This is a genomic window from Bombilactobacillus sp. ESL1187 (assembly GCF_058107155.1).
This window is the reverse complement of sequence record NZ_JBYLTZ010000001.1, coordinates 634386-692056: the sequence shown is the minus strand read 5'-3', so window position 1 is coordinate 692056 and position 57671 is coordinate 634386. Positions and strand designations below refer to the sequence as shown.

General features: G+C 38.0%; 47 protein-coding genes, 2 pseudogenes and 1 riboswitch (2 of these 50 cut by a window edge). Of the genes and pseudogenes, 33 read left to right on the top strand and 16 right to left on the bottom strand.

What is annotated here, in order from left to right; genetic code table 11:
- The 5 genes from AC3B5B_RS03455 to lplA (AC3B5B_RS03435) form a co-directional block, all read left to right on the top strand.
- Positions 1-640 carry the end of an MDR family MFS transporter gene (locus tag AC3B5B_RS03455; protein WP_489757700.1) on the top strand. 818 nt of this gene lie to the left of the window's left edge, so the window shows 640 of its 1458 coding nt (coding positions 819-1458); its start codon lies beyond the left edge, outside the window; it ends in the stop codon at positions 638-640.
- Positions 641-642: 2 nt separating this feature from the next.
- Entirely contained in the window at positions 643-1380 is a 738-nt protein-coding gene (locus AC3B5B_RS03450; RefSeq protein ID WP_489769315.1) for a DUF4811 domain-containing protein, read from the top strand.
- Positions 1381-1506: 126 nt separating this feature from the next.
- Positions 1507-1606: riboswitch (TPP riboswitch) on the top strand.
- Positions 1607-1646: 40 nt separating this feature from the next.
- A complete protein-coding gene (gene thiT / locus AC3B5B_RS03445; protein WP_489769314.1) occupies positions 1647-2219 on the top strand; it encodes an energy-coupled thiamine transporter ThiT in 573 nt (190 codons plus the stop codon).
- 72 nt (positions 2220-2291) lie between these two features.
- Positions 2292-3305, top strand: coding sequence for a lipoate--protein ligase (lplA, locus tag AC3B5B_RS03440; RefSeq protein ID WP_489769313.1), 1014 nt, complete (start codon positions 2292-2294; stop codon positions 3303-3305).
- Between the two features lie 27 nt (positions 3306-3332).
- Positions 3333-4346, top strand: a complete 1014-nt coding sequence (gene lplA, locus AC3B5B_RS03435; RefSeq protein ID WP_489769312.1) for a lipoate--protein ligase — start codon at positions 3333-3335, stop codon at positions 4344-4346.
- Between the two features lie 119 nt (positions 4347-4465).
- Here lplA (AC3B5B_RS03435) and AC3B5B_RS03430 read toward each other — a convergent pair whose 3' ends face one another.
- Positions 4466-5572 (bottom strand): DUF871 domain-containing protein, encoded by a 1107-nt coding sequence (locus tag AC3B5B_RS03430; RefSeq protein ID WP_489769311.1) that lies wholly within the window; start codon positions 5570-5572, stop codon positions 4466-4468.
- Positions 5573-5818: 246 nt separating this feature from the next.
- Between AC3B5B_RS03430 and AC3B5B_RS03425 the strand changes: the two genes are divergently transcribed.
- The 5 genes from AC3B5B_RS03425 (at position 5819) to AC3B5B_RS03405 (ending at position 10072) form a co-directional block, all read left to right on the top strand.
- Positions 5819-7264, top strand: coding sequence for a 6-phospho-beta-glucosidase (locus tag AC3B5B_RS03425; RefSeq protein ID WP_489769310.1), 1446 nt, complete (start codon positions 5819-5821; stop codon positions 7262-7264).
- A gap of 16 nt (positions 7265-7280) precedes the next feature.
- The gene (gene celB, locus AC3B5B_RS03420) at positions 7281-8579 is read left to right on the top strand and encodes a PTS cellobiose transporter subunit IIC (protein WP_489769309.1); all 1299 of its coding nucleotides are present in this window, start codon (positions 7281-7283) and stop codon (positions 8577-8579) included.
- 48 nt (positions 8580-8627) lie between these two features.
- Positions 8628-8939: a PTS sugar transporter subunit IIB gene (locus tag AC3B5B_RS03415; protein WP_489756978.1), complete on the top strand. Its 312-nt coding sequence runs from the start codon at positions 8628-8630 to the stop codon at positions 8937-8939.
- A 14-nt stretch (positions 8940-8953) separates the two neighbouring features.
- Positions 8954-9274 (top strand): PTS lactose/cellobiose transporter subunit IIA, encoded by a 321-nt coding sequence (locus tag AC3B5B_RS03410; RefSeq protein WP_489756979.1) that lies wholly within the window; start codon positions 8954-8956, stop codon positions 9272-9274.
- Positions 9275-9376: 102 nt separating this feature from the next.
- Positions 9377-10072, top strand: a complete 696-nt coding sequence (locus AC3B5B_RS03405; RefSeq protein WP_489756980.1) for a MurR/RpiR family transcriptional regulator — start codon at positions 9377-9379, stop codon at positions 10070-10072.
- A gap of 84 nt (positions 10073-10156) precedes the next feature.
- On the opposite strand, the gene AC3B5B_RS03400 is transcribed toward AC3B5B_RS03405, so the two are convergent.
- On the bottom strand, positions 10157-11722 hold the full coding sequence (locus tag AC3B5B_RS03400; protein WP_489756981.1) for an Nramp family divalent metal transporter: 1566 nt from the start codon (positions 11720-11722) through the stop codon (positions 10157-10159).
- Between the two features lie 255 nt (positions 11723-11977).
- Between AC3B5B_RS03400 and AC3B5B_RS03395 the strand changes: the two genes are divergently transcribed.
- Positions 11978-13363: an MFS transporter gene (locus tag AC3B5B_RS03395; protein WP_489769308.1), complete on the top strand. Its 1386-nt coding sequence runs from the start codon at positions 11978-11980 to the stop codon at positions 13361-13363.
- An 84-nt stretch (positions 13364-13447) separates the two neighbouring features.
- On the opposite strand, the gene AC3B5B_RS03390 is transcribed toward AC3B5B_RS03395, so the two are convergent.
- Positions 13448-14284, bottom strand: a complete 837-nt coding sequence (locus AC3B5B_RS03390; protein ID WP_489756983.1) for an aldo/keto reductase — start codon at positions 14282-14284, stop codon at positions 13448-13450.
- 245 nt (positions 14285-14529) lie between these two features.
- On the opposite strand from AC3B5B_RS03390, the gene AC3B5B_RS03385 reads away from it, so the two are divergent.
- Positions 14530-15003 (top strand): hypothetical protein, encoded by a 474-nt coding sequence (locus tag AC3B5B_RS03385; protein ID WP_489756984.1) that lies wholly within the window; start codon positions 14530-14532, stop codon positions 15001-15003.
- Between the two features lie 89 nt (positions 15004-15092).
- Here the strand turns inward: AC3B5B_RS03385 and cls are convergent, their stop codons facing one another.
- From cls to AC3B5B_RS03370, 3 genes are read right to left on the bottom strand one after another with little or no spacing between them, the layout of a single operon-like run.
- Entirely contained in the window at positions 15093-16553 is a 1461-nt protein-coding gene (gene cls, locus AC3B5B_RS03380; protein ID WP_489769307.1) for a cardiolipin synthase, read from the bottom strand.
- 21 nt (positions 16554-16574) lie between these two features.
- Entirely contained in the window at positions 16575-16970 is a 396-nt protein-coding gene (locus AC3B5B_RS03375; RefSeq protein ID WP_489769306.1) for a hypothetical protein, read from the bottom strand.
- A gap of 1 nt (position 16971) precedes the next feature.
- Entirely contained in the window at positions 16972-17808 is an 837-nt protein-coding gene (locus AC3B5B_RS03370; protein WP_489769305.1) for an alpha/beta hydrolase, read from the bottom strand.
- A gap of 82 nt (positions 17809-17890) precedes the next feature.
- Between AC3B5B_RS03370 and AC3B5B_RS03365 the strand changes: the two genes are divergently transcribed.
- The 3 genes and pseudogenes from AC3B5B_RS03365 to tnpA form a co-directional block, all read left to right on the top strand.
- A complete protein-coding gene (locus AC3B5B_RS03365) occupies positions 17891-18562 on the top strand; it encodes a ribonuclease H family protein (RefSeq protein ID WP_489769845.1) in 672 nt (223 codons plus the stop codon).
- Positions 18563-18654: 92 nt separating this feature from the next.
- The gene (locus AC3B5B_RS03360; RefSeq protein ID WP_489769304.1) at positions 18655-18783 is read left to right on the top strand and encodes a bacteriocin; all 129 of its coding nucleotides are present in this window, start codon (positions 18655-18657) and stop codon (positions 18781-18783) included.
- 172 nt (positions 18784-18955) lie between these two features.
- Positions 18956-19162: pseudogene (gene tnpA, locus AC3B5B_RS03355) on the top strand (IS200/IS605 family transposase); the annotation flags it as partial.
- Between the two features lie 405 nt (positions 19163-19567).
- Here tnpA and AC3B5B_RS03350 read toward each other — a convergent pair.
- Positions 19568-19990 (bottom strand): helix-turn-helix domain-containing protein, encoded by a 423-nt coding sequence (locus AC3B5B_RS03350; RefSeq protein ID WP_489769303.1) that lies wholly within the window; start codon positions 19988-19990, stop codon positions 19568-19570.
- A gap of 434 nt (positions 19991-20424) precedes the next feature.
- Between AC3B5B_RS03350 and AC3B5B_RS03345 the strand changes: the two genes are divergently transcribed.
- From AC3B5B_RS03345 to AC3B5B_RS03335, 3 genes are all read left to right on the top strand, one after another.
- Positions 20425-20607 (top strand): hypothetical protein, encoded by a 183-nt coding sequence (locus AC3B5B_RS03345; RefSeq protein WP_489769302.1) that lies wholly within the window; start codon positions 20425-20427, stop codon positions 20605-20607.
- Between the two features lie 40 nt (positions 20608-20647).
- Entirely contained in the window at positions 20648-20827 is a 180-nt protein-coding gene (locus tag AC3B5B_RS03340) for a ComC/BlpC family leader-containing pheromone/bacteriocin (RefSeq protein WP_489769301.1), read from the top strand.
- 89 nt (positions 20828-20916) lie between these two features.
- On the top strand, positions 20917-21105 hold the full coding sequence (locus AC3B5B_RS03335; protein ID WP_489769300.1) for a hypothetical protein: 189 nt from the start codon (positions 20917-20919) through the stop codon (positions 21103-21105).
- Positions 21106-21194: 89 nt separating this feature from the next.
- On the opposite strand, the gene AC3B5B_RS03330 is transcribed toward AC3B5B_RS03335, so the two are convergent.
- From AC3B5B_RS03330 to AC3B5B_RS03320, 3 genes are all read right to left on the bottom strand, one after another.
- Entirely contained in the window at positions 21195-21533 is a 339-nt protein-coding gene (locus AC3B5B_RS03330) for a hypothetical protein (RefSeq protein WP_489769299.1), read from the bottom strand.
- 333 nt (positions 21534-21866) lie between these two features.
- Positions 21867-22013, bottom strand: coding sequence for a hypothetical protein (locus tag AC3B5B_RS03325; protein ID WP_489769298.1), 147 nt, complete (start codon positions 22011-22013; stop codon positions 21867-21869).
- A gap of 169 nt (positions 22014-22182) precedes the next feature.
- Positions 22183-22812 carry a helix-turn-helix domain-containing protein gene (locus AC3B5B_RS03320; protein ID WP_489769297.1) on the bottom strand — a complete coding sequence of 210 codons (630 nt, stop codon included), beginning with the start codon at positions 22810-22812 and terminating at the stop codon, positions 22183-22185.
- Between the two features lie 194 nt (positions 22813-23006).
- On the opposite strand from AC3B5B_RS03320, the gene AC3B5B_RS03315 reads away from it, so the two are divergent.
- From AC3B5B_RS03315 to AC3B5B_RS03305, 3 genes are all read left to right on the top strand, one after another.
- Positions 23007-23543 (top strand): hypothetical protein, encoded by a 537-nt coding sequence (locus AC3B5B_RS03315; RefSeq protein WP_489769296.1) that lies wholly within the window; start codon positions 23007-23009, stop codon positions 23541-23543.
- A gap of 144 nt (positions 23544-23687) precedes the next feature.
- Entirely contained in the window at positions 23688-24449 is a 762-nt protein-coding gene (locus AC3B5B_RS03310; protein ID WP_489769295.1) for a CPBP family intramembrane glutamic endopeptidase, read from the top strand.
- A 21-nt stretch (positions 24450-24470) separates the two neighbouring features.
- Positions 24471-24827, top strand: coding sequence for a hypothetical protein (locus AC3B5B_RS03305; protein ID WP_489769294.1), 357 nt, complete (start codon positions 24471-24473; stop codon positions 24825-24827).
- A 92-nt stretch (positions 24828-24919) separates the two neighbouring features.
- Here the strand turns inward: AC3B5B_RS03305 and AC3B5B_RS03300 are convergent.
- Positions 24920-25036 (bottom strand): annotated as a pseudogene (locus tag AC3B5B_RS03300) (type II toxin-antitoxin system mRNA interferase toxin, RelE/StbE family); the annotation flags it as partial.
- A 237-nt stretch (positions 25037-25273) separates the two neighbouring features.
- Between AC3B5B_RS03300 and AC3B5B_RS03295 the strand changes: the two are divergent.
- A complete protein-coding gene (locus tag AC3B5B_RS03295; protein WP_489769293.1) occupies positions 25274-27448 on the top strand; it encodes a peptide cleavage/export ABC transporter in 2175 nt (724 codons plus the stop codon).
- Positions 27441-28808, top strand: a complete 1368-nt coding sequence (locus AC3B5B_RS03290; protein ID WP_489769292.1) for a bacteriocin secretion accessory protein — start codon at positions 27441-27443, stop codon at positions 28806-28808. The genes AC3B5B_RS03295 and AC3B5B_RS03290 overlap by 8 nt, the downstream gene beginning before the upstream one ends.
- A 68-nt stretch (positions 28809-28876) precedes the next feature.
- Here the strand turns inward: AC3B5B_RS03290 and AC3B5B_RS03285 are convergent, their stop codons facing one another.
- Positions 28877-29818, bottom strand: a complete 942-nt coding sequence (locus AC3B5B_RS03285) for a DUF1002 domain-containing protein (protein WP_489756997.1) — start codon at positions 29816-29818, stop codon at positions 28877-28879.
- A gap of 285 nt (positions 29819-30103) precedes the next feature.
- Here AC3B5B_RS03285 and AC3B5B_RS03280 point away from each other — a divergent pair, with 285 nt between their 5' ends.
- The 8 genes from AC3B5B_RS03280 to AC3B5B_RS03245 all read left to right on the top strand — a co-directional run bounded on the left by AC3B5B_RS03280 (position 30104) and on the right by AC3B5B_RS03245 (position 39716).
- Entirely contained in the window at positions 30104-31159 is a 1056-nt protein-coding gene (locus AC3B5B_RS03280) for a D-alanine--D-alanine ligase family protein (RefSeq protein WP_489769291.1), read from the top strand.
- Between the two features lie 380 nt (positions 31160-31539).
- Positions 31540-34044: a hypothetical protein gene (locus AC3B5B_RS03275; RefSeq protein WP_489769290.1), complete on the top strand. Its 2505-nt coding sequence runs from the start codon at positions 31540-31542 to the stop codon at positions 34042-34044.
- Between the two features lie 504 nt (positions 34045-34548).
- On the top strand, positions 34549-37254 hold the full coding sequence (locus tag AC3B5B_RS03270; RefSeq protein WP_489769289.1) for a BspA family leucine-rich repeat surface protein: 2706 nt from the start codon (positions 34549-34551) through the stop codon (positions 37252-37254).
- Between the two features lie 313 nt (positions 37255-37567).
- Positions 37568-37735 (top strand): hypothetical protein, encoded by a 168-nt coding sequence (locus tag AC3B5B_RS03265; RefSeq protein WP_489769288.1) that lies wholly within the window; start codon positions 37568-37570, stop codon positions 37733-37735.
- Positions 37736-37950: 215 nt separating this feature from the next.
- Complete coding sequence (locus tag AC3B5B_RS03260) at positions 37951-38106, top strand: hypothetical protein (RefSeq protein WP_489769287.1); 156 nt, start codon at positions 37951-37953, stop codon at positions 38104-38106.
- A gap of 222 nt (positions 38107-38328) precedes the next feature.
- Positions 38329-38493, top strand: a complete 165-nt coding sequence (locus tag AC3B5B_RS03255) for a hypothetical protein (RefSeq protein WP_489769286.1) — start codon at positions 38329-38331, stop codon at positions 38491-38493.
- A 675-nt stretch (positions 38494-39168) separates the two neighbouring features.
- Positions 39169-39327, top strand: coding sequence for a hypothetical protein (locus AC3B5B_RS03250; RefSeq protein ID WP_489769285.1), 159 nt, complete (start codon positions 39169-39171; stop codon positions 39325-39327).
- 224 nt (positions 39328-39551) lie between these two features.
- The gene (locus tag AC3B5B_RS03245) at positions 39552-39716 is read left to right on the top strand and encodes a hypothetical protein (protein ID WP_489769284.1); all 165 of its coding nucleotides are present in this window, start codon (positions 39552-39554) and stop codon (positions 39714-39716) included.
- A gap of 165 nt (positions 39717-39881) precedes the next feature.
- On the opposite strand, the gene AC3B5B_RS03240 is transcribed toward AC3B5B_RS03245, so the two are convergent.
- The 3 genes from AC3B5B_RS03240 to AC3B5B_RS03230 form a co-directional block, all read right to left on the bottom strand.
- Positions 39882-43745, bottom strand: coding sequence for a pectate lyase-like adhesive domain-containing protein (locus tag AC3B5B_RS03240; RefSeq protein ID WP_489769283.1), 3864 nt, complete (start codon positions 43743-43745; stop codon positions 39882-39884).
- Positions 43746-44238: 493 nt separating this feature from the next.
- Positions 44239-47835: a hypothetical protein gene (locus tag AC3B5B_RS03235; protein WP_489769282.1), complete on the bottom strand. Its 3597-nt coding sequence runs from the start codon at positions 47833-47835 to the stop codon at positions 44239-44241.
- A 152-nt stretch (positions 47836-47987) separates the two neighbouring features.
- The gene (locus AC3B5B_RS03230; protein ID WP_489769281.1) at positions 47988-48476 is read right to left on the bottom strand and encodes a hypothetical protein; all 489 of its coding nucleotides are present in this window, start codon (positions 48474-48476) and stop codon (positions 47988-47990) included.
- 412 nt (positions 48477-48888) lie between these two features.
- On the opposite strand from AC3B5B_RS03230, the gene AC3B5B_RS03225 reads away from it, so the two are divergent.
- A complete protein-coding gene (locus AC3B5B_RS03225; RefSeq protein ID WP_489769280.1) occupies positions 48889-51567 on the top strand; it encodes a BspA family leucine-rich repeat surface protein in 2679 nt (892 codons plus the stop codon).
- 552 nt (positions 51568-52119) lie between these two features.
- Here the strand turns inward: AC3B5B_RS03225 and AC3B5B_RS03220 are convergent.
- Positions 52120-53490: an IS3 family transposase gene (locus tag AC3B5B_RS03220; RefSeq protein WP_489769279.1), complete on the bottom strand. Its 1371-nt coding sequence runs from the start codon at positions 53488-53490 to the stop codon at positions 52120-52122.
- An 823-nt stretch (positions 53491-54313) separates the two neighbouring features.
- On the opposite strand from AC3B5B_RS03220, the gene AC3B5B_RS03215 reads away from it, so the two are divergent.
- A protein-coding gene (locus AC3B5B_RS03215; protein WP_489769278.1) for a pectate lyase-like adhesive domain-containing protein crosses the window boundary here: on the top strand, positions 54314-57671 show its 5' portion. The gene runs 776 nt beyond the window's last position; the window shows 3358 of its 4134 coding nt (coding positions 1-3358); the start codon lies at positions 54314-54316; its stop codon lies off the right edge, out of view.

The window sequence follows — 57671 nt, the reverse complement described above, 5'->3', positions numbered from 1 at the left end:
AATTGCGATGTTAGGTGTTTCTACAGTCTTACCACTTTATTTACAAATTGTGCACGGTATGAGTGCTTTGAAGTCTGGTTTAATTTTACTACCAGCAGCGTTAGTCATGGCCTTCATGAGTCCTATTACAGGACGGACCTTTGACGCATTTGGCGGTCGGCGTTTAGCGGTTATTGGCTTGGTTATTTTGACGTTAGCAACGTTGCCATTCGTGTGGTTAACTGCTGACACACCAACCAGTTACATTGTTATTTTACAGGTAGTACGGACATTAGGAATTTCTATGGTCTTGATGCCAGTTACCACTTCCGGAATGAATGCTTTACCAGATGATTTAATTGCTGACGGTACGGCAGCTAACAACACGGCACGTCAGATTGCGTCTTCGATTGGTTCAGCGATTATGATTACGTTATTGACTAATGTTACTAAAGGTCAACAACCAGGTAAGCATTTATTGCATGCGGCACCATTCCAATATAAACATGACTTCTTAAATGCGACTTTAGCAGGTTATCATGCTTCCTTTATGTTCTCCTTAGTCTTTGCTGTGATTGGTGTGGTTTTGGCCTTCTTCTTAAAAGAAAAGAACCAGGCTAAAGATGTTGATGTGAACAAAGTAGTAAAGGGGGGTGAATAGGCATGATTTTAGTAACTTTAGTTATCGGTGCAGTCGCTACCTTTATGAGTTTTGTCTATTTAAGAAAACCACTTTTACGGACATTCGCTACGCTTATTGCTTTAATTATTTTCGGATTGTCACTCGTCTTTTTAGTCTTGAATGATTATAATCACTTCGGTATGCACCAAGTGACCGAAAGTAAAACTACCCAGATTTACCCAGCTAAATCAGCTAATGGCTTGAACTTAATGTTGTATAAGACTGTGGGTACTAATGGAAAAGAAACGGTGCAAGTTTATAAAACTGATCCAGATCAGAAAAAGCCCGTTCATTCACAAGTTAATGAAGAGACAATTTCTAATAACCACATTAAGTCCACCACTAAACAAGACGGTTCTTTAAAAGAGACGGTTACGCGTTGGAAGTATAAATCAAATGCGGATAAGATTTGGTTTGGCGTTTCTGGGATGGATAATAAATTAGTTAAACGGGTTAATACGTTCTATTTGCCTAAGAATTGGTTACATTTATCAATGAATCAAGTTAAGCAATTACAAAAGAAAATGGCCCAAATGAAAACGCCAGCTGGTCAAGCGCAAGTTAAAACACAAGCTCAAGCTTATGTTAAACAAAAATTGGCTGCTGCAGCGAAGAAAGATCCTAGTTTAATGACTAATAAGACCAAAATGACAGCTTTGAGTAAACAATATGCGCAAGAATTTCAAACGCAATTGATTAAAAAAGCAGTTGGTCAATAAACTGTGTGACAACAACTAAATGTTCCAAATAGACTTTTGAGAAATTTCTCAAAAGTCTATTTTTTTGGATGTTTTCTTGTGTTTTAACATCAATTCGGTTACACTCGAATTAAATTAAATCAGATTATCATCGCAAAGGGGAGCTCTAAATAGCTGAGAGTGATTAAGTTCAGACCCTTGGAACCTGTTTGTTAGTACAAGCGTAGGAATTGTGATGAGTGGTAGACACTCTTTTTTGCGAGATAGTTAAAAAGGAGTGTTTTTTGATGTCAAAAAATAAGTTACAAACGTTGGTTGAAGGTGCAATCATCGTGGCGCTAGCCATGGCTTTGTCGTATATTCCTCACAGTTTAGGAATTTCCTCAATTGAGATTTTGTATGGAGTAGTTCCTTTGTGTTTATATTCTTGGCGCCGGGGTGTTAAAGCCGGCATTATCGCTGGTATTGTGTGGGGATTATTGGATTTGATTTTACGAGGCTTAAGTAGTGGTTCGGTTTTAAATGTGTGGCAAGGAATATTGGAATATCCTGTGGCCTTTGGGGTCTTAGGCTTAGCCGGTCTTTGGGCGCCTGTGATTGAGCAGCGAATTCAACAACACCGATCGATTTTGCCAGCAGTATTAGTTAGCAGTAGTGTTGCATTATTTATCAAATACTTTTGTCATTTTGTGGCGGGCGTCTTGGTGTGGGGTTCTTATGCTCCCAAAGCATTTAATCCGTGGACATGGTCGTTATTAGTTAATGGTGGTAGTGCAGTTGCCAGTTTAGTTTTTGCGTTAATCGTCTTTGGCTGTTTAAAAAATATTTTAGTTAAATTATTAAATTTAAAAATAAAATAAATTAAAGATAGTCATTTGAGCTTAATTTCTTTATAATGTTATTGAAAACGTTTATAAAGAGGGGTGCTCTGAATGTACTATGTAGTAATGCAATCGCATGATATCCGTGATAATCTAGCCACTGAGCAGTATTTAATGAATAATAAGGATTTTGATGAACCACTAGTATTGTTTTATATTGAAAGTCCTTGTATTATTGTTGGTCATAATCAAAACACAATTGAAGAATTGAATAACGACTATGTCCGTCAACATCAAATCACGGTTACTCGACGACTTTCGGGGGGCGGCGCAGTATATCAAGATTTAGGTAATCTTTGTTTTAGTTTTGTAGTTGATGCAAAAGATGAAAAGTTTGGTGACTTTAAAAAAATAACCCAACCGCTGGTTGACGCCTTACACCGCTTAGGGGCAACTGGGGCACAAGTTTCCGGGCGCAATGATATTTTAATAGACGGTAAAAAGTTTTCGGGCAATGCCATGTATACCAAGAATGGCAAAACTTTCTCACATGGTACTTTATCGTATGATGTCGATTTAGACGTCTTGACAAAAGCCTTGCATGTACCAAAAGATAAGATTGCTTCTAAAGGTATTAAGTCGGTGCGCAGTCGGGTAACGAATATTCGGCCGTATTTAGATGCACAGTATCAAAATTTAACGACGGAACAATTTCGCGATATTTTGTTATTAAGTCTCTTTCAAGCTGATGATTTAGCGGACATTAAAGATCATGAATACCAAATTACCGCCCAAGACCAGCAAGCAATTGCGCAATTAAAAACAGACATTTACGCTAATTGGGATTGGGTGTACGGCAAATCACCCGAGTTTACCGTGAAGAATCGCCAACACTTTGAGATGGGGACCATTGATGCACGGTTTGTCATTGAGCAAGGCAAGATTAGTCAAGCTAAGTTTTACGGTGATTTCTTTGGTACACAAGATGTTGAACAATTAGAACAACAACTTCAAGGTGTGACTTATGATTATGATCATCTTGCTCAAAAATTACAAACGATTGATTTAGACCAGTATTTTACCGGTATTAAAGCAGCTGATTTGATCAATCTAGTGACACCTTAAAAATCTTTTCCAAAGGAGTGCAGGACCGTGTATTATTTTTGCATGCCAGCACAAGATATTCGTGAAAATCTGGCAACCGAACAATATTTAATGAACAATAAGGACTTTGATGAACCATTGGTTTTGTTCTATATTCAAAAACCGTGTATTATTGTGGGACGCAATCAAAATACTTTGGAAGAATTAAACTTAGATTACGTGAAAGCACACCAAATTACGGTCACCCGACGGCTTTCGGGTGGTGGCGCCGTGTATGATGACTTAGGTAACGTCTCTTTTAGTTTTGTGATTAATGCGCAAGATGAGCGGTTTGGTGATTTTCAAAAAATGACCCAACCGATTGTAGCAGCTCTACAGCGGATGGGAGCCACAGGAGTAGAAGTTTCTGGGCGCAATGATTTATTAATTGCTGGTAAAAAGTTTTCCGGCAATGCCATGTATACTAAAAATGGCAAAACTTTCTCGCACGGGACGTTGACTTATGATGTGGACTTAGATGTTTTGAGCCAAGCACTCAAGGTGGCGCCTGATAAAATTGCGTCTAAGGGTATTAAGTCAGTCCGCAGTCGCGTGACGAATTTGAAACCTTATTTGGCACCTGAATATCAAAACTTAACTATTGAACAGTTCCGCGATGCTTTATTGTTGAGTCTGTTTGAAGCACGAGACTTAGCAGACATCAAGGATAAAGAGTATCACTTGAACGCTCAAGATCAGGCGGGGATTGCCCAACTAAACCAAGAATTATATTCCAATTGGGATTGGGTTTATGGACAATCGCCACAATTTACCATTCAAAAGTGTCAGCATTTTAATGCGGGGACCATTGATGCGCGGTTATTGATTGACCATGGGAAAATTGCTCAAATTAAGTTTTATGGAGATTTCTTTGGCCAACAAGATGTTAGTGAATTACCAGCATATTTAGTTGGCATTGACTATACGGAATCAGCTTTAACGCAGGCCTTAGCTTCGGTTGATGTGGATCAATATTTTACCAATTTTACGGCACAGCAATTAGTTGATTTGTTAAAGCCATGAAAGATTAGAACAAAAGTCGTTGCAATTCCCGCAGCATTCTTTGGGTTCCAGTTTCTAACAATTAAAAAACAGCTAGCAATAGTTTGGACTAAGGCTAGCTGTTTTTTTCTGCTTAGAATTTAATTCTTGGAGTCAGTTCGATGCGTTAATTTAAATTTTGTCCACGGTTTGATGAAGTCCAACAAGAATAGTTCTTCCGGTTTTAATTGTCCGACTTTATTTTTACGTGAATCTTGATGAGGCTCTAAAGCAATTTGCAGTTCATTTTTATAAACACCAAAGTTATCATTGCCGATTAAAACATCGCCACGTTGGAAAACTTGGTCATTATCATGCGGTGGATTGGCTACAGCTTGATAGGTAACGCGCGGCATAGTGGAACGAATGACTAATTGATTAATATCACCGCGCCGAAAATGTTGTGGCTTGAACATGATGTCTGCTTCAACCGGATTAACAGTATCATTTAACTCCAAGTCAAATTCTAATTGATAGCGATCAGTTTGGGCTAAGGCTTGCAACTCACTTTCACTAGCGTAAGCATTGCCGATAATCACGTCGTCAATCATTTGGGAGGCAAATAAGTGCTTGGCTTGCACAGCAATAGGTAATTTTCGATCCATTTCTAAAGTTGGTAAGCCATCGTTGACATTCCACGGCCCTTGGTCGCCCACATGACTTGCCACAAAGGCGGCAGTATGAATCCCAGCTTTTTTGAAGCGTCGATTACACTCCATAAAATAATCATAGGGTAAACCAGTTCCTATTTGCGGATAAAAATTGTGACAGCCATAGATAAAGGGCGTATTGGCTTGAAAACTTAAAATATTATTTAAGTAATCAACATTATTACTGAGGTTCAGTTCAATAATTAAGCCGTAAGGGTTATAGGACAGCATGGCTTCAGTGGCTCCATCAAAAGCTTGATCCAACCTGATGCCCGCTGCATGTAATTCAGCAAAAAATGATAAATCATCGTAAGAAATATTCAATTCATCAAAGATGTTAGGAGCGACGTCAATAATGGTTTGATAACCGAGCTTGTTACCCACGTCAATAATTTTTTGAAATTTAGCTTTAGTTTGTTCCGGAGAACCGGTAACTTCTAACATACTCATGAAAATTCGGGAAAAGCCGTATTTGTGTCCCAATTCTAAGTATTTTTTATCTTCTGCAAAATTGCTATGATCTGGATAAATCGATAGTCCTAATTGTCGTTTTGTCATAATAAACTCCTTTAGCAAATTCATCAGCGAGCAAATTCTTGGGCATTGTGTTAACTAATTAATTAAATTGTAATTTTAGTTTAACTGAATGAGCCTAATTTGCAAGAATGACGGAAAAAGATATTTTTCTTTGAGAAACGTGTTTCTGATTTTTTACCACATAATCTTGATTTTTAGAAACAAAATAGTAAAATGTTTCTTGTAAGCGTTACATAAAAACGTTTTTATAAATTGGGAGGCTGTTTGATGACTAACAAGAAACAATTACGACCAGATTTTTTGTGGGGAGGCGCTGTAGCAGCGCATCAATTAGAAGGTGGCTGGCAAGCAGGTCATAAAGGTGTGAGTGTTGCCGATATTATGACGGCTGGCGCTAATGGTGTTCCCCGGCAAATTACCGATGGTGTTAAAGACGGGCTGTACTATCCTAATCACGAAGCCATTGATTTTTACGACCGTTATCCGGAAGATATTAAATTGTTTGCCGAAATGGGTTTTAAATGTTTTCGGACGTCAATTGCATGGACGCGCATTTTTCCTAATGGCGATGAAAAAGAACCTAATGAAGCAGGATTGAAGTTTTACGATGACTTATTTGATGAATGCTTAAAGTATAACATTGAACCGGTCATTACGTTATCACATTTTGAAATGCCATATCATCTAGTTACCGAATATGGTGGATGGCGCAGCCGTAAGGTGATTGATTTCTTCTTGAATTTTGCTGAGACTGTCTTTAAGCGCTACCAAAATAAAGTTAAATATTGGATGACTTTTAATGAGATCAATAATCAAACCGATTACAAAAATGATTTTTCGATGATGACTAATTCCGGGTTGCTAAAACGTCCGGGTGAAAATATGGAACAGACCATGTATCAAGCCGCGCACTATGAGTTGGTGGCGAGTGCGAAAGCGGTCCAAATCGGACATCAAATTAATCCGGACTTTCAAATTGGTTCGATGATCGCGATGGTGCCGTTATATCCAGCTAGTCCTAAACCAGCGGATATGTTAAAAGCCCAACGGGCGAATGAAGCGCGGTATTGGTTTGAAGATGTGCAATCTAATGGTCGTTATCCGCATTGGCTTCGGACTTATCAAGCTAATCAAGGCTGGGAGATGGATATTACCGCTGAAGACTTAGCAACTTTGGCACAAGGCACCGTTGATTATATTGGCTTTAGCTATTATATGTCCCGGGCTGTTCAGGCCAAAGACCATGAACCAGTTAATTATCATTATGATGAAGACCAAGATGGAACTCCTAATCCGTATGTCAAGGCCTCTGAGTGGGGCTGGCAAATTGACCCTGAGGGTTTGCGTTACGCCATGAATTGGTTAGCAGATCGGTACAATAAACCGCAATTTATTGTAGAAAATGGTTTTGGCGCGGTTGATCAAAAAGAAGCTGATGGTTCAGTCCATGATCAATACCGGATTGATTATTTGCGCGCACATATTGAACAAATGAAGTTAGCCGTCGAAGAAGATGGGATTGATTTAATGGGTTATACACCATGGGGTTGCATTGACTTGGTTTCTGCGGGGACAGGACAAATGTCTAAGCGTTATGGCTTTATCTATGTGGATAAAGATGATGAAGGTAACGGCACTTTGGAACGCTCGAAAAAAGATTCCTTTGCTTGGTATCAAAAAGTCATTGCATCTAACGGCGAAGATTTAGCTTAAAAAGGGGGCAGTTAAAATGGCTGAAGAAAAGTCTAAAAATAGTTTTTTAACGACTAAACTGATTCCATTTTTCCAAAGAATATCGTCAGCACGGCATATGGTAGCTTTACGTGATGGGATGGCAGCTGCGATTCCAATGATTATCATTGGTTCAATCTTCATGATTATTGCGCAATTTCCGATTAAGGGTTATTTAGCTTTTATGGCGCATACTTTTGGACCAAATTGGGCAAATGTGGCCCAGTATATCACTAATGCATCGTTTCATATTATGGGGTTAATCGCTGTCGCCGGGATTTCGTATAACTTAGCACGCAGTTATAAAGTTGATGCTTTTTCAGCGATGATCGTTTCTATTGGAGCCTATATTTTAACCATTCCGCTGAAAACGGATAAAGCTGGTAATTTGTGGGTACCATTAAAAGAACTGGATTCCTCAGGTTTATTTATTGCGATTTTAGTCGGTTTATTTATTACTGATTTATATGTCTGGATTATTCATAAGAACTGGACGATTAAGATGCCCGCGAGTGTGCCACCGGCCATCAGTAATTCATTCTCGTCATTGATTCCGGGCGCGATTTCGTTACTAGTTGTGTGGGTCATTCGCTTGGGAATTGAAGCTACGCCAATGAAGAGTATTCCTAATGTGATTACCTTCTTCTTACAGGATCCGTTGAGTCATTTGAGTAATACTTTACCGGGAGCACTAGTTGCAGAAGGTTTAGTCTGCATTTTGTGGATCTTTGGGATTCACGGTTCCAATACGGTGGCTGGCGTGATGCAACCTATTTGGTTAGCTGCGATGGCCCAAAATTCGGCTGCTTTAAAAGCTGGCCATGCTTTACCAAATATTGTTACACAACAATTTTTTGATAACTTTGTTCACATGGGTGGTTCTGGCGCCACGATTGGTTTAGCGTTGATGATTGCCTTTATGTCCAAGAGTAAAGAGTATAAGACCTTGGGTGAATTAGTCGTTGGACCTGCGATCTTTAATGTTAACGAACCGATTATCTTTGGTTTACCAATTGTCATGAACTATAAGATGGTCATTCCGTTTATTGCAGCACCGTTAACGAATGTTACCGTGACCTATTTAACTATGAAATGGGGTTGGGTTGCTAAAACGATGGGTGTCATGGTACCTTGGACCACACCACCGATTATGTCAGGTTATTTAGCTACTGGTCATATTTCAGGAGCAGTCTTACAAATTGTCAATATTGTCTTAGATACTTTGATTTACTTCTTCTTCTTTAAGAGCATGGATAATCAAAAAGTAAAAGAAGAAAAAGCAGCGCAAAATGCCTAGATTAGTGGTTTAATATAAGTAAGTAAAAGATTAAAGGAGAATTTAATTATGAGTAAAAAGACGATTATGTTAGTATGTGCCGCCGGCATGTCCACGAGTTTATTAGTTAGCAAGATGCAAAAAGCTGCTGAAGAAAAGGGCGTTGAAGCTAATATCTTTGCAACCGCTGCTGCAGATGCAGATTCCAAAATGGAAACCGAAAACCCAGATGTTTTGATGTTGGGACCGCAAGTTAGCTACATGTTAGATGATTTTAAAAAGCGGGTTTCCATTCCAGTCGAAGTCATCAATATGCAAGACTACGGTATGATGAACGGACCGAAAGTTTTAGATGAAGCTTTAAGTTTAATTCAGGAATAAAGGATATTTAATTAATGAACGAAGAAGAAAATTTACAAACAGTTATGGGTCTCATCATGAATGGTGGTAATGCCAAAGGTGCTGCTTTTGAAGCCATTAAAGCCGCTAAGGTGAATGATTTTGCTACTGCGGAAGCCAAGCTGAAAGAAGCGGACAAATTTTTAGCAGAAGCCCATAACGCACAAACGGGCATGTTAACTAAAGAAGCTAGTGGTGAACATGAGCAAGTGACGCTATTAATGGTTCATGGTCAAGATCATATCATGAATGCGATCACTTTTCGCGATTTAGCAGGAGAAATTGTTGATTTATATAAGCAATTAGCTGCTAAATAAGAATGATGCAATAATTAATTAAGACGTGGTTGAGACAAAAGCTGAGGTTAACTTTTGTCATGACTACGTCTTTTTTTAAAAAAGGAGTTGTTCAACAAGTCATTGGCACAATTAACAGCGACGCAAAAAAGAATTTATCGGTATATTAAAGTTCATAAGGAGCAAGTCAAAGATTACAGTTTGCGTCATTTGGCTGCTAAACTAGGGGTGGCGCCGGCCTCAGTCTTACGGACAATTAATCGTTTAGGTTATCAGCATTATTATGAATTTTGCCAGCAATTACAGCAAGAAGTAGCTGGTCAAGGCTTGGTAGATGATATTACCTATCAAGCGCACGATTATTTTTCCCATATTGAAAACTATGACCAAAAGATTCAGCAGTTTAAAACATTGTTTGATCCGGCGACGATTTTTGTTTTTCTCGGTGTAGGGACTTCCGGTGATTTGGCTAGTTACGGGGCGCGGCAATTTGTGAATAATGGGCGTGAAGCTTACGTGATTGCTGATCCTTTTTATCCTATTCAACTGGGACATGCGGCTATGAATAATCATGTGGTGATGATTTTATCGGTGAGTGGTGAAACTGAGCAAATGCTGGAGCAGGCGACGAGTTTTCATGATCAAAAGGCAACCTTGGTTAGTATTACCAATGATGACCATAATTCCTTAACTACTTTAGCGGATTTAAATTTTTCCTACCATATTAATAGTCGTATTATTGGCCAATCGGTGAACCTCACCAGTCAAGTCCCCGTGGTTTACTTGTTAGAGCGTTTGGCCCAAGTTGTTCATTGTTAAAACAGTTGGAACTAAAAAAGAAGTGTTCGCAGTCAATGCGAACACTTCTTTTGGTTGAAGTCATATTTCAAATACTTAACTTTTTTATTGTTTAGCTAATTGGGATTCTTCAAAGCGTTTATTGCCTCTGTATAATTCCACAATCGTCCAAACTAATAAAGCTAAAACTAAGACAATTAAGATCCAAGCAATCACGTTGGCTTGGGTTAATTGCGCAGCTGTTGGATTATCACCGTAGAAACCGGCGATGGAATCTGGTAAACCTTTCAAGTTCAAGAAAGTTAAACCAATAACCGAAATCCAACCTAACACTTTGACCCAAAGTGAGTTTTTGAACCGGGTTCCCATTTCTACCTTACTATCGGTAAACATTAATAACGGTAGCATGGAGAATGGTAAGGCAAAGGCTAAGAAGACCTGTGAATTATTCATTAAGTCGTTTAACGCGGCGTGCTGTTTAATGGGGCTTTGACCACTAGTCATCAAGACGCAGAAGAGGACCGGAATCACGGAAATAACCCGGGTTACTAAACGCCGTAACCACAGTGGCATCTTCATGTGCACGAAACCTTCCATGATAACCTGACCAGTTAAAGTACCAGTGATGGTCGAATTTTGACCAGAAGCTAACAAAGCGACCGCAAATAAGGTAGATAAAACGCCTGTTTTGGCAATGGAGATTAAAATGCCGTTACTTAATTTGGAAGTATCGGATAAAGCTTGATATAAACCAAAGAATGATGGATCTTTGACAGCGCCAGTCTTAAAGACTGCGACACCAGTGATTAATAACAACGCATTAACAAAGAAGGCAAAGGTTAATTGAATGTTAGAATCCCAAGCAGAGAATTTCACAGCATCAGCGACTTCGTCGGGATTGTTGTGATCAATTTTCCGTGTTTGCGAAATTGAAGAATGCAAATACAAATTATGTGGCATAACTGTCGCCCCAATAATTCCTAAAGCACCTTGTAACGGACTCATACCATTAACAACAGGATGTGAAGAAAAGGCTTGAGCTGAAGGAACTAATCCCTTCAAAACGCCACCCCAATTGGGATCAGATAAAGCTACTTGATAAACGAAGATGACCAAGATTACTAAAATTAAGGCCACAACAATCGCTTCAATTTTTCGAAAACCAATTTTAGTCAATAACAGCAGGACTAAAACATCCAGGACGGTAATGAAAACGGCGATGACTAACGGAATATTAAACAGGAGATATAAAGCAATCGCGGCCCCAATAACTTCCGCAATATCCGTCGCCATAATCGCTAACTCCGTTAAAATCCAGAGAATGACACCAAGCGATTTACTTGTCCGAGCGCGAATTGCTTGCGCTAAGTCCATTTGCGTCACAATGCCAAGTTTAGCGGCCATGTACTGTAAAAGCATGGCAATTAAACTTGAAATTAAGATGATGGACATTAATAAATATTGGAAATTCTGACCACCAGTAATAGATGTGGACCAATTACCGGGATCCATATAACCGACAGCAACTAAGGCTCCAGGACCAGAATAAGCAAATAATGTGCGCCAAAAGCCTTTGCCATGGGGAACTTCAACGGTACTGTTGATTTCCTCCAAGGAAGGACCATTGGCATATTCAATTAAATGGTGTTTTTTCTTTGTATTTTCAACCAAAAGAATTCCTCCTCATGTTTTTCCAAAAAACAATGATACTCCTACTTTCGCCAAAATTAAACCTTAAATTAGGTGAACTTAAAAAACATTTTCTTTGCTATTTTCTGAAAAGGGTTTAATAATGAGGGGGAAAATAAGTCGAGGTTAGTAACTAGCAATAATTTTGTGGCGAGTAGTTGCCTTAATTATCAAGGATTTGCGGGCGTTTAACTAATAAAACTGTTTTAATTTGTTTGTTTGAAAGAAGCGATGGCAATGGCTGATTCAATCCATTTATCCAAAAGTGCGCATTGGTGGTTTGTGGCCACGTTATTAGCAGGAACTTTTACGATGTCCATCAGTCAGTCTTCCTTGTCAACAGCGTATCCGACTTTAATGCATTATTTTGCGGTGCCGGCAACCACTATTCAATGGTTGACTACCGGTTTTATGTTGGTGATGACGGTGATGATTCCAGTGAGCCCGTGGTTGTTGGCTAATGTAGCTTTTAAAAAATTATTTATGAGCTTATTAGCCATTTTTGATGTGGGCACCATGATCATTATCTGGGCGCCAACGTTTGGTTTAATGTTATTCGGACGCATTCTGGAAGCGATGGCTGTGGGTGTTTTATTCCCTGCCTATCAAACGGTGCTCTTAAAAATTACACCACCCAAGCGGCGTGGCAGCGTGATGGGGACCGCGGGCTTAGTTATGGGATCAGCATTAGCTATTGGACCGATTATTTCGGGGATTGTGTTACGCTTTTTTACTTGGCAAGTGGTCTTCATTTGTTTTGCCTTCATTATTACGGTGGTCTTAGTCCTCTCTTTAGTTACGATCACGAGCCCCTTAGTTTTACAACCGACAAAACTGGATTTCATCTCTGCTCTTTCAACCGTGAATTTTATTGGCTTTTTATATATTTTAACTAAGTGGGGGCAAAGTAAGCAGTGGACCTTTAGTTTAAGTGTGATTTTAATTTTGAGCAGTCTGGGCTTAGCACTTTTTATTTGGCGACAATTGACTAGCTTGCACCCCATGCTAGAATTGCGGGTCTTGAAACAAATTAATTTTGATTGGGCAGTATTATTAACGGGGATTTCTTATATTGCCTTAATCGTGGTAACGATTATTTTTCCGTTGTATTACCAAAACATCTTGCATTTAACGGCCTTTACTTCGGGAATGGCGTTAGTTCCAGGAGCGGTGTTGTTAAGTCTCTTGAACCCCTTAACCGGAAAATTAGCGGATCATTGGGGCTTTAAAGTAACGTTGTTATTAGGAATGAGTATGATTACTGGCGGTTGGTTACTATTATTTGTGTTGCAGCAACGGTTAAATTTAGGTTGGTTAATGATTTTGGCAGCGCTGATTGAAGGTGGCAATGCCTTTGTAATGATGCCGGCGGTGACCTTGGGAGCCGATGTGTTGCCTCAAAAATATATTGCGCATGGTACGGCGGTCATTACCACCGCACGACAAATCTTAGGCTCTTTTGGCGTCACGTTAGCCACACTTTTATTGGCGTTACCCGCCAATGGTGCGACGTTAGTTCTGCGGCAACAACGACAATTCCATTTGGTCTTTGGGGTATTTTTCGCAATTAGTTTATTCGGATTAGTGATAGCGTGTTTGATTAAAAATCAGCACGGCCGGTAGTCAGACAGCAAAAAAGTCCAAAATTACTGGTCAAACATTGCGATAATTTGACAGTAACTTTGGACCTTTTTTTAATTTTAATTATTAAAATTCTTCATATTCAGCGGGATCCTGATTCTTGAGTCGCCCATCAGGTCGGTCTAAATTAGTAATTGTCTGCATTTGTGCAGGAGTTAATTCAAAATCAAAGACCTGCAAATTTTCCTGCTGCCGACTAAAATGTGTAGCTTTTGGAATCGGCAAGACGCCGAGTTGAATTTCCCAGCGTAAAATCACTTGCGCGACACTTTTTCCTAAATCTTGCGCAATACCTTGAATAATGGGGTCGGATAACATAGAACTAGCACGGCCGATCGGACTCCAAGCCCAAGTGATGATTTGATGTTGATCATCGTAGTGCCGTAATGTGGCTTCAGAGAAATAAGGATGCAATTCAATTTGATTAACTGCTGGTTTGACGTTAGTTTCGGCAATTAAACGGTCAATATGCTCTGGTAAAAAGTTAGACACGCCAATTGTTTTGATTAAACCCATTTGCTGAGCTGTAATTAAGGCTTGCCAAGCTTCGACATAGAGGTCTTCTTTAGGATTAGGCCAATGAATTAAGTACAGGTCATAGTAGTCTAAACCGGCACGATAAAGCGATTCTTGAATTGTTTGAAGTGCTTCTTGGTAGCGATGGTGTCGTCCGGGTAATTTAGAAGAAACAATAATTTGCGAGCGTTGCAAGCCGCTTTGCTTAATGGCTTGACCGACAGCGCCTTCATTTTCGTAATTAAAAGCTGTATCTAAGAGCCGATAGCCGGCATTTAAGGCACTGGTAATGGCATTGACGCCTGTTGCGCCATTTAATTTGTAAGTTCCAAAGCCAATCTGTGGTAAAATTAAGCCATCATAAGTGGTGCGGGTAGGAATTTTCATAAGGAACCTCCTTTAATATTAAAACCACTGTTGTTACATGTTAATGATCTGGTACAAAAAGCCAGATTTTTGCGAACTTTTGGTTTGCGAGTTCTTACTTAAATGTTATCATATTTAAGTTTAGAAGCAATTCATTGAGATTGGGACAAATGGAGTACCATCAGAAAAATGTTCGTGTAAATTGACGAAAAATTTTTGTAGTTCCAGCTTATTTGCTTTCACAAATTAACTAATTGGGGGACACTATGCTAAACGATTGGCTACTAATCTTAATTGATATCTTTTTTGTAGCGATGCTACTAAATAATTTGTATTGGCAATCTCAGATTGTGGTACATGCTAAATATAAAATTTCCAGTTTAATTATTGCGGTGATTTTTGGAGTCTGGGTTCTATCTATGCCGGAAGATTCGTGGTGGTACGTGGTAATGGTGGCTGCCTTTTTAACAGTGACCTTAATGCAAGGTACTGGCGGTATGGCGCAAAAGCGCTTAGTGACCAGCGGCTTTTTTTCCAATTCACTGAGTTATCAAAAATTGACTCATGTAACACTGATTCCGGTAGAATTGCCTAATGCCCCTGTGCAAGTAATTTCGATTTTTACCGTGGCTAATCGGCAAAATATTCAAATGACGTTTAAACAGTCGGTCGCCCAACTACAACAAGAGTTAAAAGCAGTTTTACCACAGAATATCGAAGTCGAAATTGCCCACATGTAGGTAGTTTGCGGACAAAAATTAAATATAATAAAAAACCTTGTTTCTAGATAATTTTCTGAAAAACAAGGTTTTTTGTAATACATAATTATTTATAAAATTGGTGACAGTAAGCGTGAGAAAAGTTGTTTAAAGCGGAGCCAGTAAGACTGTTGCTGAATGATTTCGGGGGTCAACAAGGTGCTGTGTTTTAAATCTTCTTGAAAGATCTCCGTTAGCTGTTGGCTGACCTGAGTATCGTAAAAGAAGGCATCTGCTTCAAAGTTGAGGCTATAGCTTCGGTAGTCTTGGTTCATTGAACCAATAGCGCTGACTTGATTGTCAAAAACAGCCGTTTTGGCATGCATAAAACCATTATTATAATTATAAACTTCAATATTGTGCTCGCTTAATAAATTGGCATAAAATTGTGTAGCTCGAAAAATAAAGGGATGATCTGGTTTGTCGGGGATGATGATTTTAATTTTAATACCGGAGCGTGCGGCCACTAAGAGGGCGTCAATCATTGGTTCATCCGGAATTAAGTAGGGCGTTTGGATTAAAATGCTTTCTTTGGCACTCATGACTAAACTCATGAACCCACCCTTGAGCGTGTCAAAATTACTGTCGGGACCATCAGAAACGATTTGAATCGGGGTAATGTGCTGGGGCTGTTTGATTTGCGTGGGAAAATATTTTTCCTGAAATAAAATCTTTTCGTGGTGGCGATCGACGGAAGCGTTCCAGTCTAAAACAAAGCGTTCTTGTAAAGATAACGCGGCATAACCGTAAATACGCACATGAGTATCGCGCCAATAACCAAACTTGGGTTTGAGGCCAAGATATTGATTGCCAATATTAAAGCCGCCCGTCCAACCAATGCGCCCATCAATGACAACGATTTTGCGGTGCAAATGGTAGTTTAAACGGTACTTAGCAATGGCATTTTGTGAAGTGATAAAGGGCATGACTTGCCCCCCAGCGGCAACTAGTGGTTGAAAGAACTTTTTGTTGGCCCCGGGAGACCCCCAGCGATCGTAAATCACGCGTACTTCAACGCCAGCTTGAGCTTTTTGAGTCAGAATATCTAAGACTTGGCGCCCTAACTCATCATTAAAAAAAGAATAGTATTCTAAATGAATGGTTTCTTGGGCATTACGCAAATCCTGTTCTAACGCGGCGAATTTGGCGTGACCATCGGTAAAAATCTGGGGATCATTATGGATTGTCACAGGAACATCATCATTATGATTAAAGTAATCGATTTGACGTTGGGCAAGTAAAGTCGTATCGCTGGGGGTTAACGGGCGCTTTTGCTCGCTACTCTGGTTGACCATCTGCTTCAATCGATCAAGCCCAATATGTTCGGCATTACTAATGGCAAAGAGGTTTTCTTGGGCAATCCCGCGGCCGAAGAAAGCAAAAATTAAAAAGCCAATGACAGGTAATAAAATTAAGACAATCAACCACGCTAAAGTGGTGGGAATACTACGCCGCCGGTGAAACACGGTAATAATGGCGGCAATCGTGTTAAGTAATAAAATTAAACTCAAAATTAAAAAAAAGATACGCATGAACCTACTCCTCAAAAAGGTTTAATGATTAAAAAATTGTTGAACTTGTGTCGCATTCTTGGATGACGGCGTGACTTGGACTGCCTGGTTGGAAAATTGCACGTGAATTAACTGTTTTAAGCGTGTCAAAATTTCTTCAGGCACAGCTTGCTTAAAGTTTAAATCTAAAGTTAGTGGCGTGGTTGCAAAATGACTTAACGTGATCAGTCCTAAAATGGTGGCTGACTGTTTGGCTGTAACGCCCCAGATGACGGCCTGATTAGCCATCGTCTGTTGCATAGCGTGATTAATGATGTGTGCGGACTCGGGTAAGTCCACGGCCAAAAATTTTTGTAGTTCTTGACCAGATAAGTAACTGAGAAAATCCAGTTGATAATGGGCGGTGATTATGGGGTGTAAGTTATTAACTTGTGGCAAATTAATCCTCCTTAGTTGTAGTGAATTCGGGATAAATAAAATTATTAATCTTGTTGAGCACGTCTTCGTCATCATGCATTTGCGAATGTTCGCCACTCACGCCTAAGGCACTGTATTCTTGAAACTCCTGGACGTGATTTTGTAAAAGGTATTTAATGGAGCGCGCAGAACTCACGGACACATACTTGTCTGTGTTGGATGCGTCATTGATGTTACCATAAATATTTAAAACCCGTGCTGTTTTAGGAAACTTAAAACGATTCAAATACATCCATAAGTATTTGGGCGTCATAAAAGCGGGTTTGCCGGAAACTGCTAAAGGGTTAATATTAGGTAAATCACCAAACGCGACTAAGCCGTCAAACGGACCGGCAATCAGTGCCAAGCGATTGATATTGGGTAAGGGACGATTGTAAGTGTTAATTAGATAGGAAACTAAGGCCACGGAACCCAGTGAATGTCCAATAGCATTATACTGTTGAAAGTGATAACGTTGGTATAAGTCGCTTAAGATTTGATTAAACCAACGTTCCATCGTGCTGGACGGGATCCAGCGATCTTTAAAAATTAATTGGACAATTGGATATTTGGCGGTGGACCAGTAACCAGAATAATGGATCTTACTCTGCCAATCCACCGTGGCACGCAAAAAAACGGGTGAACCAGTCATTTTTTGCGCCGAACCGACCATTTTTTCCGTGGTATAATTACCACCACGAAAGCCATGAAGATAAAAAGTGGGGATTTGTTCAGTGCTCGAATCAACGGAAACTCGTTCGTCTAATTTACAGATGGGAATAGTTGCGGTCTGATGCTTGGAAGAATGCCAAAGTTTCATGGAGATAGTGCCTCTTACTAGCTAAAGTTAACTATTAAATATGATACAGGTTCTAAACTAGTAATTCTAGGTTCAAGGAGAAATTATGCCAAAATATTATGCAGTTAAAAAGGGTCGAAAGCCGGGAATTTATCACGATTGGCCCGATTGCCAAAAACAAGTTCAAGGTTTCAAAGGGGCAATTTTCAAAAGTTTTCCTACTTTAAAACAAGCCCAAACATTTATGGTTGCGCAGACGGCCACGGCCACTGCTACTAAAAAAGCGCCAAACTGGACGGCGCAAGTGACAATGTATACTGATGGTGGCACGCGTAATACGGGCAATGTCTTAGGTGGTCATGTCAAAGCTAGCGATAAAGCCGCGTGGGCGTACTTAATTCAAAGTGCAGGAAAAGAATTTTCTGGCACTCAGGGTTGTTTAGGGGCAACCAATAATCAAATGGAACTAACCGCGCTGCAAATGGGCTTGCAGCGCTTAGTGGATTTACAATTCAATAGGTTAAAAATTGCAGTTGTGATGGATTCTAAATATGTTTTAAATGCTATTAATCAAAAGTGGTTAGCGGGGTGGCAACGCCGTGGCTGGAAAAAAGCATCCGGCGAAACGGTCTTAAATGTCGAGTTGTGGCAGCAAATTGCCGCCTTATTACCTCAGTTTCCTCAAATTAAATTTGTATGGACAAAAGGACACGCGGATAATGCCGGTAATGTCTTTGTTGACGAGCTGTTAAATCGGACAATGGATCAGATGTAAGCTAGAAGTAAAAATTGTTGATGTCTTAGATATTCAGCTTGAAACCAGGGTCAAGTTCACGTTATGTTAAAGGATGTAAGGGGGGAAATTAAATGAAAAATGTAAATGAGTTTAGAAATTTAAGTAATAATGAATTAAATAGTGTTATTGGGGGAAAGAAAAATATGTGGCATGATTTATGGGTAGGATTTAAGCCATTATTTAAATCTTTTACTAATTAATACTATTTAATAATTAACGCTGATGAATTTTTTATTGGCGTTTTTAATTTATATAAGTTGAAAATAAACCCTTGTGGGGGTCAGAAATAGCTTTAGCGTTAAAAACTCCCTTTCGATATAATAGTTTTTGGCTACCAACCAATACTGTTATCGAAAGGGAGTTTTTCTAATCTTGAAACAAGATATTAATAGCCTAGCACATACAAGATGGAATTGTAAGTATCACATTATTTTTAACCTAAATATCGTCGAAAAGTAATCTATGGAGAATTACGGCCAGACATTTGTCTTAATCTTAAGGCGTTTGTGTGAATTAAAAGAATTGGAAATTATTGAAGCACATGCGACGCCAGATTATATTCACATGTTAGTGAAAATACTACTTAAAAAGTAAGAACAAATAAAAATCACGAGTAGTAGCAGTTGGTAGTGTGTTGACTGGGGCTTTAAAGGGACTTTTTGCGTCGGGTGAGAGCCCTTTTAGGGCTAAATAAAAAAGCCACCAGCTCAGCTAGTGGATAATTAACTAGTATTTAAATTTAACTAGCACTATTGTATTTTTTTGACAAATAATCGGATTTATTTTTAATCCAAAGTGGATATAGGGTTAGAAGTGTTGCTAATAAAAATGTGTTTATAATAATTATTATTAGCATACTAATGGATGTTCCTAGAGTTTGCGTTGCATTGGAATCGCTTGATAATATGTTTGTGATGTAAGGGTTATTAATCAAAAGAGCAATGTTAACTATTAAAGATCCAGCAAAAGAAATTAGTAACCAAACTAGTTTTTTTTTGTTTGGAATCTTTGCCAATCAGTGAAGAAACATAAATACATAATTAAGACGATTAATGTTAACAAAGGTACAAATTTAATCTGCTGTAACTGACCAAATAAATGTAAGTAGTTTAAACATAATAACGGAATCAACAATACATATAAAAAGCTTTCCATATAGTGGTTATGGTTAGCAGTTTTCTCTTGTTTTTCATAGTGATCTAAAATCACGGCATCATCTTTAATTAAATAATCTAAGGAAAGATCAAACAAATTACTTAGATCAATTAAAGTATTAATGTCCGGAATACTGCGATTATTTTCCCAACCAGAAACAGTTTTCCTCGAAACCATTATTTTTTGTCCCAGTTGTTCTTGGGTTAAGTTCAGCTTTTGCCGATTTAATTTGATTTTCTCACCGATTGTCATCTTTATGTATACTCCTGGTTTAATTATATTAATTCGCTTACATATTTACATTATATGACAATGGTTATTAAGTTTCAGTATAAATATTCTGTTGTTTAAAATTATAGGTAGTTTTATGTCTTATTTTTAAAGATACCGGGAGTCTTTAATTATAAGTTGAATTTCTAATTAGAATATATTTGATTAGCAGGAAGTAAATAAGTTGTTAAAGATTAATAGGATATAAAAACTACGTTGATTAAAGATATACAGCATTGATAATACTGTTAGGACTAAGATAGTATATTTTTAATGGAAAACTTTGAATGTCTTAATTAAGCAGCTTGAGAGTATAACTATTTTAAAATAATATAAAGATGTCCGAAAATTAAATACTAGTTAATCAATTTACGGATATTTATATCATTAAATTTATAGTTAAGGGAGAAATTTATATGGTTGACTTTAATAAAAATAGTGCCTTTAATAATTTGTCTGAAGCTGATATGACTAATATTAATGGTGGCGGTGCATGGGGCGGAATATTGGGATTTGTCGGTAGTAATATAGCAAGTTCAGCTATAAGCCACGTTGGCAATATTTATTCTGGTTGGAAGCATGCTGGTCATAAAAGATAATTTATAATGTAATTTTAATTAATTATGGAGGAATAGTAAAATGACCCAAAACTTTAAAGTTAATAATTTTGATAAAATTGATACTGAAGCATTGAATAATATCAATGGAGGAAATTGGGAATCAAAATTTTGGTATGGAGTTGGTTATTGGTCACATGTTGCATGTAATAACAATGTTTACTACGCTCAACATTATGAACAAGGAATTAAATGGGGATAACAAAAAGCTGCTTTTGTAAGTGATTTTAATGAGCTGAAGAAATATCAATTTCTTTGGCTCGTTTTGTATTTGTAGAAATGGAGTTCATTATGATTAAAAAATTAATAAAAAGCCATTGTAATAAAAGATTAATAATAGTTATTTTATCTGTAATAAATTATTTTTGTCTGGAGCATATAAAGCAATTTTTGGATACTAATATTTTTGCTTTTATTATAGATGCTTTACTTTTACTGGCAACATTTTTGGGACTAATATATTTTATATTTGAAAAATAAAATACGCGTTGTGCTAATTATTTTTTCCAAATTATCTACAAATAAACATTGTTATAACGAATTACGCTAAATAACGGTCATGGTTGCGCTTAATATCGAATATTTGATTTCATAATCGTATATTTTGGTTTAATTTTCTGATTAACGATACCAGTTCTAATGTATTGAAATAAATCATCACATCTTTGGGTGAGACTATTAAATCTTGATCTTTCTGGTAAATCAAACAAATTTAACAAGCTTAATAAACGATAAAAACTACGTTGATTAGAGATACCAATTGTACTTGCAGACACCATTAAAGCTAATAATTGGACGTCTGATAATTTAGCCAAATGCACATTGCGGAGGTTTTGAATAGTAATAGGGACAAATTCTTGATAGAGTGGCGTTAAAATGTTAATCCAAGTTTGAATTAAAGATTGCAAGCTAAGAGATTCTTGGTTACACTTAAGTAGGTCTGACATGGCTATCACTTTCTTGTTAGAGGTAACTTAAAGTGTAGCCTAGTCAGGCTTTTTATTTCAACTATTTTTTAACTGGCACCACGCGTGATATTTATTTTCATTATTCCAAAAAGTCTCTGCCAGTGATGGAATTTGAGCAGCTATAAAAATTAAAACTTTTTTCAATATTTATTGACTCCTCGTTATTTTGTGTAGTTTGTTATTTTACTAAACTAAAAAGCGAAAAGATGCTTCCCTTTTATTAAATACTTGTATTATAGTATTGGTTAAATCAATACTATTCATCTTGTATTTTTATAAATGTTTATGAAGCCAAGAACTAACGCTATTACATCCCTTGTGTAGACCGTGGCCAATGCCGTAACCAAAGTTATAATCAGCTTTACCACCACCAGTAACACTTTGCAGTTTAATATTATCAATAATCTGAAAGTTATTCATTGGTTGTACTCCTTTCCATCAACTATTTTTATTGACGTAAGTCGTTGTAACTTACAACTTTTATTTTAATAAATATTTTTTAGAAAAGGTCGGCTTGTTTTTAACGTCTATTTTTCAATGATTAACGTTCACAAATGGCAGTCAGCAAATGTTTGTTTTTTAAACTTGTCTACGATTTTGAGTAATATTTTGTAGGATACAAATTAAAAATCATAATTAAGTAACAAGTATTGATAAGAGTCATTAGTAAAATACCAATGCACAGGCCCAAATCGAAGACGTGGTTAGTTGAAAAAGTATTAATAATATGTTGGTTAAATAACAAAATTAAAAGGTTGAAAATGAATGCCAATATACTAGAGATCATGAGACGGAACAGTAGGCGGTGTTGTTGGAATCTTTGCCAATCATCAAAAAGATAAAGATAAAATATCAAAATCACGACCATTGTTGTAAAAACAAAGCGTACCTGAGGAATCGTTCCAAAAAATTTAAAATAGTTTAGTCCTAATAATATTGGCAGTAGCCAATAAATGTATAGTTTTAAATGCTTGAAACGTGATAGTTTCTTTTCTTGCTGTTCATAATGATCTAATACTTGGGGATCGTTACGAATTAAATCATCTAAGCTCGTCTGAAAGATATCGCATAAATTGATAAGAATGTTAATGTCGGGAATACTATGGTTGTTCTCCCAGCCAGAAATAGTTTTGCGAGAAACCATAATTTTTTGTCCCAGTTGCGCTTGAGTTAATCCTTGTTGTTGACGGTAAAATTTGATTTTTTCGCCAATATTCATTGTTTGTACCCCTAAGTTTTGACTTAATAAACAATGTTTTAATTATATTACGAATTTTTCAGCTGAGCCAAATATTTCCAGGGAAATATTGCCCCAAATAAGTAGTGTCTGAGAAATGAAGCTTGTTAAATTGAAGAAAAAGTCTTTAAATGTAAGCGTATAATAAAATGCTATTTTACAGGGGGAGTTAAATTATGTTAACTTTTGGTCGTAAACCGTTATATCGTCCATTAATAATGAGTTTGTTAATAGGTGCAGTGTTTGGCTTGTTTGTTGGATCGGTTTGGAACGTGGGTTTAGGTGTCGCAGTATTTGTAGTAGTTTTTATTTTGATGATTTTAAATTATACGCGGAAAGTTGCCACGTTAGATGGTTATTTACAAGTTGATGAGCAGAGAATTTATTATTATCCTACAGCTAGTTTTGGTGAGCGGATTTCCTTAGTTTTATTGCCTTTTAAAAAACCACAAAGTGTTGCAATTGATGAGGTGTCATCTTATCAAATTCAAGGGCGCCATGATAAATTTACTGATGTTAATTTGCCACTGCCAGTTTCCACTGCTTACGGGGCTTTCTTGCCAGGAATGCTGGCTGCTAAGAATCCAATTAATTTAACGTTAACTTTAAAAAATTCGCAAACTATTACGATTGATTTATCAATTGACTATGTTTATGATCAACAAAATTTCCGGCAAAAGTTGACTGGTTTACAACCATATTTACCTGAATAAAAATTTGAACTTTTTCACTAATCTTAGTGAAGCGATTTAGTAAGTCGTTGGGTGCAATAATGTTGGATATTGTGTTAGTTGTTTTGCTTATTTCAGCGTCCAACAACCATATGTGATGAAAATTAAATTTAAAGTGTGACTTGAATGAAGTTAAGTAAACAAGTACAGTTGGCAATTGGTATTATAATTGTTTATTTTGGAGTAGATGCGTTATTGGCTCAATACGGTAACGATAACAATTTTCGCTTAGGTGTGATTAAGTTCATCTTGGCAGCTGTTTTAAGCTTAGCAATTGTTGGTATTAGACGTTTATCACAGGTTGAACCTGTTAAGGTATTGGTGACAGCTAAGTTCTCTCATAGATTGGTCTATTACTTTGTAGCTTTAATTTATATGATCTTGTACTTTTTGTTTAACGGAACAATTGTAGGGGTGGTTAATGCGCTACAAGAAAAGCCATTACAAATTTTTAATATCTTTTTGATAGCTGCTGCGGCAGGCATATTTGAAGAGTTATTAAACCGTGGCTTATTATTTGATCTGTTTTGGCAATGGAAACAAAATAGTCGCTATCGCTTATTGTGGGCGTCCGTTGGGAGTAGTGTCTGTTTTGCACTATTACACTTAATGAATTTTCTTGAGGGACAATCATTCATTTCTACCGTTCAACAAATGTTCATGGCTTTGATTATGGGATTGTTCTTAGCATATTTGCGTATTGTCTTTCATGGATTTACGTTACCTATTGTTGTACATTTTTTATTGGATTTTGCTCCAAGCATTACTGGCGTTCAGCCAGTCAATCCATGGTGGCCATTGGCGCTAGCTTTTGTTGTTTTCTTTGTGCCAATTTGTTATTTAATTTGGCGATTATCAAAATTAAAAACTCATAATATAAACAATTAATAAACTTGGAGGAAGTAATAAATGGCTCAAAAAGATGGTGCCTTTACTGGCGTTGGCATGGAGATGAAGCAAACAATCCATTCTAAGAAAAATTCTGATTTCGTTAATTTAATGTTATGGACTTTAGCAATTTGTTTAGGCAATGTAATTTTGCAGAGAAATGTAGCCCATTTGTCGATAACCAATTATCATATTTTGTTCGTAGTCCTAATTGGTGTCTACATTATTGGTGCCGTAATTTGGACAGCTTTATTTTGGAAAACTAAAGTTGCCCACACTTCAATTAAAGCTGAGAATAAAACAAAATTTTATTGGACAAACATTGGCAAAACGGTCGTATACATTATTTTTAGTATTAGTTTATTTTTGATTTTGTAATTTTACTGCAATTGATAAATCCTACTTAGCTTGTTAGCTAGGCAGGATTTTGAATGTATTTAATTATCTGAAAAGCTCTACGTGTGAACCAGCATCAATAACCAATCTGGCTTAATATGTAAATCACGCTCCGGTTTACGATTCACCCAAGTTCAATGGCAAATTATATACTTTTTCAAAATCTTCTTTTTTATAACGACTTTTAAGATGTTTTTATAGTAGCTTTTAAAGCGTCTTTCAAAATTATATTATGGATTTAAAATATTTTACTGTTTAAGTTATTTGTCATTAATATTTCCTAGGTAATAATGTCTGTCACAGATAGCTTGTACTTTGAGAAAAATGGTTTTACATTAAGTATATTAGTAGATTTTTCATTTTAATGAATGTCTAGAATCTGCTAAATTATTATTTAGCTTAATTTAAAGACAAGTTGGAGTGTGTTGATGAATCCCAAAAAACTTTATATTCCTCAAGTTGATGAAGAAGATTGTGGTGTGGCAGCTCTAGCCATGATTTTGAAAAATTATGGTTCGGAATTTTCCTTAGCGCGTTTGCGCACTTTTACTAAGACAACGAATGAAGGCACCACAGCCCTTGGCTTAAAAAAGGCCGCGGAACATTTTGACTTGGAAGTTCAAGCCGTGCAAGCTGATGCTTCGTTATTTCAAATGAAGGATGTTCCATATCCGTTTATTGCGCACGTCGTGAAAGATGAAGCCTTGGAACATTATTATGTCGTGCTCAAGGCAGAACAGAAAGGCGTGTTGATTGCTGATCCCGATCCAGATGTTGGCGTCACTAAAATGACTTACGAGCAGTTTAACCAAGAGTGGACGGGGGTGAGTTTGTTTTTTGCGCCCAAACCAACGTATCAGCCGGTGAAAGACCAACAAAAGAATTCATTGGCACAATTCTTGCCCGTAATTTTCAAGCAAAAAAAATTATTAGTCAACATTATTTTAGCCGCACTATTAGTGACGTTAATCAGTATTTTGGGATCATATTTTCTCCAAAGTTTAATTGATACATATATTCCCAATAATATGATTCACACCCTATCAATTATTGCGCTGGGTTTAGTAGTGGCTTACATCTTTCAGGCAATTTTTTCGTATGCGCAAAATTTTTTACTGGCAATTTTAGGTCAGCGGCTATCAATTGAGATTATTTTAGGCTATGTGCGCCATATTTTTGAATTGCCGATGTCGTTTTTTACCACGCGCAAAACAGGCGATATTATTTCGCGGTTTAATGACGCCAACAAAATTATTGATGCGCTAGCGAGCTCCATTATTTCGATTGGCTTAGATTTAACCATCGTGGTTATTATGGGGACAGTTTTAACGCTGCAAAACGGGACGTTATTTTTAATTACATTAATTGCGTTGCCGATTTATATTGTAATTATTTGGGCGTTTAATAAACCGTTTGAAACCTTGAATCGCAAGCAAATGGAAAGCAGTGCAGTGTTAGATTCTTCCATTATTGAAGACTTGCACGGAATTGAAACGATCAAGTCATTATCGAGCGAAGAACAGAGTTATCAAAAAGTTGATCATGAATTTGTGGATTTACTCAAAAAAAATTTAAAATATACCAAAGCTGATCAATTACAACAAGCCCTCAAGCTCTTTGTGCAATTAGGACTCGGCGTCGTAGTTTTATGGGTGGGATCCAATTTGGTGGTCAAAAATGTGCTGACAGTCGGCCAATTAATGACCTTTAACGCCTTACTGACTTATTTTACTAATCCGCTGCAAAATATTGTGAACCTGCAACCTAAACTTCAAAGTGCCAAGGTAGCTAATAATCGACTCAACGAAATATATTTGGTGGAATCGGAGTTTAATCAAGAACGTCCGCTGAAAGAACAGGAGCTGTTGCATGGTGATTTAGAATTGCGAAATGTGAGTTACCGCTATGGTTACGGTCAAGACGTTTTGCACCAAATCAATTTAACGATTCAAGCGGGTTCCAAGTTAACAATCGTGGGGATGAGTGGCTCGGGCAAGTCCACCATGGTCAAACTATTAGTTGATTTTTTTGAACCGACCAAAGGACAAGTGTTGATTAATGATCATAACATCCAAGAAATTGATAAAACCGCTTTGCGGCACCAGATTGTCTATGTACCGCAAGACCCGTATGTTTTTTCGGGGACGATTTTGGATAATCTCAAATTAGGCAATCGCCCGGGGGTTACGTTTGAAGACATTCGCCAAGCTTGTGCGGTGGCGCAAATTCAATCCGACATTGAACACATGTCCTTACAATATGAAACCAAACTTGATGAAAATGGCGATATTTTATCTGGCGGGCAAAAGCAACGCTTAACAATTGCACGGGCACTATTATCACCGGCGCAAGTTTTGATTTTTGACGAATCAACCAGTGGGCTAGATGCTATTACGGAAGCTAAGTTGGTGGCGGCACTCTTAAAATTGCCACAAACGGTGATTTTTATCGCCCACCGCTTAGCAATTGCGGAAAAAACCAATAACATTGTCGTTTTAAAACAGGGCCAATTAATTGAACAAGGAACGCACCAAGAATTAGTCGCCCAACAAGGCGAATACTTCCGCTTATTAAACGCAACGGGAGGTGGTTTAAATGGATGAGTCTCAATTAGAGAGTAGTGAATTTTATCATGCGCGCTTTAATAACTTTTCGACATTATTAATTGTGCCGGTGGCCATTTTGATTGTGTTAGTAATTTTATTTTCTTTGATTGGCCAACGTGAAATTACGATTAAGGCGCCTAGTCAAGTCGCCTCGGGCAAAGCAGTTTCCATTTTACAATCGACGAGTAATAATCAAATTACGCATGATTATTTAAAAGAAGGACAACACGTTCATAAGGGGCAGCTATTGGTCACTTATCAGTCCCAATCTTTAAAGCATCAGTTGACTTTATTACGGCAACAACAACAGTTATTTCAACAACAGTTAACGGCACTCACCACTTTGAATAATAGCCTGCAGCAAAATCAAGATTTGTTTGCCCAGACGGATCAATTTGGTTATGAGGATTTGTATCACAGTTATCAAAATCAACGCCAAGTATATCTCTTGGAAAATGAATTGTTACAACAAAAGTCCCAAACGAATACTGCCAAAAAGAATAAGCTGATCGCGAATTTAAATACTAGTTTACAAACAGCGCAAACCAAATTAGCTGCTTATCAAAATATTGCCCAAGCGATTAAGCAAGGCTCTGATCCGGGCAATTCCACTTATCGTTATTTATATACAGCTTATCTCACAGCCAAACAAACCCAAGATCCGAGCACTGCGCAAGCAGATGCTTTAACCAATATTCAGCAACAAATTGACCAGTTGCAAGACAGCATTCAAGCGACGACTCAGCAAAAATTAGAGTTAAGCGATTTTGATAGTAGTCAATACGATGTGGCAACTAATCAGCAAAAATTGGCTAGTTTACAAGCGGAACAATTGAGGTCCTGTTCTCAACAACAAATAGATCTGAAACAAAAGCAAAGTCAGAATAATTTAAAACTCAAAGAAGTTCAAGATTCCACGCATGATTTGAAAGTTAAAGCGCCGATTACGGGGATCGTCCACGTGTTAAATCCCAATCAGCGTAATAAATTGGTGGGCACGGGCAATCCGCTGGCTCAAATTTATCCGCCGTTGACGGTTCAAAAACCACTCAAATTGCAGGCTTATGTTGCGCCCAATGATATTTCAACCGTACGGCGCCAGCAAATTTTACGAGTTAAAATCAGTCGCAATGTGCCGACCCCCATTGTCTTGAGCGGACGCATTAAAACCATTAGTGTTGCACCGGTGACTGTGGGTAAGAGTAATTATTATGTCGTTGAAGCATTGGCAAAAGTCCCAGCGGCACAAATTGCTAATTTGCATTATGGCATGGCGGGACAAGGTTCCATTATCACCGGTCGGGAATCATTTTTCACTTATTATAAAAACCGCTTATTTAATCATGAAGATAATTAAGTTAATAAAAAAGGCTAGGATCAAAGTCGCTGTCTTGCTGACTGATACCTAGCCTTTTGACATATCAATTAAAACAAATTTTGAAAGAAGTTGACGATTTTAGTCCACAATTGCTGTAAGAAGCCTTGATTTTGGGGAGTATTGACTTTGTTAAATAAATCTTGGGCATGACTCTTGATATCTGAACTTAATTTATTGGCCTGCTGGCGAAAATTGCCATTTTTTAAAGCACCGGAATCCCGAATTTGAACCAATAAGTTAATGATTTTTTGTTTCTGATTATCAGTAATAATGTTTTGCAGATTATTATTTTGAATCGTGTTGTTGACGATATTGGTGATTTGATTAACTGTCACGTTATTCCCAATCTTGGCCATTTGACTCTTAGCTTGCGCAATCGCGTTGTTGAGTTGGGTATCACTATAGCCTTGTTGACCCTTATTTTGTTGGCTAATTTGGCTTAACGTTCCCATTTCATTTTGCGCTGCGGCGACTTGATTCTCATTGAGTTGTTGGCCATTTTGGGCAAAGGCGGCGTAAACACCAGCTAAGGCACCCGAACCATCAATCGGAGTGGCCGAAGTGACGTAGATATTAGCGTCGCTAATCCCGGCAGTTAAAGCCGCATTACGGTATTGATTAGCAGTGATCGTGGTGATGTTATTGTGACCGTCATATTTTAAAATTTGGACGTTAATGCCCGAACCACGGCTGGTCTTTTCAATTAGAGCCGAAGACCAAACGCCTGATTGCTCCGTGAAGTTATCGCCTGCCGGATTGAGGTATTGCACTAACGTGGCACCGGTGACGGTGATTTGTTGAAAGTTTTTATTTTGGATTTGATTCGATAAAACGTCAATCGTCCCTTGCTTTTGGGCGTTGGACAATGAAGTTCCTAAGGTCATCACCGGGGTGTCCCAATTATTGTCCGCTTGGGTGGTGGTCGTCGTTAGCCACCAGCCACCAATTAACACAGTCAATAAGGTTAATAAACGTGTTCGTAATTTCATGGTGTTTTCCTCCTCATGGGGATCTAGGATTATTATAACAACTTAACAAATTACTGACTACTTTCGCGCAAAGAGTACTTATGTAATGACAAACTTATTCGGTCAATGATTAGCAGAAAATTGTTAGAATTTATGCTGCTTGGAGTTACTATTGCTAAACATTTCAGTGGTAGATAGCTACCAGGAGGAACGATTTTCTATTGGTTCTTTAATTAAATGTGTTATACTCAAGGTTCTAAGTACGACCGATAAATGAACTTCAATTTAATTAAAGGAGTTAAACAAATGAAAATAGTTGTTTTGGCCGGTGGCCGCAGCACCGAACGCAATGTTTCACTATCGTCTGGTGTCAAAATTACCAATGCTTTACGCTCTAAAGGCTACTCTGTAGCCTTGGTGGATTCTTTCTTGGGCCAAGAACTAGCGGCCAATCAGAAGGTTGAAGATCTTTTCACGACGCAATTAGCGGATGAGACCAAGTTAGTGATTGATGATGAAGTGCTCACAGATGAAAAGATTAATGCTTTGCGCACGGATGGTACGCGTGGCTTACTTGGCAAAAACGTACTCAAGATTTGCCAAGCTGCTGACTTGGTTTATCTTGGTTTGCACGGTGAAGATGGCGAAAATGGCAAAGTCCAAGCCGTGTTAGATGTCTTTGATATTCGTTACACGGGTAGCGGTCCCTTAGCTTCCGGTCTGGCAATGAATAAGAAGTTTTCTAAGGAAGTTTTTGTGCAAAATCAAATTCCTACGGCACCTTATATAACGACCAAAACCACGCAAATTGCTCCAGCGGACATTCCGTTTGGTTTTCCAGTTGTGGTAAAACCGGCTAATGGTGGTTCGAGTGTAGGTACGCACATTGTGCGCGAATATGCGGATTTGGCGGCGAGCTTAGAGGATGCCTTTTTATTTGACGAGGAAGCTTTGATTGAGAAGTACATCCAAGGGCGCGAATTTTCGGTGGCCATTATTGATGGCGAAGTTTTGCCACCCGTGGAGATTGTGGTGACGACTGGTTGGTATGATTTTCAGCATAAGTTCCAAGATAATAACCAAACGCAATTCATTACACCACCCGAGTTGGATCATGAAACAGCGCAAGTTTTAGAAAAGTTGACGCGCCAAACTTTTGCGGCCTTAGATATGCAAAATTACGGGCGCATTGATTTCTTGGTAAGTGAAGAAGGGGCTTACGTCATGGAAGCTAACTCACTACCGGGCATGACGCCGCGCTCTTTGATTCCGCGTGAAGCGGCTGCCGTGGGGATTAGTTATCCTGATTTATGTGAGAAGATTATTCAAAGTAAATGGCGTTGGTACGAGCAACAAGCTTAAAATTTAAGAGATAAACAAGACGACTGATGGTTCAAAAAAGCCACAGTCGTTTTTTTGTGCTTTAGAAAAGCCAATGAATTAATTCAAATGTTACATAATAATGGTTTTACTTTAATATTTTGCATTAAAAAGAATAATTAGTAATTAAATCTAAATATTTTTATATTTATTAAATATAAAAAAATATTAGATATAATGAATATATTACTCAAAAAAATTCGTGATTCATGGTATACTCTAACAAATGATACTGACAAAAAACTGATGTAATCCCCATTTTTAGGCGTTTTATTATCGATAAAAGTATAACTGCTGCTGTAATTTTGATAATTATATTTTGAATAAATATTTTCTAAAATATATTATGGATAGTGAGGCTAATGCGTAACGATAAAATTTTATCAATAGTAATTTTATTATTTAGTTTGGCTTTGATTTTGCAACTACACGTTAATAATGTTAATGCTGATCCCAATGATGTGACTGCCTCGCTGGTCAAACAAGTGGGTTCAGTCACATTGCCTGATAGTCAGGCTTTACAAGCGCCGACCATCACTGTCAGTAATTTGGCAGTTAATCCGCCACAAGCTACAGATATTGATGATGGCTTGACTTGGTTGCCGGCTCAAAACCGGATTGAGCTCGGTCAAACGTCAGCTATTACGAATAATCAAGGTAAAAGTGTCAATATGGGTTTTACCTTTGGTGGTTGGGGTGATCTTACGATTTCGGGTCAATTAACTGCTAGCCGCAAGGCCAATATCTTCTTACATGATGGTCAAAAAGATAACGGAACTCCCAACAATATTCAAGCTTTCTATGGTGGTGTCAGTATTGGTCCCAGTACCAGTGTTGATTATGCCTTATTAGATAGTACGACGACCTCCATTGGGCAAACAGGAGGAGTTTTACAAACGATGTCTAATTTGACGTATTTTGTTTCTAAAGATGCCAGTGGAAGAGTCCAGGCAGTTAAGATTATGGGATACTTACGTTCTGGGGCTTTGGAAGTGGAAGAAGTGTTGCGGACTTCTCGTTACTCAGATGGTGGCGTAGCTCAGGAATTGTATGTTAAGAATGTTTCAACGACATTGCAAAATTATGTGGTAGCTGAAGGGGAAGATACGAAGTTAGAAAATGAAGATCAGATTGGCTCTTATGTTAGTGACCGGGTACCGGTTTATGCCTTGGGGGATAACCGGGGCATGTATATCCAGTCGCCAAATCATCGTTTAAATATTAATACCGATGTTACCGATGGTCCTACGCATTGGCTCGCGGGTTTTTATGGCGATTATATCAAGTGCAATACGAGTGGAGTCAGTACTTTTGCTTATGGCACTGCCGTGTTTAAGGGCAGTAGTTTAGCCAATGCTACCGGTCAAGAGGTTGGTAGTTATCCTGCTGGCTCTGAGTTATTACCAAAAAGCGGCGGTTCCTATCCCGATTCAGCGTATGCTCTGCTGTGGCCGGTAACTAATTTGGCGGTTGGTCAAACCAAGCATTATGCCGTTGATCTGGGAATTAATGCTAGTGCGTATTCTAAACCATGGTTGACAGAAACTTGGCGCAACGTTTCCCGGAGTGATGGCAAAAATTATCCCCAAGATCAAATTGAGTTTGATGTGACTTTAGGTAATGATGGTTTTGCGAGTGCTTATCAAACCACCAACTTAAGTAATTTGCTCCCCACTGATTTCCAAGTTACAAGTGCTAAAATTACTTACGCCAATGGTCAGGACAAAACGGTTGCTTATAATATTGCTAATCGAGGACTGCAATTGAGCCCTGCTGATGCAATTGTACTCAAGGATAACCAAAAGGCAAAGATTACTTTTCTGGGGACAATTAATACGAGTGCTAATGGAACAACTTTAAGTACGACGCCTAAGGCGACAGCCATAGAACAGAATTTAAGTAGTCATCCAACCAGTGATTTTTATGGTTCCACTTTGAGTATTCCAGTTGAAAAATTAACTTTTTCTGCCAATTTAACGCAAACCGCGGTGGATCGTACGCGCAGTTTACCAACCAATTATTATGTTCCCGGAGATACGATTGATTTTTATTTAGACTATCAGATTGCTGCGGATAGTACGGCCACGGCATCACAGCTAGTCTTTACAACACAAGCCAGTGCTGGTTTGAAGTTTGCTAATTATGTTTTTGCGAGCGACGGCATTAATAATACTGGTTTAGTAACTACTCATATGACAGATCAGACAAATGCCAATTGGCCGCAAACAATTGTAGTTAAAAAACGCAGCGGAGAAGCTTTCAAAGCGGGCGATCACTTGCGTTTAACGATTACTGGTGTAGCCGTAGGGGATTTATCTGGAGCACATAATAGTAGTTATCAAACTTTACAACATAATGTCAATGCTTCAGCACCTCTCAATTCTGGGCAAGGAAATACTGTTAGCGCGCCAATATTAATATTGCAGCGTGCTAATTTTGCTTATTTTACTGAGGTACCGACGACGATTGATTTTGGTAAAGTCGTGAATGCAGGACAATCCGTGACTAATCGTGCTACCAAGGGAGCGTTAAAAGTTAATAGCTATTTTCAAAATACGACCGCTCAAGGTTATGAGATCCGAGTGGCTTATGATAATACTGGTAGTCAAAGATTAACAAATGGCTCGGTTGGTTTAACACCGCAAGGAACGTCGTTATTAGCATATCAAGAACAGCCGGTTTTAAGCAGCGGTATTAAGGTGGCCAAGATTACGCCTAGTTCTGGTAATAGTATTGGCATTAATGAACGTGGGATTGATTTGACTGATTTAGTGGGAGCTAACCAGTGGCAATTACATGCGCAGCGTAATGCTTTAGCGGGAGATTATAAAGGAAAGCTAACGTGGTCGATGGTTAATTCGCTGTAAAATTGAACCGAAAATAAAGGGCTAATTGTTTAATTCTTGGATTAAGCAATTAGTCTTTTTTGTGCTGTGAGTGCTGTTGTGTTAACTCTGGATGACAATATTAATTTACAGCCGTCGGCATTGATCATCAACAAATATTTAAAAAAGCAATCTAATTAAAAAATGTCAAAAAACATTTCAAAATTAACTATTAGAAAAAATTGGAAAATATTTGTTATTTGTTATAGATGAGTGCTATAATCTCTTCGAAGTTTAATAATATAAATCTTATTTTTTGAATCAAATTATGTATTATTCAGTTTTTACGAGTGAATAAATATATAATTTGATTAATTATTTTAGAGTAAAAGATAAAAACAACATTTAAAAGAATTAAATATTATCTGACTGTTATTAATGATGAGACTTAAAAGTATTTGATGGCAACTTTGGATTAAACACTGTTTAAGTAAAAATAATCAATCCTGAACGGGGCCGATTAACGTGAGAAGGGTGGTGCAGGAAATGTTTAAATCTGGCAAGTTAGTGCTCATAACTGCGTTGCTGTTATTCATGATGAGCTGGGCATGCTCGCAGCACACGGTCGTATTAGCGACTTCTCAGCGGGGACAAGCAGCTACATCTCGCAATATTCAACAGCAAAGTAATACTAAGAGTTCAACAACTATAACCACGCAGCCAGTGCTGCATTTATTATCTGTACCGCAGAATTTAACTCGGTCCCCTGCACCGGCTCCAACGTTGAACAATGTCATTAATGTTCAAGCTGATCCAACAACTGCGGTTACTTCGGGTACGTTGGGCAGTTGTTATTGGTATTTATCTGATAACAATACGATTTTAAATATTAATGCTGGAACTATAGGAACCGTGAACAATACAATGCCTGGTGAAGATCCTAATGGCACTTACCGGAATCGTTGCGGTCCTTGGATTTCTTATCGCGATCAGATTACCACTGTCAAGATTGCCCCCGGCGTGAAAACAAATAGTGATTGTTCTTATTTATTTGCTAATTTAACTAATTTACAGCAGATTGTTGGCTTAACAAACTTGGATACAAGTCAAGCTACTATGATGGGAAATTTATTTCGAAGTTGTACTTCATTAAAGAAAGTTGATTTAAGTAATTTTAAGACTGTGAATGTTAATAATATAGAAGGAATGCGCAGCTTGTTTTTCGATTGTGCAAGTTTGACGGATATTGATCTGAGCAGTTTTAATACCAGTAATAATCATGACATCGGTTATATGTTTGATAACTGTTCCAGCTTAACGCATATTAATTTTGGTAATAACTTTGACACGAGTCAAGTAATTAATCTGAGCTACATGTTTTATAATTGTACTAAGCTACCGGAGATTGATTTTGGTCAGAAGTTTGCTACAAGCAAAGTTACTAATATGGAAGCAATGTTTTACGGCTGTTCCAGCTTAAGTAATTTAGATTTAAGTTCTTTTCAAACTAGTAAAGTGACTGATATGGGATGGCTGCTTTATGGGTGTTCCAACTTGTCAAAAATCACCTTCGGTGCGGGATTTGATACGAGTAATGTAACGTTAATGAAGTCAATGTTTAATCAGTGCAGTCATTTGACCAGTTTGGATGTTAGTCAAATTAAAACTTCATCAGCTACTAATATGTCGTATATGTTTTATGGCTGTTATAACTTACCAACTTTGGATTTAAGCACCTTTGACACTAACAAAGTCGCTGATATGTCTTACATGTTTTACGGGTGTTCTAATTTGCAAACTTTGAATTTAAGTTCCTTTAACACTGCTCATTTGACCGGCATGACTCAAATGTTCACTTTGGATTTGAAACTGTGGAAACTACAATTAGGTACGGATACCAAGTTTACGAATTCGCCGGATTTAGCAATGCCCCAAGCAGGACAAATCTCAACTTACAATGGTTACCAATATGAAAATGTAGGTGGTTGGCAAAGCGTTGCTGGCGGCAGTGATATTGCCCCGGCAGGTACCATTTATTCGAACAGTGATAGTTTAAATAGTCATTTAGCAACCAATCATATTCTGCCCGAAACATTAGTCTGGCAAAGAAAGTGGGCCAACACTGCGCCAACATTAACACCGACTCAAACCAGTTACACCTATGCGCAAGATTGGAATAGTAACCAATTACCGCCATTTGAGTTTGATGTTCGAGTTCAAGATCCTGATAGTACGACCGTGGCACTGTATTACTCTATTGATAAGCAGTTGGTTAATTTAACAGATATCAAAAAGTGTCAGCAACTAACAGCTTTCTCGGGCACTAGTTCGGCTCCGATTAATACCACTTACCCAGCTCAAATTAAAGTTGATTCTGATCTCAAGACATTAGCTATACCGAAACAAGGTGGACATCAAATCTACCTATATGGGGTTGATAGTGGTGGCCAATTTACGACGATTAATCCCCGAGTTACCACGGCGCAGTTGACAATTAGAGAAAATAGTAAAATTACGGTGGATACGGTTGACCAAAATGGTAATCCGTTACCTAACGCTGAGGAAACCGGCAACCGACCCGCGGCTTCTTATTATGGTTCGGTAGGCGAGACTTTGAATCTTGCCCAAGATACGACTAATTATCCGGACGATATTTATACCAAATATCATCGTTATCATTTAAAAACACGCCCTGCTTCAGTGACCTATCAATCAGTCGCGAATGCTGATGGTTCCAAACCAAGTGCTAATCCTGTTGAAGTCAAGATAGTATATACCGAGGTCGGTAGCCTAATGCTGCAAGGTGTTCCTAATAATTTAGATTTTGGCACTAAGATTATTTCACAAAGTAGACAATTAAACCATTTGCCTGAGAGTTCATCCAACCAAAACTTGCAAGTGGTGGACACTACCCAAAAGCCTAATTGGCAATTATTAGTTAGGTTATCAGAACCATTGACGAATCATAATGACGATTTGTTGAGTAATGTTTTGAAATATCAGCAAAGAAGTAATGGCGCTTTAGAAACAGTAGGTACCAATGATACTTTGGTAGATAGTAAAACAGCGACTGTTGATACTATTCAGACGCCGAAGATTGACACGACAGATATTTCAAAAGCTTGGTGGTCTGCTAATGGGCAACAAGTAGCTGGATTGATGTTAGATTTGCGCACGGCTTTGCTTAACCTTCAAAGTGGTCAATATCAGGGACAATTGACGTGGTCAATCACTAATTCGTTGATGAATTAAAAATGATTGTTGGTAATTGCATTTCAAATAAACCAAAAGTCATTGGAGCTTTTGATATGAACAACAAAAAATCGTCCTACTCTAACTTTGGCAAGTTATAGGGCGATTAAAAATGTCTTAATAACGTAGTCACCGCCTTTAAAGCGGATCGTTCAGGGATTGGTGTACTAGCACCAGTCCCTTTTTCAATACATTTTTGGCAAAAATCATTTTTCAAAATTGAAAAGTCATGCAGTTTAAGTAATATGCTACAATAGTTAGTGCGATAAGTTTTATGGGCGGTGACTGTTTGTTCTCGAGGGGGTGCTTGCGTATGAGAATACGGAAGAATCAACAGAAAGGATATCCAGTCTTACTTGAATACCTATCAGGTATTGACGTTGATGATTGCCTTTGGCACATTAGTTGCCACAATCATGAACCACAAAAAGTAATAAAAAACCGTCCCATGTTAACTTTGACAGGTTATAGGACGATTTAAAATAGTTTTATAACAATTGTCACCGCCTTTAAAGCGGATCGCTAAGGGATTAGTGTATCAGCACTAGTCCCTTTTTCATTACCAATATAACATATTCTTTAGCAAAAATCATTTTTTAAAATTGAAAAGTCATGCAGTTTGAGTAATATGCTAAAATAGTTAATGCGATAAGTTTTATGGGCGGCGACTGTTTGTTCTCAAGGAGGTGCTTGCGTATGAGAATACGGAAGAATCAACGGAAAGGATATCCAGTCTTACTTGAATGCCTATCAGGTATTAATGTTAATGATTGCTTTTGGCACACTAGTTGCCACAATCATGAACCACAAAAAGTAATAAAAAACCGTCCCATGTTAACTTTGACGAGTTAGGGACGATTGTAGTCTTTTAACAATTTGTCACCGCCTTTAAAGCGGATCGCTGAGGGATTGGTGTACCAGCACCAGTCCTTTTTCATTACCAATATAACATATTATTCGGGAAAAATCATTTTCTAAAATTAATAAGTGGTTCACGCTAATCGATATGCTAAAATAATTAATGCGATAAGTTTTATGGGCGGTGACTGTTTGTTCTTGAGGAGGTGCTTGCGTATGAGAATACGGAAGAATCAACGGAAAGGATACACAGTCTTACTTGAATACCTATCAGGTATTAATGTTGATGGTTGCTTTTGGCACACTAGTTGCCGCAATCATGAACAAAAAGTAATAAAAAATCGTCCTACTCTAACTTTGGCAAGTTATAGGACGGTTTAAAGTCGTTCGTTATCTAGTCACCGCCTTTAAAGCGGGTCGTTAAGAGATTGGTGTGACAGCACTGATTCCTTTTTCAGTATCAATGATAACACATGCTATAATGTTTTTATACCCTTAGGGATTTAGCAATAGAAAAATCTGAAATTGTAATCCAGATTCAAATTTTTAGCGGATTTGGAGCTGGATTTTTTGGCTATAATGAAAAGAGATTAAGCAATATGTTAAAATGGTTTCAGATAAAGTAAATGCTAAGGCGGTGGCTATTCCAGAAATGGGGTGGTGCTTATGGTGTAATAACTGTAAACACAATTCTAAGGAAGGGAGTAGCCGATTGAAACTACTAGCCATTGCGTATTTAGTTAACAGTTTTGTTAACGGAGTACGTACGGTTGTAGAAATTGTCAAGTTGAAAAACAAGACAAAAAAATAATCGCCTTAGCCGTGCAAGGCTAGCGATTATTAAATTTACCAAAATTTAGTAGCTGCTGTCTTAGCAACCTTATCTAAGGGATTGGTGTACCAGCACTAATCCCTTTTTCATTACCAATATAACATATTCTTTAGCAAAAATCATTTTTTAATTGATAAATAATTTAATCTCAGTAATATGCTACAATAGTTAGTGCGATAAGTTTTATGGACGATGACTGTTTGTTCTCAAGGAGGTGCTTGCGTATGAGAATACGGAAGAATCAACAGAAAGGATGCACAGTCTTACTTGAATACCTATCAGGTATTAATGTTGATGATTGCTTTTGGCACACTAGTTGCCACAATCATGAACAACAAAAAGTAACAAAAAATCGTCCTACTAATAACTTTGGCGAGTTATAGGACGATCAAATAAATTCTATAATTTAGTCACCGCCTTTAAAGCGGATCGCTGAGGGATTAGTGTTTGGAGCACTGATCCCTTTTTCAATATTATAATAACATATTATTCGGGAAAAATCATTTTCTAAAATTAAGAAGTGGTTCACGCTAATCGATATGCTACAATAGTTAATGCGATAAGTTTTATGGGCGGTGACTGTTTGTTCTCAAGGAGGTGCTTGCGTATGAGAATACGGAAGAATCAACAGAAAGGATATCCAGTCTTACTTGAATACCTATCAGGTATTGGTGTTGATGATTGCTTTTGGCACATTAGTTGCCACAATCATGAACAAAAAGTAATAAAAAACCGTCCTACAGTAACTTTGGCAAGTTATAGGGCGATTTAAAATTGTCTAAATAACTAGTCACCGCCTTTAAAGCGGATCGTTCAGGGATTGGTGTACTAGCACCAGTCCCTTTTTCGTTATTAATTGTAACACATTACATATTATTTTGGGTAATAGCAGACAATAATATTAGCTTGGCAGTTGGTCTAGTTAAAATTCAACTATTTATTTTAAGCTGTTTTGCACTGTCCAAGTCAACGTACCGCCCTGAGATCCAGGTTTTAATGCAGTGTCATTGGCTGGTATCTTTAAAGCAAGTCCTTGCTTAGTAGCAGCGGAAGGATTAAGTTGAATGTCCTTTTTTTGATTGGCAGTGAGTGTGCCAGTGAAAATTGTTGCAGGATCAGCTAAAGCGGCGGCACTCTTTGTGGTTTGATAATAAATTAAGGGTGTCAAAATTTTATTACCGCTGAAACTGGCTAAGAGAGAAACGTTAGTGGCATTTTTAGTGTGATTTGTTAATTTGGCAGTAGCACTAGGCGTGTTAGAAAAAATCGTTTGGTTTTGGTGCTTTAAAATCATACTAAAACCTAGTTGCTGAGGAACATCTAATTCAATATCTGGTTCAGTAATTAAATAATTGAGGATTTTACTCTGGCCTAAGAAATGAGTGCTTTTGTCTGCGGCAACCGCCAGTAATTGATCACTGTGACCAGTTAAACGACTATTGTTCTTACCGACAACTTGCAGTGGTTGTTCCACTGTAAAAGTGGTGTTAGCCGGAATTTGACCGTCACTAAAGCCAAAATCCTTGCCCGTTAAGGTATAGGTATCTTTGGAATTCGTCGCTACTTGGATGGATTTTTGGTCATCAGGAGTCTTCGCAGTAAATGTCAGTTGCGGACTAGTTGTTGCTACCGTAGAATTAGAAGTTAAACTACCTAGCTTAAATTGAACCGTGTCTAAAGCATGTTGCCCCACCGGTTTAAAAGTGGTTTGCAAATGATTAGCGCCCCGACTGATAGTATTTTGTCCCTTGTTAATCTTTTTCACAGTTTTGGTAACTGAGTACTTAGGAAACGGCAAGACTTTGTATTGATAAGTGGCCTGGTCTTCTTTTTTGAGTGGATAATCGTTCGTAGGACTGGCATCATCTTGACCGCGGAACTGTAGTTGGTGAGTCGAGGTATCGCTATCGGCTTGGTTAGTGATGTTATCAATTTGCCAAGAAGAATCTTTGATGGGTTCCTTGTGCGAAGTGATTGCAATGTGCTTTTGTAAATCAACGTTGCGACCGTCATTTACCTGACCCGTAATACTAATGTTATTAGCAGTTGTATCACCATCAAAATAAGTCAGGGGAACTTTAACCGTATCACCAATTAAATATTGATCCACTTTATCGGGGATTCCTAAAGAAAGGTTGGTAACCCCGATGGTTTGCTTAGGCGTTTCTTGAAAATTCGATACCGCACTTAACTGCAAAGTATCACTGGAATTAAATTCTAAATGAGCTGTGGGGTGCAGCGTATTGTAATTAGCTAACACTTTTTGTAAATCAATATCGTAATTTTGCACGGTCGAGTCTTTTGCATCAGGGGTCCACTTAATGGCAGTGTCGGCAACGTATTGCGGCATAGCATCAACACTATCAACTAAGGAACCGAGGTTATCCGGATCAGCCACCCCATCTTGCACGCCTTGATCGTCGGCCAGCAACATTCCGGGGGTAACCGGCAAAATTGTATTAGCATTTTTGATTCCATAGGCTTGCTGGGAGTTGGTCACTGTCCCTAAGTCATATTGTTGACCTAAGCGATTGAGTACCAGGTGCATTAAAGGTGGAGTGGGGTTAAAACTTTCTTGGGTATCATCGCTGTAGGGTTGGACGCTGCCTTTGATATGCATGTCTTCACTGGCATCTTGGTGAGGGATGATTTGCGCGGTGTGATTGGTGATGGTCGGACTCCCGAGCTTGCCAAAGACGATTTTGTGAAACTCTTTGCCGTGCATAATGCTTAACCCTTGATTTAGTTGCATTAAATCCGCTTGTTTAGCATAAATTTGTTTGTTACCAGATTGGAATAAGGTGGCGGGAATAGCCCAATAAGCAAACGGGACATCGATTCTTTGGACTGGAACTTTATCGAGGGTCAGTTCGGGGTAATTAGCAGTTCCTAAAGACTGCGATGGTCCAGTGATTGGTGAAGGATTACCTTGGGCGCTAAAAGTCGTGTTTTGGACGATAACGTCACCGCCCGCACTGCTGTCATTACCACCTTCAACGTTGACGATATGAGCATTGTCGTTATCGTTGTTACCTAAATCTAGCATGATTTCCTTAGGGTTATAAATATTCAAATTTAAGCCCGCATCCGTATCTAATAAATTCATACTATTGCTTGTTTGTTTGGTGCCGGTTTCGTGTAATTTAAAAACGCCATCTTTTTTGATGGTAATGTTCATTTTGGAACCAATTCGCATTAAATTACCAAATCGGGGATTTAGGGTAGTACCACTACCGCCAAAGTCGTGTAAGTTATTAGACTGCACATCAAAAGTCCCGTGATCTAATGTGATATTTCCGCCGTTGAGATCGACTAAGGGGAGACTGTGATTGAGCGTACTTTTGGCATTGGGGCTATCAGGCGTAATATATTTGCCGTAGTCGGCACCGTGATTAGAAGCGTAACTAGCGGGATCGCCGACGGCTTGCGCGGAGGTATCCTTGATATTGCCTTGGTCATCTAATAAATTGTTGGCATCTGTTTGGTAATCCATGGTACTTTGGTCATTACTTTGCAGGCGAATAATGGGAGAGCCACTGGCTTCTTTGTGGAAGTGAATACTGCTGGTTCCAGAAACATAAATAGCGCCGGCTAAGTTAGTCGTACTGCGCAGTGCATTGGTGCCGTCAGAGTACTGGCCTTTGGCGGGAGCATCGTTAGAAATAATATTTAATTGCGAATTACCGTAAAGGTCAATATCAGAAGTGGCATTAGAGTCTGATGGGTGCATCACTAAGGCGTAATTATGATTTTCCACATAGCCAAAACCGCTATTTTCACCTGATTGGCCGTGGGGGTAGAGGTAAACTTGGGCACCATCTTTTAAGACCACGCTGTTTTTGGGCCCTGTTAACTCAATCCCGTTGCCATTATAGGTATAGCCGGAGAAATGGCTGTTTTTATCAAAAGTAATCCGCGAAGCTTCGAAGATTTGTTGGTTACCGTCGGAGTCAGTTGTGTAGACTTTATCGTGGTACTTATATTTTTGAACGGAGGACAAACTAACCCGATTCTTAATGATAATTGCAGTCGTGCCGACGCCATTCAGTGAGTTATGGGTTTGTGAACCCACGTAATTGACATTATCATAAGTGATTTGGGTGTAACCGCCAGCGGCTTGAATCGCCGCGTTATCGGTTAAATCAACATTTTGTGAATTACCGGAATTACCTGCAATGGGTCCCCAGTATGAAGAGCTAAACAAATTAACATCTTTTAAAGTCCAGTCTTCTTTATATAAGTTGCTGGTCACTAAGCCCGCGTTATTACCCTTTAGCGCAATGCTATTGTAACCAAAATTGAGCGTATAGCCTGCACCGTCAATGGTTAGTTTGAAATGGCGCGTGAAGTCGTAACTATAGCCACCACCGCTAAAGCCATACACACCGGCATTAGATAAATCCAGATTATTTTTTAAAATAATGTGGTCAATATGTGAAACGCCACCTGGAGCTTGATCATCATAGACGGCTTCTAAAAAAGCTTTGGGTGTCGAAACATATACGGTATAAGTATTGCCGACATCGGGGTTTGTGCCGTCGTAGATAATTTCATCCATATCAGAATACTGGGGCATATCCGGATAAGCGCTGCCCGAGCGGGCGGGATTATCCAGTAAAGGGGATGCTTGTAATGGACTAGTAGTTTGGGTGTTAGGAGTCTGTTGGTTAACAGCACTGATTAGTTGTGCATCGGCGCCTGTTTGTGGTTTTAGTAGATCAGCTTTAACTTTAGTTGAGAAATTGCTACTAATAAAGACTATGAATAATAAATAGAATATAAAATTGATTTTTTTGGTCATTTATCTTATCTCACCTATTTTTATTACATTATGATTAGGAAAAATATTTTTTGATTAAAAATATTGCATTAATTAATCTGGAAAGCTAAGGTATTATAAACCTATATCTACTGCTAGGCAAGTAATCTAGTAAATAAAATTAAGTAAAATAATAAAATGAGTATTTGTGGTAAAATATTTCACGATGTTAAGCAAAAATTGATTTTGTAAGCGAAGCCAGATTTTATAGACTATTTTCCAAAAAGCAGTTCAAAAAATTATTTTTTATGATTAAAATTAATTTAGACTAAGCAAAAGATTAAATTAAGAATTGCATTCCCTCAGATAGTTAGATAAAATAAAAAGGGTTTGTTACAGCCTAAACTTACTTTAGGTAAGGGTTGCCTAAGTGATAGACTGGTACAAATTATTATTAATGAATAAAAAAGCCAACTAGAATTTTCTAGTTGGCTTTTTTGTGTTCTATCTGAATTACATTGTTCGGGGAAGGACGTTAATTAACGAGACTGTTGGTAGCAGTCCAGGTGATGCTAGCCGATTGGGGCTCTTTTGCTAAAGCTTTAAGGCTACTGTCGTCTTTATCTATCTGCAAATAGGGCCCAATATTCGGACTAGCGGCTTGTTTATCAGTTGATAAAGTTAATTTTTGTGTTTGCTGACTGGGGAATTGTTGATCTAAGACGGTTACTGGTGCTGCTAGCGCTGCATTCGTAGTACTGTCGGCAGTAGTTGGTGCTTCTTGGAAGTAGAACAAGTCTCGAATTGTTGAATTTTTGGCATTAACTTGCGCCGTCAATTGAACATTCAAAGGAGCGACATAGTTATTGGTTAGAGTAACTTGTGGATCAGTGTCAGCAAGCTTTTTAGGAAAGATTTTTTGTTCTTCACCCTTTAAAATTGCGGAATAGTCTAATTGCTGAGGGACGGTTAAACTAAGATCCGGCAGCCCGATACCATAATCACTGTGGGCAGATTCAGCTAACTGAATATAAGTGCCATCGGTGCTCTTCGAGTTCATGTAATCAATACTTGGTGTAAAAGAGCCGCTGTCATTAGGGAAAGTAACTGGTTGCTTAATCGTGAAGGTCGTGTCTGCGGGCAAAGTAGTGGAGCCAAAGCCAAAGTCGGTACCAGTTAGATTATAGGTGTTGCCGTCAGGCACAGTAGTAGGGCGATAAGTACCACTTTGACCAGCAGGCGTAGTGGCAGTAATACTCAAACTACCATTTGATTTGGCCGGGGCATCAGCACTAGCACCATTGAGTGCGCCAATGATAAATTGGACGTTACTCAAATCGTGATGACCAACTGGTGTAAAGTTGGTCTCTAAAGTATTGCTCCCCTTATCAATAGTTTTGCCATCGTGATTAACCTTCGTTAAATATTTTTTGCCGTCATACTTTGGATAAGGCAAAACTTGATAATTATAAGTTAATGGTTGATCAATGCCTGTCATTGGATAAGCGTTAGCAGGATCCGTATCATCGTGACCACTAAAGGTTAGTGTGTGATGAGTATCTGTTGAACTGTCTGTGCTAGTAGTATCAACAGTTTTAGTGATTCCGGAGATATTCCACTTGTTAGTAGCTTCTGCTTTATGATCATAGGTGTCGGCAAACGGTAATGAGCCGCTACACGTTTGTGAAGCACCATTATCAGTCACACTTCCAGAAAGAGCGACGTTTTTAGCATCACTGTCACCATCAAAGTAAGTGACAGGGACATGAACATCTTCCCCTAATAAATATTGGTCAATATTTTTAGTAGTATTTAGGAATAAGTTGGTGATCTTAATGTTTTGCAACGGCGTACTCTGGAAGTTAGTAACAGCGTCTACTTGAATCTCATCGTTGGACTTTAATGGTGGCAATTTATTAGTAGGATTTTGGTCATCATAGGTAGCGATAGCTTTTTTGAGGTCAATACTGTAATCAAAAGTAGAGCTATTGGAGTCGCTACCATCATCCGTTTGGGTAATGGTTAACGGCTTAGAAGTGTCGGCGGCGGTATTGGTAGCTAGATATTGAGGTGCAGTATCGGTAAAAGCTCCTAAGGTATCCGTGACACCAGTTTGATTGCCTTTACTATCAACTCCTAAAATGTTCGGGCTAACAATTGAAAACTTATTGGTAGACGGAATACCGTAAGCTTGATCAGCATTAGTTACGGTACCTAAATCGTAAATGGTGCCATCAGCGCGCTTAACCTTTAAACTGATTAAAGGTGTAGCAGGCGTGAACGGCGTATCACCATCAAAGTGTTTGATGGAACCGGTGATCAGAGAATCATCTTTATCTTTAGTCTTGTGATCGGGGATGATATAGCTTGTGTTGTTGTTAATTAGGGGACTGTCCAATTTGCCAAATTGAATTTTATGAAATTCCTTACCTGCCATAGCAGTTAACGCACTATTTAACTTATCCAAGTCACTATTGCCGGTTGTTTGATTGCGGGCGTAAACAGCGTTACTACCAGATTGAAAAAGATTAGCAGGGATAGCGTAGTATGTGAAAGGTACGTCAATTCTTTGTAAAGGAATATTATCTAAATTAATATCGCCACTACTGTTCATGACACCTAAATCAGTTAAATGTTCAATATCATTAGCACTAATTTTACTGATATCAGTACCTAAATTGCCTGCTGGTCCCTTAATAGTTGAAATATTACCATCAGCACTAAAGGTCGTGTTCTTAACGTCAACGTTTCCACCCTCAACAGTATTACTACCACCGTTGACGTTTACAATATGTGTATCGGGATTGTTATTAGATCCAGCATCTAGTGCGACTTTTTCTGGATTAGAAATATCCAAGCTTAAGCCATTATCTGCTCCTAATAAGGTCATTGGCTGGTTGGTAGTACCTAGTGCTTGTAAATTAAAAATACCATCTTTTTTGATAACAACTTTCATGGGACCAATATGCATGATATTGCCATTAAAAGCTCCGAGGTTATCGGCTTCAATTTCAAAAGTTCCATCTTCTAGTGTAGCTTGTCCACCACCAGCAAAATCAACTAAAGGAAGGTTTTTTCCCCAAGATAAGAAAGTGTTGCCGACTTTATCATTAGATTGTTGGTATGGGCAATCATTGCTATATAAGTAATTAACGTATTTACTGTAGTCTTGATTGTAATCAGTATCTGCTGTATCTGCAGTGCTTTGCTCTGTCGGAGCAGTTACTGAACTAGCACCAATAGAGTCTTTTTCTAATAGATTTTTGCTGTCATCTTCTTTACCATAAGGGTGATCTGCGTCTGGATCATCGTAATACATATTGTTTTGATCATTACTTTGTATACTAATAGTAGGAGAATCACTAGTGCTGTGTTTTTTGTGGTAGTTGATATTGGTAGTTCCAGATAGATATAATCCACCTCCTATGTTGCTAGTTACGTGTCTTAATTTATCAGAACTACTAGAAATATATTGTCCTTTTGTTGGTGCATCGTTATCTATTACACAAAGCTTTGAATTATCATATAAATCTATATTTGATGTTTTTGCGACAGTAGTAATCCCATAAGGCATCGAATTCGAATCTCCTGCCCACTCCATATCATTATTACCATGCGGATAAATATATACTTTTGCATTATTTTTTAAGGTTATATTTGCAGAAGTATTTGAACCTAATCTAATACCTGTACTGTCATAAGTATATCCTGTAAAATAGCTGTTTTTATCAAATATAATATCAGCAGCTTCAAATATTTGCTGATTACCATTTGCGTTGTTTGATGTGTTGTATAAGTCAGTTCCGTATTTATATCTTTCAATAGATGATGAACTTACGCGATTTTTAATAGTTATAAGAGTATTTGCGCCGCCTGTTACGGAGTTGTGTAACTGAGATCCAATATAATCTAAATTATCATAAGTCATTTTTGTATAGCCGCCGCCGCCTTGGCTAGAACCGGCGGATAATTGTTCATCTGAAAGCCCTTTATCTGCTAAAGAAGCAAGCCCTGTATTAGCAGCTACAGGACCCCAGAAAGAACTTCCGTATAGATATGCATTGCACAAAGTCCAGTCTTCTTTATATAGATAACCCTTCGGAACAGTACCGCCTGAACCACCAGGTCCCATTATGCATATGCTGTGGTCACCAAAATTTATGGAATGGTTGTTTGCATTAATTGTTAGCTTAAAATGTCTGGTGTAATTATAACTCACGTGGTCAGCGCCTGGTTGAAAACCGAAAGCATCTAATGGCTCACCTGGATCTGGTTTTGCTAAATTTAAATTTTTTCTACTACTATATTATCGATGTGTGAAATACCGTCAGAATTGGCACTGTAAGGAACACTGTTATGTGAACTTGCTCCACTTGCTTGTAAGTCATAAACAGCTTCTAAAAAAGCTCTTGGTGTATCAACATAGGCAGTATAAGTATCCGTGTTTCCTTCGCCAAGACAGAATTTTAAGTCTTTAGAATTCTCAGGGTTGGGGTTACTGTCGGGAACAATTGTCATGTCATCGTAAGTTGGCATATTAGGATAAGCTACACCATCTTGGCTACCATCTTTTAATAAGGGAGACTCTCTAGTTAATTCTTTTGGATTAAAATCGGGTGTTTTTTGAATTGCTGGATTTTTTGTGTAGGATCCAATTATCTCGTCGTTTGGTGTAGTCGGCTTCAATAAGTCAGCCTTTACAGGTGTCAGTTGAGTTAGGGAGATAATAGCAGTAAAGAGAATAGTAGATAAAATAACTTTAATTTTGTACATAAATACGACCTCAATTGAATTTCTAGAAATTATTCAAAGTAATTCATTAATAAATATGCTGTCGATTTTTCATAATGTATGAAAAGTATGCGCCATCATTATAATTCCTTCTTTTTTATTAATCAAATGAATTGAATTACAGTTATTTTGCATTTTTTTGTTATTTGTTTTTAATTTAATAAAAATCTGTCAAATTTGATTCGAATGTGAAATTCAATGAACTACTCAGTAAAGTAATCCGTTACAGTATGCTGTTACTTTTAAAAACATTAAACATTTGCTTTTTAATCAAAAAGTAACAAATAGATTGGATCGTATCGAATAATTTTAATCAAAAATGACTTGTGATTTAAAATTATCAAGATATAATTAAATTTGTTAAATAAATCACTTGAATTGAGGAGGAGTTCTTTTGGATAAGAAACGATGGCTAACCACAACGGGGACACTATTAGGTTTGGTGTGTGGCTTAGCGGTAACACAACAAGTGGCTGCGGACACAGACCAGACTAATCAATCAGTGGCGGTGACAACACCGACAACCTCAGCGCAAAATGTTGGTGATGATAATGTTGGGGCGAACAACGAAGCACCAACCACAGACGCAAGTGTAACTCCTGCACCAGCATCAACGGATAATGTGGAGCCGAGTTCTACGACAACTACAACAAGTGTTAATTCGGCAACTAATGATAGCGCTTCAAATAATGTGAATGTTACTACTAATGTTGCTTCGACAACGACGCCGACTAATCCAACACCTGACGCTACTACAAGCGAAGTCATTGCAACAGGAACTTGGGGCACCAGTAATTGGGATTATGTCCACCAAGGTGACGATTATACGTTGACTTTTCATGCCGGTACGCTGGGGGAAGGACACCGGTATAACTTGTATGTCAATGGGATAGATACAAATGACGATCCAATGGATGAATATGAATATGGAAGCATTGGTGGCGACCCGGATGTGTTCCATAAAAACTTTAAGTGGATTGATGAGCTAACACAGATTCAATTTGATCCCGGAGTGGTTGCTAATGCAAATTCTTCGTTCTTATTTGCGTACTTACCAGTCAAACGAATTTTGGGTTTGAGTAATTTAGATATGTCTAATGTTACAACTACGCAGGGGATGTTTCGTAATATTCAATTAACAGCCGATTTAGATTTAAGCCGCTTTAATACCAGCCATGTGACGAACATGCGGGGCATGTTTGGTCGGGGTTCTTATGGCAATTTGGATTTAAGTAATTTAGATACATCTAATGTTACAGATATGAGTGATATGTTTGCTGGCAGCAAGTTTACTAGCTTGAATACTAGTAAACTCAATACATCTCAAGTAACGACGATGAAAGAAATGTTTAGCGATCTAAATTTGCAACATTTAGATTTAAGCAGTTTTGATACGTCTAATGTAACTGATATGTATGGTATGTTTTACAATGATAGTGACTTACTTCGCTTAGATGTCAGCAATTTTAATACATCTAAAGTTAATACAATGTATGGCATGTTTGTTGGATGTCGTAATCTAACCACTTTAGATTTAAGCAACTTTGATACATCCCAAGTAACAACCATGTATGGGATGTTTTATTTATGTTCTAATTTAGTTGATTTAAATATTAGTAATTTTGATACTTCCCAAGTGACTAACATGATGGGTATGTTTGATGAATGCTTAAGTTTAAAAACAATTGATTTATCATCATTTGATACTTCTAAAGTAACCAATATGCGAGGGATGTTTGCGTGGGACCTTGATTTACAGAGTTTAGATATTAATAATTGGGACGTTTCTAATGTGACCAGCACGTATGGGATGTTTTTCTATTGTTCATCCATAATTGACTTAGATTTGTCCAACTGGGTTATTAATCAGGGTACTAATATGTATGATATGTTTAGTACAATGGTGTCTTGTGAGAATCTCAAATTATTTCAGCTGACCATTGATAATCCAGATGTTTTAGGCACTATTATGATGAATATGTTTGGTGACAACGATAAATTATACAGCTTAGACTTAAGCAATTGGCGTATATTATGCCCTGAAGTTGTGGAGGGTATTGATGGTATTTTCGATGGTATTCCATTGAATCACATTGTAGTTGGTCCCAACATTCCTTTAAACGTGTATTCATCTTCATTTGCTGGTTTCCCTGAAGTAGGAACTAAAATTCCAGGAACTAATAAAACTCTGCTCTCACAACATTGGGTCGCAACAAAGGGTTACCAGCAAGGAACTAAATATACGCCAGAAGAACTTGCGCAAACTACTGATCGTGACCAAATCACTACCTATGATTGGGACAGCGAACCATTCGTACCTGATCGAGTTGAGAAAAAAGCCGTAACACGCACGATTAATATCCATCAACCCGATGGGCGGCTGCAAACACAGACGCAAACGATCACTTTGAAGCGCAATGTTCATTATAATGATGATGACACAGTGGATTATGGCGACTGGTCTAAGGATCAATGGGATGCTTACACTGTGCCAACTTTTGCAGGTTATCAAGCCAGTCAAGCTGAAGTACCCGCGCAAACAATTAATGCGTATGATTCTGATCAGACGGTTGATATTTATTACACACCAGTTGAACAAACAGTGACGATTCAATATTTGGACGATGGTCAAGAAGTTGGTACGCAAACTTTGACGGGTTATGTGGGTGATGTCTTGACGCTTAATTATCATGCTCCAAAGGGTTATGAATTATTGGAACAACCGCAAACCACGATTACCATTGACGGCTCAGGCCAGCAGATTATTCAAGTAGCAGTTGATCATCAAATTCAAACTAGTTCACAAACTAAGACCATTCTGCGGACGATTAATGTCAATTATCCCAGTGGCATGACCAAGAGTTACGATCAAGTTGCTGTTTTGAAGCAAAACCTGTACATTGATCAAGTTACTGGCGATCAGGTTTACGGTACTTGGAGTACGGGCAATTGGGATGAATTTTCGGCACCAGTGATTAGTGGCTACACTGCTAGTCAAGCAACGGTTGCTGTACAAACAGTTACCAGCAATGACCAAGATCAAGTGGTTGATATTTACTATACCAAGAACTAAATAACTGGTATTTTCTTATAGTTGTGTTATTCTAGTGATAGAAAAAGAGCCAGTGCTGGTTACACCGACTCTTTAGTAAAGTTGCCAAAGTAGCGACTATTGAATTCTTTATAAATCTTATAGTCATCTAGCTCTGTACAAGCTAAGGATGACTATTTTCTTGTTTTGTTTTTCAACTTGACAAGTTCTACGACTATGCGGACTAATCCAATGAAACTATGGATTAGATAAGCAATAGCTAGTAGTTTCAAATTGCTATTCCTTTCAATGGAATCTGGGATTACAGCATTAACACCATAAGCACCACTCCTTTGCGGAATAGCCGCCACCTTAGCTTAACTTTACTAGTAAATATTATAGCAGAATCATCTGTTGAAATTGGTATTTTCTGCCAGTTGTGTTATTCTAAAAATAGAAAAAGAGCCAGCGCTGGTTACACTGACTCTTTAGTAAAGCTGCCAAAGCAGCGACTATTCTATTTATTAAAAATTGTTGAAATAGTCATCTAGCTCTGTGTGATATGAACCCAAAAAGTAAGACAGTTTTTAAATTTTAACTTAGGACTAATTTCCGATACTCAATCGGTGTTAGTCCTTTTAATTTTATCTTGATTCTCTGATGATTATAGTAATGAATATATTCCTTGATTGCTACCTCTAAGTCATCTAAGCTTTCAAATTGTTTCTCAAAGCCATAATACATTTCTCGCTTGAGTATACCAAAGAAGCCCTCCATTAAGCCATCGTCGAGTGAATTTCCTTTACGTGACATGGATTGTTTGATTCCACGTTGTTTTAACCATGATTGAAATCTTTGGTGTTGATACTGCCAGCCTTGATCAGAGTGCATAATGATACCTTTCAAGTTTGGATATTTATGCTCTGCTTTTTCCAACATAGTCATTGTTTGTTGGAGATTAGGACTACGAGAAATGGTGTAGGAAATAATTTCTTGCGTACACCCATCCATGATAGGCGATAGATATGTCTTCTGACCATGAAGATTGAACTCAGTCACGTCACAATACCACTTATGATTAGGTTTATTTGCACTAAAATTGCGTTGAATTAAATTGTCTTTGATATGACCTTGGCGTCCACGATAACTGTTGTACTTACTGTGCTTTTTACTAACTATTCCTGAAATTTTTAGTTTGTTCATTAGGCGTAAGACCTTTTTATGATTGACGATAATACCTCTGCGTCTTAACTCACAAGTAATTCTACGATAACCATAGCGATGACAGTTAGTTTCATAAATCTCTTTAATCTGGATCATTAAAGCTTGGTTTTTGGTATCTTTATCAGTTTTATTGATTGTATAGTAGTAGTTACTACGGGATAAATTGGGTAAATCAGAACATTCATTAATGATTTTAAGGACATACTCAACGCTGACGCGGAATTCTTTTCTTACCTTGATAATTGCTTGAACTAGTTCCTCTGATCGGACTGGTCGATCAGAGTATTTAACTTTTTTCTTAATTCGATCTCGACATGCATTTTCAAGTTCTGCTGCTCTAAGTCTTGGATTTTTTGTTGGAGAAGCTTGATTTGTTGAGCTTGATCGTTCATGAGTTGGTCTTCCTCTCTTATGATTAATCACATTATACCCGTCTGTTTTGTATTTGCGTATCCAAGATTGTAATATCGATCGATTTTTTAATCCTAAATCAATAGAAACCGAGTAGATGGTTTCGTGATTCAGTAATACACGATTGATTGCTTGTTCTTTAAATTCTACAGAATGGGGCATATATGGGCGATCCAGCAGTTCAATACCGTGTCGATCAAGTAAAGCCACCAAATATATAATAGTAGATCGCTCAATCAAGAACTTTTCGGACAGTTCCTTAATTCCGTATGAATAATTTTTCCATAAATTGTAAATATCAATTTTGTCTTGTTTAGATAATCTGCTCATAAAAAATGCCTCCAAAAATTAAGATTGTTGTCTTAATTTTTGGGGGCATATCAACAAGCTAAGGATGGCTATTTTCTTGTCTTGTTTATGAACTTGACAAGTTCTACAACTATGCGGACTAATCCAATGAAACTATGGATTAGATAAGCAATAGCTAGTAGTTTCAAATTGCTATTCCTTTCAATAGGCTCTGGGATTACAGCATTAACACCATAAGCACCACTTCCTTGCGGAATAGTCGCCACCTTAGCAGTAACTTTACTCACAAGTATTATAGCAGAATCATGCGTTGCAGCCGGTGTTTTTCTTCAACTTGAAGTGAATGGTCATTAGCCAATGAGTAGTGACTGTCTTCAACCCAAAGATCTTAGTGAAATGACAATTTAATGATGAAAGCAGTTTAGGAATTGTTCTTTAAGCCTAAACTGCTTTTTTTATGGTTATAAACTTAACAGCTAGTTAAAGCTAGCTTAAAATTCATTTTTTCACGATTGTTGAGCTGAATGATTGAAACTAATTTAATTAAGGTGGTGTATTGGCACTAAATAAACAACTTTAAATGAAAAAATATCTTTTTGAAAACAGATATTATACCTGCTATGACTGAATTTTTATCCTAAAAACATAAATAATGTACAGATGTTGTTTAAAAGTGAGTCTAATGATGATATCATTATGTAATGATTATTTTGTGTATGTAATTAGAACTAAATTATAAATGATACAATTATTTTTTAGATAAAAAGTCATCTTAGTTAAATTAACAAAATAATTTTAATGATATTTAAATCATATTACATAATCATGAATATTAGGGGATAATATGAAAAGAATTCGGTGGATTTTTAGTTTGATGTTGCTTTCTTTGACGATCGTTTGCGGTGAACAGGGGAATCTTGTTCGGGGGGCTGCTAATGCTGATAGTTTTCAGCAAGACTTGGCGCAACTAAATAGTGGTTTGCCTCCAACTGGTGGTACGCCAGCCCAGTTTAGTTCTAATATTACTAGTGCTACGGCTCCATTATTAAAGACGGATGACAGCGTTTCGCAGGGTGGTTTTGGCGATGCTGACAAACTTGAAGAGTTAGGCTATTCAAAAATTGATCCCTCCAAAATTAACTGGCCTAGTGATGGGATGTATGCTGATGCCACGAAAGATGTTCAACCAGGGGCGATTACTGGTGATGGTACCGGAACCCAGAGTATTGATTCTGATGAAGATGGAAAAACCGTTTATGTACGCAATGTTTTGCAATTTTTACTAGCGGTTTACGGTACTAAAAACAAGGGACCAGCCAATACTGCTGATATTGATGAGGGGAATGGTTCTGGTACTGGTAGTAATGCAATGACGTCCACAAGTCCGGTTAAGCGTATCATTGTGGTTCAAGACTTGGATTTTGTTTCTACTGATGTGTTTAATGCGGATAATCCGCTTTTAGCTAAGTATTTTAAAGGAAAGAGTAGCTTAAGTGGGGTAACAGATTCTAGTCCTAGTCCTAGTCCTAGTGATGGCGGGGGACTATATCACTATACTGTTTTAGCGGCTCGACCAGGTGATTCAGCAACTAATCATCATTTGACGATTGTGGGTAATCATGGTCCAGATCAAAGTACTCCTAAAATTAATGCAGGTAATTATAGCTTACGGTTTGCACAAAACAATTCTAATCAAACGGATAATATCACATTAGATAATCTTCAGCTTTATGGTTCGACTTTTTATGGTTTTGTCCGATTAGGAAATTATTCTAATAGCTCTAACAATGAATTTTATCGTGATATCACTTATTATGGTGCGCAATTTTTGTGGACTAGAGCTAAAAGTGATACTTCTGGATATTCTAATGTTTATATTTCTGGTCATACTACGGCTTATTCATTATATTATTATAAAAGTCCAGTGGATCAACGAATTTATCTGTGTCAGGGGCCTGGTAATCAACAAGTCATGGAGGTGTCGAATGTAACCTTTGAACCAGATGCCGTATTTAATGGTTCCACTTATAACGGTAATGTGTTGGATTTGACCGGTAATGCTACGTTATTGGGGGATGATGATAAGAAACAAGGAGCGGAAGTTAATCTCTATCCGCGCGGTAGTGGTGAAAATCAACACAGTGGTTCATCTGGACTATGCTTAATGAGTAATGGTATTTTGACATTAAATCCTAATACTCATCTCAATATCGATGTCAAAAATGATTCGATGAAAGACTCGATGGCACAGTTAAGTGGTGATACGAGTGCCTATGATACGACTGATAATTATAATGATCCAATTTCTTCCACTATGACGGCTAATGCGATTTACATGGGTGGTACTGGTTCAAATATTACTTATAATTCAGGTGGCTATCAAAAAGGTTTGGATGAAGCTATTAATATTACGAGTGAGGGAGCTGACACTAACCCACTAGTCCGGTTTGATGGTGGTACAGCTGATTTAAATCGTGGGGACTTTAATATTACGGCAAATAATCTGGGCTCTGCCAGCAATTCAGGATTATTTACGTTAGGAGCTTCGACCGTAAATGTGCGAAAAGGTGGGAACTTTAATATTAAAATTGCAGATACGCCTAGGCAATCCAGTTCAGGTAATGTGCAGTTGTTAAATGTTACTGGGGGTACTAATATCAACTTGTATAAACCGCAAAACGTTGATCTGAATCTTGGTACTAATAATAATGCTTCATCGAATATTGTTTCGCCAAGTGCGGCGACGGATATCAAGGCTTACGATATCAAAATGGCTGCCAGTGGGACGAATTCTAAATCTCAATCAGTATCGTTTGGCTTTAATGATTCTCCAATCAATGACCAAAAGCCGGTGCCAATGCAACACCTCAGTATTCCGTTCGCTAATAGTTGGGGAACCATTGGTATTGATTTGACGAAATTTGTCCTAGCGACGACACCCGAAGACTTAACTGGTAGTCAGGCAGAGATTGGACGATTATTAACTTATTTAAATCAAATGCAAACAACGTCTAATCCAGGTATTTCTAAAGAATTTAGCCATATCCATTTTTCAGAAATTGATGGACCAGTTGAACACGTTAGTACCCCGATTATAGATCCACGCTCACGTACGGTTAGCGGCTCTTTGAATAAGTCAGAAGATGATTTCCATCCGGATCCGCCGATGCTGAAAGTGGTAGTTAATGATGGAGGGAAAGATTATGATCTGGGAACTGTTCCAAATGAAGATGCGAGTGCTGATAAGCAGGATACACAGGGCTATATTGCCAGCAGTTTTACTCCTTCTGGTGGGAGTTATATTCCTGGTTTTAGTCCGTCAACGCCCGATATTTTAAATGATGACGATGACATTGCTTATAGTACAGATCCCACCACTCACAAAACCACTTGGGATATTGGTAAGCAAGTTAAAGATCCGCCGTTATATTTATCCGGGGATCAAGGTGTCGCTTGGCAAGTTGACAAGAATAATATTCCTCACTTCTCCTTTGATATAGATAAAGCGGTGGATAATTATAATACTAAAAATGAGGGGAAGGATGGCTTTACAAAGTTAACCTTAAAACCGAATGATACGGTTAAGGTTAGCGCCGTCTCTAATAACCAAGAGTCTGCTACTAAAACTGTGGATATCAATAGTTTGTATGTGGGCTTTGACCAAGAAGCCGCTGCCAAGTCCAATGTCTATCAAGGACCAAAGGTATTATTGGGTGACAAAGTTTCTGTACCGTTAGAATATCAAGATGATATTAGCAGTAATAATATTATTCACTTAAAGGGCTATGATAAAAAGGGAAGCACTACCAGCCTGAATACCGCCACAGACACTCCACCTCAAACTGCAGATGTTACACCGCCAGCTGTTACGCCACCAGACGTGCCTACCTTAACAAAACATACTTGGGATGTTGATCATGTGACGCAAACACCAGGCGATCACACCCTGTATATTCAGGGCAGTGATGATCAAAAAGGCCTGAGTCCCTATGTCAAGCCGGACGCTGCTGGCAATTTGGCTACGTCAGATCTATTGCAGTATAACTATCATGTCGAAAATGTTCCCGCCTTTAATGGTTATAAAGAGTTATATCAACAAAATGATCTTACCAAGCCGCTAGATACGACCGCTAAAGGTGAGCACCAATCCTATCTGTCTAGTGGAAATTATCTGGAAAAAGATCTGTATCAACCAAAGATGA

What these genes read in the sequence shown, in the direction of transcription:
- AC3B5B_RS03450 (WP_489769315.1), top strand. Translation starts at nt 643, where the DNA reads ATGATTTTAGTAACTTTAGTTATCGGTGCAGTCGCTACCTTTATGAGT.
- thiT (WP_489769314.1), top strand. Translation starts at nt 1,647, where the DNA reads ATGTCAAAAAATAAGTTACAAACGTTGGTTGAAGGTGCAATCATCGTG.
- lplA (WP_489769313.1), top strand. Translation starts at nt 2,292, where the DNA reads ATGTACTATGTAGTAATGCAATCGCATGATATCCGTGATAATCTAGCC.
- AC3B5B_RS03430 (WP_489769311.1), bottom strand. Translation starts at nt 5,572, where the DNA reads ATGACAAAACGACAATTAGGACTATCGATTTATCCAGATCATAGCAAT.
- AC3B5B_RS03425 (WP_489769310.1), top strand. Translation starts at nt 5,819, where the DNA reads ATGACTAACAAGAAACAATTACGACCAGATTTTTTGTGGGGAGGCGCT.
- celB (WP_489769309.1), top strand. Translation starts at nt 7,281, where the DNA reads ATGGCTGAAGAAAAGTCTAAAAATAGTTTTTTAACGACTAAACTGATT.
- AC3B5B_RS03415 (WP_489756978.1), top strand. Translation starts at nt 8,628, where the DNA reads ATGAGTAAAAAGACGATTATGTTAGTATGTGCCGCCGGCATGTCCACG.
- AC3B5B_RS03410 (WP_489756979.1), top strand. Translation starts at nt 8,954, where the DNA reads ATGAACGAAGAAGAAAATTTACAAACAGTTATGGGTCTCATCATGAAT.
- AC3B5B_RS03395 (WP_489769308.1), top strand. Translation starts at nt 11,978, where the DNA reads ATGGCTGATTCAATCCATTTATCCAAAAGTGCGCATTGGTGGTTTGTG.
- AC3B5B_RS03390 (WP_489756983.1), bottom strand. Translation starts at nt 14,284, where the DNA reads ATGAAAATTCCTACCCGCACCACTTATGATGGCTTAATTTTACCACAG.
- AC3B5B_RS03385 (WP_489756984.1), top strand. Translation starts at nt 14,530, where the DNA reads ATGCTAAACGATTGGCTACTAATCTTAATTGATATCTTTTTTGTAGCG.
- cls (WP_489769307.1), bottom strand. Translation starts at nt 16,553, where the DNA reads ATGCGTATCTTTTTTTTAATTTTGAGTTTAATTTTATTACTTAACACG.
- AC3B5B_RS03370 (WP_489769305.1), bottom strand. Translation starts at nt 17,808, where the DNA reads ATGAAACTTTGGCATTCTTCCAAGCATCAGACCGCAACTATTCCCATC.
- AC3B5B_RS03360 (WP_489769304.1), top strand. Translation starts at nt 18,655, where the DNA reads ATGAAAAATGTAAATGAGTTTAGAAATTTAAGTAATAATGAATTAAAT.
- AC3B5B_RS03350 (WP_489769303.1), bottom strand. Translation starts at nt 19,990, where the DNA reads ATGACAATCGGTGAGAAAATCAAATTAAATCGGCAAAAGCTGAACTTA.
- AC3B5B_RS03345 (WP_489769302.1), top strand. Translation starts at nt 20,425, where the DNA reads ATGGTTGACTTTAATAAAAATAGTGCCTTTAATAATTTGTCTGAAGCT.
- AC3B5B_RS03340 (WP_489769301.1), top strand. Translation starts at nt 20,648, where the DNA reads ATGACCCAAAACTTTAAAGTTAATAATTTTGATAAAATTGATACTGAA.
- AC3B5B_RS03335 (WP_489769300.1), top strand. Translation starts at nt 20,917, where the DNA reads ATGATTAAAAAATTAATAAAAAGCCATTGTAATAAAAGATTAATAATA.
- AC3B5B_RS03325 (WP_489769298.1), bottom strand. Translation starts at nt 22,013, where the DNA reads ATGAATAACTTTCAGATTATTGATAATATTAAACTGCAAAGTGTTACT.
- AC3B5B_RS03320 (WP_489769297.1), bottom strand. Translation starts at nt 22,812, where the DNA reads ATGAATATTGGCGAAAAAATCAAATTTTACCGTCAACAACAAGGATTA.
- AC3B5B_RS03315 (WP_489769296.1), top strand. Translation starts at nt 23,007, where the DNA reads ATGTTAACTTTTGGTCGTAAACCGTTATATCGTCCATTAATAATGAGT.
- AC3B5B_RS03310 (WP_489769295.1), top strand. Translation starts at nt 23,688, where the DNA reads ATGAAGTTAAGTAAACAAGTACAGTTGGCAATTGGTATTATAATTGTT.
- AC3B5B_RS03305 (WP_489769294.1), top strand. Translation starts at nt 24,471, where the DNA reads ATGGCTCAAAAAGATGGTGCCTTTACTGGCGTTGGCATGGAGATGAAG.
- AC3B5B_RS03295 (WP_489769293.1), top strand. Translation starts at nt 25,274, where the DNA reads ATGAATCCCAAAAAACTTTATATTCCTCAAGTTGATGAAGAAGATTGT.
- AC3B5B_RS03290 (WP_489769292.1), top strand. Translation starts at nt 27,441, where the DNA reads ATGGATGAGTCTCAATTAGAGAGTAGTGAATTTTATCATGCGCGCTTT.
- AC3B5B_RS03285 (WP_489756997.1), bottom strand. Translation starts at nt 29,818, where the DNA reads ATGAAATTACGAACACGTTTATTAACCTTATTGACTGTGTTAATTGGT.
- AC3B5B_RS03280 (WP_489769291.1), top strand. Translation starts at nt 30,104, where the DNA reads ATGAAAATAGTTGTTTTGGCCGGTGGCCGCAGCACCGAACGCAATGTT.
- AC3B5B_RS03275 (WP_489769290.1), top strand. Translation starts at nt 31,540, where the DNA reads ATGCGTAACGATAAAATTTTATCAATAGTAATTTTATTATTTAGTTTG.
- AC3B5B_RS03270 (WP_489769289.1), top strand. Translation starts at nt 34,549, where the DNA reads ATGTTTAAATCTGGCAAGTTAGTGCTCATAACTGCGTTGCTGTTATTC.
- AC3B5B_RS03265 (WP_489769288.1), top strand. Translation starts at nt 37,568, where the DNA reads ATGAGAATACGGAAGAATCAACAGAAAGGATATCCAGTCTTACTTGAA.
- AC3B5B_RS03260 (WP_489769287.1), top strand. Translation starts at nt 37,951, where the DNA reads ATGAGAATACGGAAGAATCAACGGAAAGGATATCCAGTCTTACTTGAA.
- AC3B5B_RS03255 (WP_489769286.1), top strand. Translation starts at nt 38,329, where the DNA reads ATGAGAATACGGAAGAATCAACGGAAAGGATACACAGTCTTACTTGAA.
- AC3B5B_RS03250 (WP_489769285.1), top strand. Translation starts at nt 39,169, where the DNA reads ATGAGAATACGGAAGAATCAACAGAAAGGATGCACAGTCTTACTTGAA.
- AC3B5B_RS03245 (WP_489769284.1), top strand. Translation starts at nt 39,552, where the DNA reads ATGAGAATACGGAAGAATCAACAGAAAGGATATCCAGTCTTACTTGAA.
- AC3B5B_RS03240 (WP_489769283.1), bottom strand. Translation starts at nt 43,745, where the DNA reads ATGACCAAAAAAATCAATTTTATATTCTATTTATTATTCATAGTCTTT.
- AC3B5B_RS03235 (WP_489769282.1), bottom strand. Translation starts at nt 47,835, where the DNA reads ATGGGACCTGGTGGTTCAGGCGGTACTGTTCCGAAGGGTTATCTATAT.
- AC3B5B_RS03230 (WP_489769281.1), bottom strand. Translation starts at nt 48,476, where the DNA reads ATGTACAAAATTAAAGTTATTTTATCTACTATTCTCTTTACTGCTATT.
- AC3B5B_RS03220 (WP_489769279.1), bottom strand. Translation starts at nt 53,490, where the DNA reads ATGAGCAGATTATCTAAACAAGACAAAATTGATATTTACAATTTATGG.